Annotated in this window: 51 protein-coding genes and 1 pseudogene (1 of these 52 running past the window's edge); 23 read left to right on the top strand and 29 right to left on the bottom strand. The window is 67.9% G+C overall.

Features of this window, described 5'->3' with window-relative positions:
* On the top strand, positions 1–73 hold the 3' portion of the coding sequence (locus A5773_RS18365) for a R2-like ligand-binding oxidase (RefSeq protein ID WP_066947220.1). The gene continues 869 nt to the left of window position 1, outside the view; only the last 73 of its 942 coding nucleotides appear in the window; the start codon falls outside the window, past its left edge; it ends in the stop codon at positions 71–73.
* 148 nt (positions 74–221) lie between these two features.
* Here A5773_RS18365 and A5773_RS18360 read toward each other — a convergent pair whose 3' ends face one another.
* Positions 222–1,598, bottom strand: coding sequence for an NADP-dependent succinic semialdehyde dehydrogenase (locus A5773_RS18360; protein ID WP_067791994.1), 1,377 nt, complete (start codon positions 1,596–1,598; stop codon positions 222–224).
* 79 nt (positions 1,599–1,677) lie between these two features.
* Between A5773_RS18360 and A5773_RS18355 the strand changes: the two genes are divergently transcribed.
* Positions 1,678–3,324 carry an acetolactate synthase large subunit gene (locus A5773_RS18355; protein WP_067791991.1) on the top strand — a complete coding sequence of 549 codons (1,647 nt, stop codon included), beginning with the start codon at positions 1,678–1,680 and terminating at the stop codon, positions 3,322–3,324.
* 1 nt (position 3,325) lies between these two features.
* Here the strand turns inward: A5773_RS18355 and A5773_RS18350 are convergent, their stop codons facing one another.
* The 6 genes from A5773_RS18350 to A5773_RS18325 all read right to left on the bottom strand — a co-directional run bounded on the left by A5773_RS18350 (position 3,326) and on the right by A5773_RS18325 (position 10,599).
* Positions 3,326–3,697, bottom strand: a complete 372-nt coding sequence (locus A5773_RS18350) for a hypothetical protein (protein WP_156744888.1) — start codon at positions 3,695–3,697, stop codon at positions 3,326–3,328.
* Between the two features lie 60 nt (positions 3,698–3,757).
* Positions 3,758–4,186: a hypothetical protein gene (locus A5773_RS18345; RefSeq protein ID WP_156664348.1), complete on the bottom strand. Its 429-nt coding sequence runs from the start codon at positions 4,184–4,186 to the stop codon at positions 3,758–3,760.
* Between the two features lie 135 nt (positions 4,187–4,321).
* On the bottom strand, positions 4,322–5,764 hold the full coding sequence (locus tag A5773_RS18340; protein ID WP_067792002.1) for a lipase maturation factor family protein: 1,443 nt from the start codon (positions 5,762–5,764) through the stop codon (positions 4,322–4,324).
* A gap of 87 nt (positions 5,765–5,851) precedes the next feature.
* On the bottom strand, positions 5,852–10,057 hold the full coding sequence (locus tag A5773_RS18335; RefSeq protein WP_197507893.1) for an alpha-(1->3)-arabinofuranosyltransferase: 4,206 nt from the start codon (positions 10,055–10,057) through the stop codon (positions 5,852–5,854).
* Between the two features lie 76 nt (positions 10,058–10,133).
* Positions 10,134–10,307 carry a DUF2613 domain-containing protein gene (locus A5773_RS18330; RefSeq protein ID WP_066947240.1) on the bottom strand — a complete coding sequence of 58 codons (174 nt, stop codon included), beginning with the start codon at positions 10,305–10,307 and terminating at the stop codon, positions 10,134–10,136.
* Positions 10,308–10,389: 82 nt separating this feature from the next.
* Positions 10,390–10,599: a DUF2613 family protein gene (locus A5773_RS18325; RefSeq protein ID WP_231989236.1), complete on the bottom strand. Its 210-nt coding sequence runs from the start codon at positions 10,597–10,599 to the stop codon at positions 10,390–10,392.
* A 126-nt stretch (positions 10,600–10,725) separates the two neighbouring features.
* Between A5773_RS18325 and A5773_RS18320 the strand changes: the two genes are divergently transcribed.
* From A5773_RS18320 to A5773_RS26780, 4 genes and pseudogenes are all read left to right on the top strand, one after another.
* Complete coding sequence (locus tag A5773_RS18320) at positions 10,726–11,865, top strand: glycoside hydrolase family 3 N-terminal domain-containing protein (RefSeq protein WP_066947248.1); 1,140 nt, start codon at positions 10,726–10,728, stop codon at positions 11,863–11,865.
* Between the two features lie 64 nt (positions 11,866–11,929).
* Entirely contained in the window at positions 11,930–12,583 is a 654-nt protein-coding gene (locus A5773_RS18315; RefSeq protein ID WP_067791982.1) for a TetR/AcrR family transcriptional regulator, read from the top strand.
* Positions 12,584–12,599: 16 nt separating this feature from the next.
* Positions 12,600–13,847: a chloride channel protein gene (locus A5773_RS18310; protein WP_066947255.1), complete on the top strand. Its 1,248-nt coding sequence runs from the start codon at positions 12,600–12,602 to the stop codon at positions 13,845–13,847.
* A pseudogene (locus tag A5773_RS26780) lies at positions 13,848–13,947 on the top strand (2-isopropylmalate synthase); the annotation flags it as partial. It abuts the gene before it with no gap.
* An 8-nt stretch (positions 13,948–13,955) separates the two neighbouring features.
* Here A5773_RS26780 and A5773_RS18305 read toward each other — a convergent pair.
* Complete coding sequence (locus A5773_RS18305; RefSeq protein WP_067791978.1) at positions 13,956–14,798, bottom strand: MaoC/PaaZ C-terminal domain-containing protein; 843 nt, start codon at positions 14,796–14,798, stop codon at positions 13,956–13,958.
* Between the two features lie 14 nt (positions 14,799–14,812).
* Positions 14,813–16,177 carry a 3-oxoacyl-ACP reductase gene (locus A5773_RS18300; protein WP_067791975.1) on the bottom strand — a complete coding sequence of 455 codons (1,365 nt, stop codon included), beginning with the start codon at positions 16,175–16,177 and terminating at the stop codon, positions 14,813–14,815.
* A 150-nt stretch (positions 16,178–16,327) separates the two neighbouring features.
* Here A5773_RS18300 and A5773_RS18295 point away from each other — a divergent pair, with 150 nt between their 5' ends.
* Positions 16,328–17,668 carry an acetyl-CoA C-acetyltransferase gene (locus tag A5773_RS18295; protein WP_067791973.1) on the top strand — a complete coding sequence of 447 codons (1,341 nt, stop codon included), beginning with the start codon at positions 16,328–16,330 and terminating at the stop codon, positions 17,666–17,668.
* A gap of 283 nt (positions 17,669–17,951) precedes the next feature.
* Here A5773_RS18295 and A5773_RS18290 read toward each other — a convergent pair whose 3' ends face one another.
* Entirely contained in the window at positions 17,952–19,787 is a 1,836-nt protein-coding gene (locus A5773_RS18290; protein ID WP_067791970.1) for an acyl-CoA dehydrogenase, read from the bottom strand.
* A 202-nt stretch (positions 19,788–19,989) separates the two neighbouring features.
* On the opposite strand from A5773_RS18290, the gene A5773_RS18285 reads away from it, so the two are divergent.
* The gene (locus A5773_RS18285) at positions 19,990–21,015 is read left to right on the top strand and encodes an isopenicillin N synthase family oxygenase (protein ID WP_067791966.1); all 1,026 of its coding nucleotides are present in this window, start codon (positions 19,990–19,992) and stop codon (positions 21,013–21,015) included.
* Positions 21,016–21,021: 6 nt separating this feature from the next.
* A complete protein-coding gene (locus A5773_RS18280; protein WP_066947297.1) occupies positions 21,022–21,510 on the top strand; it encodes a flavin reductase family protein in 489 nt (162 codons plus the stop codon).
* A gap of 6 nt (positions 21,511–21,516) precedes the next feature.
* Here A5773_RS18280 and A5773_RS26330 read toward each other — a convergent pair whose 3' ends face one another.
* The 5 genes from A5773_RS26330 to A5773_RS18260 all read right to left on the bottom strand — a co-directional run bounded on the left by A5773_RS26330 (position 21,517) and on the right by A5773_RS18260 (position 25,650).
* On the bottom strand, positions 21,517–21,672 hold the full coding sequence (locus A5773_RS26330) for a hypothetical protein (RefSeq protein WP_197505450.1): 156 nt from the start codon (positions 21,670–21,672) through the stop codon (positions 21,517–21,519).
* A 72-nt stretch (positions 21,673–21,744) separates the two neighbouring features.
* Positions 21,745–22,491: a succinate dehydrogenase/fumarate reductase iron-sulfur subunit gene (locus A5773_RS18275; protein ID WP_066947299.1), complete on the bottom strand. Its 747-nt coding sequence runs from the start codon at positions 22,489–22,491 to the stop codon at positions 21,745–21,747.
* Positions 22,491–24,407: a fumarate reductase/succinate dehydrogenase flavoprotein subunit gene (locus A5773_RS18270; RefSeq protein WP_066947301.1), complete on the bottom strand. Its 1,917-nt coding sequence runs from the start codon at positions 24,405–24,407 to the stop codon at positions 22,491–22,493. The genes A5773_RS18275 and A5773_RS18270 overlap by 1 nt, the downstream gene beginning before the upstream one ends.
* Before the next feature lie 40 nt (positions 24,408–24,447).
* The gene (locus tag A5773_RS18265) at positions 24,448–25,275 is read right to left on the bottom strand and encodes a hypothetical protein (protein WP_066947308.1); all 828 of its coding nucleotides are present in this window, start codon (positions 25,273–25,275) and stop codon (positions 24,448–24,450) included.
* A 78-nt stretch (positions 25,276–25,353) separates the two neighbouring features.
* Positions 25,354–25,650, bottom strand: coding sequence for a hypothetical protein (locus A5773_RS18260; RefSeq protein ID WP_066947672.1), 297 nt, complete (start codon positions 25,648–25,650; stop codon positions 25,354–25,356).
* Positions 25,651–25,764: 114 nt separating this feature from the next.
* Between A5773_RS18260 and A5773_RS18255 the strand changes: the two genes are divergently transcribed.
* Complete coding sequence (locus A5773_RS18255) at positions 25,765–26,523, top strand: isocitrate lyase/phosphoenolpyruvate mutase family protein (RefSeq protein WP_066947310.1); 759 nt, start codon at positions 25,765–25,767, stop codon at positions 26,521–26,523.
* A 74-nt stretch (positions 26,524–26,597) separates the two neighbouring features.
* On the opposite strand, the gene A5773_RS18250 is transcribed toward A5773_RS18255, so the two are convergent.
* Positions 26,598–27,038 carry an Hsp20/alpha crystallin family protein gene (locus A5773_RS18250; protein ID WP_066947312.1) on the bottom strand — a complete coding sequence of 147 codons (441 nt, stop codon included), beginning with the start codon at positions 27,036–27,038 and terminating at the stop codon, positions 26,598–26,600.
* A 227-nt stretch (positions 27,039–27,265) separates the two neighbouring features.
* Between A5773_RS18250 and nirB the strand changes: the two genes are divergently transcribed.
* Entirely contained in the window at positions 27,266–29,845 is a 2,580-nt protein-coding gene (gene nirB, locus A5773_RS18245; protein ID WP_082948299.1) for a nitrite reductase large subunit NirB, read from the top strand.
* Positions 29,842–30,198: a nitrite reductase small subunit NirD gene (gene nirD / locus A5773_RS18240; RefSeq protein WP_066947318.1), complete on the top strand. Its 357-nt coding sequence runs from the start codon at positions 29,842–29,844 to the stop codon at positions 30,196–30,198. The genes nirB and nirD overlap by 4 nt, the downstream gene beginning before the upstream one ends.
* Here nirD and A5773_RS18235 read toward each other — a convergent pair.
* The 8 genes from A5773_RS18235 to A5773_RS18200 all read right to left on the bottom strand — a co-directional run bounded on the left by A5773_RS18235 (position 30,195) and on the right by A5773_RS18200 (position 37,867).
* Positions 30,195–30,647 carry a hypothetical protein gene (locus tag A5773_RS18235; RefSeq protein WP_066947324.1) on the bottom strand — a complete coding sequence of 151 codons (453 nt, stop codon included), beginning with the start codon at positions 30,645–30,647 and terminating at the stop codon, positions 30,195–30,197. The genes nirD and A5773_RS18235 overlap by 4 nt on opposite strands.
* Positions 30,648–30,719: 72 nt before the next feature.
* Positions 30,720–31,493 (bottom strand): sirohydrochlorin chelatase, encoded by a 774-nt coding sequence (locus A5773_RS18230; protein WP_066947327.1) that lies wholly within the window; start codon positions 31,491–31,493, stop codon positions 30,720–30,722.
* Positions 31,484–32,635, bottom strand: coding sequence for a uroporphyrinogen-III synthase (locus tag A5773_RS18225; protein WP_066947330.1), 1,152 nt, complete (start codon positions 32,633–32,635; stop codon positions 31,484–31,486). Before A5773_RS18225 ends, A5773_RS18230 begins: the two co-directional genes overlap by 10 nt.
* 77 nt (positions 32,636–32,712) lie before the next feature.
* Positions 32,713–34,110 carry an MFS transporter gene (locus A5773_RS18220; protein ID WP_067791965.1) on the bottom strand — a complete coding sequence of 466 codons (1,398 nt, stop codon included), beginning with the start codon at positions 34,108–34,110 and terminating at the stop codon, positions 32,713–32,715.
* Between the two features lie 398 nt (positions 34,111–34,508).
* Complete coding sequence (locus A5773_RS18215; protein ID WP_066947336.1) at positions 34,509–35,426, bottom strand: 5-oxoprolinase/urea amidolyase family protein; 918 nt, start codon at positions 35,424–35,426, stop codon at positions 34,509–34,511.
* Between the two features lie 15 nt (positions 35,427–35,441).
* Entirely contained in the window at positions 35,442–36,116 is a 675-nt protein-coding gene (locus A5773_RS18210) for an allophanate hydrolase subunit 1 (RefSeq protein WP_067791963.1), read from the bottom strand.
* Between the two features lie 112 nt (positions 36,117–36,228).
* Positions 36,229–37,227, bottom strand: coding sequence for an ABC transporter substrate-binding protein (locus tag A5773_RS18205; RefSeq protein WP_067264380.1), 999 nt, complete (start codon positions 37,225–37,227; stop codon positions 36,229–36,231).
* 55 nt (positions 37,228–37,282) lie between these two features.
* On the bottom strand, positions 37,283–37,867 hold the full coding sequence (locus A5773_RS18200) for a TetR family transcriptional regulator (protein WP_066947346.1): 585 nt from the start codon (positions 37,865–37,867) through the stop codon (positions 37,283–37,285).
* A gap of 156 nt (positions 37,868–38,023) precedes the next feature.
* On the opposite strand from A5773_RS18200, the gene A5773_RS18195 reads away from it, so the two are divergent.
* Positions 38,024–39,412 carry a NarK family nitrate/nitrite MFS transporter gene (locus A5773_RS18195; RefSeq protein ID WP_156659213.1) on the top strand — a complete coding sequence of 463 codons (1,389 nt, stop codon included), beginning with the start codon at positions 38,024–38,026 and terminating at the stop codon, positions 39,410–39,412.
* 10 nt (positions 39,413–39,422) lie between these two features.
* Here the strand turns inward: A5773_RS18195 and A5773_RS18190 are convergent, their stop codons facing one another.
* Complete coding sequence (locus A5773_RS18190; RefSeq protein WP_067264383.1) at positions 39,423–40,673, bottom strand: DNA polymerase domain-containing protein; 1,251 nt, start codon at positions 40,671–40,673, stop codon at positions 39,423–39,425.
* Between the two features lie 58 nt (positions 40,674–40,731).
* Here A5773_RS18190 and fadD2 point away from each other — a divergent pair, with 58 nt between their 5' ends.
* Entirely contained in the window at positions 40,732–42,411 is a 1,680-nt protein-coding gene (fadD2, locus tag A5773_RS18185) for a long-chain-fatty-acid--CoA ligase FadD2 (protein WP_067264386.1), read from the top strand.
* An 18-nt stretch (positions 42,412–42,429) separates the two neighbouring features.
* Here the strand turns inward: fadD2 and A5773_RS18180 are convergent, their stop codons facing one another.
* Entirely contained in the window at positions 42,430–42,795 is a 366-nt protein-coding gene (locus A5773_RS18180; protein WP_066947359.1) for an ATPase, read from the bottom strand.
* A gap of 513 nt (positions 42,796–43,308) precedes the next feature.
* On the opposite strand from A5773_RS18180, the gene A5773_RS26120 reads away from it, so the two are divergent.
* A complete protein-coding gene (locus tag A5773_RS26120) occupies positions 43,309–43,623 on the top strand; it encodes a hypothetical protein (protein ID WP_156659206.1) in 315 nt (104 codons plus the stop codon).
* 147 nt (positions 43,624–43,770) lie between these two features.
* On the opposite strand, the gene A5773_RS18175 is transcribed toward A5773_RS26120, so the two are convergent.
* Positions 43,771–45,981 carry an acyl-CoA dehydrogenase gene (locus tag A5773_RS18175; RefSeq protein WP_067791960.1) on the bottom strand — a complete coding sequence of 737 codons (2,211 nt, stop codon included), beginning with the start codon at positions 45,979–45,981 and terminating at the stop codon, positions 43,771–43,773.
* Between the two features lie 126 nt (positions 45,982–46,107).
* Positions 46,108–47,238, bottom strand: a complete 1,131-nt coding sequence (locus tag A5773_RS18170; protein ID WP_066947365.1) for an alpha/beta hydrolase — start codon at positions 47,236–47,238, stop codon at positions 46,108–46,110.
* Between the two features lie 109 nt (positions 47,239–47,347).
* Between A5773_RS18170 and A5773_RS18165 the strand changes: the two genes are divergently transcribed.
* The 6 genes from A5773_RS18165 (at position 47,348) to A5773_RS18140 (ending at position 54,870) form a co-directional block, all read left to right on the top strand.
* Positions 47,348–47,932, top strand: a complete 585-nt coding sequence (locus tag A5773_RS18165) for a VOC family protein (RefSeq protein WP_067264404.1) — start codon at positions 47,348–47,350, stop codon at positions 47,930–47,932.
* Positions 47,929–48,477: a hypothetical protein gene (locus A5773_RS18160; RefSeq protein WP_067264406.1), complete on the top strand. Its 549-nt coding sequence runs from the start codon at positions 47,929–47,931 to the stop codon at positions 48,475–48,477. The genes A5773_RS18165 and A5773_RS18160 overlap by 4 nt, the downstream gene beginning before the upstream one ends.
* Before the next feature lie 339 nt (positions 48,478–48,816).
* Complete coding sequence (locus A5773_RS18155) at positions 48,817–50,256, top strand: condensation domain-containing protein (RefSeq protein ID WP_067792000.1); 1,440 nt, start codon at positions 48,817–48,819, stop codon at positions 50,254–50,256.
* A gap of 2 nt (positions 50,257–50,258) precedes the next feature.
* Positions 50,259–51,605, top strand: coding sequence for a hypothetical protein (locus A5773_RS18150; protein WP_067264408.1), 1,347 nt, complete (start codon positions 50,259–50,261; stop codon positions 51,603–51,605).
* A gap of 446 nt (positions 51,606–52,051) precedes the next feature.
* Positions 52,052–53,527 (top strand): condensation domain-containing protein, encoded by a 1,476-nt coding sequence (locus tag A5773_RS18145; RefSeq protein ID WP_067264410.1) that lies wholly within the window; start codon positions 52,052–52,054, stop codon positions 53,525–53,527.
* Positions 53,528–53,529: 2 nt separating this feature from the next.
* A complete protein-coding gene (locus A5773_RS18140) occupies positions 53,530–54,870 on the top strand; it encodes a hypothetical protein (protein WP_067264413.1) in 1,341 nt (446 codons plus the stop codon).
* Between the two features lie 9 nt (positions 54,871–54,879).
* Here A5773_RS18140 and A5773_RS18135 read toward each other — a convergent pair whose 3' ends face one another.
* Positions 54,880–55,551: a TetR/AcrR family transcriptional regulator gene (locus A5773_RS18135; RefSeq protein WP_067791957.1), complete on the bottom strand. Its 672-nt coding sequence runs from the start codon at positions 55,549–55,551 to the stop codon at positions 54,880–54,882.
* Between the two features lie 81 nt (positions 55,552–55,632).
* Here A5773_RS18135 and A5773_RS18130 point away from each other — a divergent pair, with 81 nt between their 5' ends.
* Positions 55,633–56,550, top strand: a complete 918-nt coding sequence (locus A5773_RS18130) for an oxygenase MpaB family protein (RefSeq protein ID WP_067264419.1) — start codon at positions 55,633–55,635, stop codon at positions 56,548–56,550.
* Positions 56,551–56,638: 88 nt separating this feature from the next.
* Positions 56,639–57,671: PPE family protein (locus tag A5773_RS18125; protein ID WP_067791954.1), on the top strand; the 1,033-nt coding region annotated here is incomplete at its 3' end.

The following is a 57,671-nucleotide window of genomic DNA, read 5'->3' as shown; positions in this document are numbered from 1 at the left end:
CTACTCGCCGCTACACCTAGAGGACACCTTCGCCGACGAGGACGAGAAGGCCCTCGCCGCCGTGTCCGCCTGAGGCGGTTATTCGACCTTGCTGCCTCCGGCGGCGTCGACGTCACCGACGGTGGCGACCCGCTGCGCCCGGCTACGCCGCGCTTGCGATCGCCGACGTCACCGACCGTGGCGACCCGCTGCGCCCGGCTACGCCGCGCTTGCGATCGCCACTACCCGACCCACACGGTCTTGGCGTTGACGAAGGCGCGGATGCCCAGGCCGGCGAGTTCGCGGCCGTAACCGGAACGCTTGACGCCGCCGAACCCCAGCTCCGGGTAGGACACCGTCATGCCGTTGATGAAGACCTGGCCGGCTTCGATCTCGTCGATGAAACGCTGTTGCTCGGCCTCGTCGTTGGTCCAGGCGTTGGACCCCAGCCCGAAGGTGGTGGCGTTGGCGATCTCGATCGCCTCGTCGATGTCCGCTGCCCGGTACATCGACGCCACCGGACCGAACACCTCTTCGGTGTAGAGCGCCATGTCCTTGGTGATGTCGGTGACCACGGTCGGCGGGTAGAACCACCCCGGCCCGTCGAGCGGCTTGCCGCCGAGCCGGATCGTGGCGCCCTCCGCGGCCGCGTCCTCGACCTGCTTGGCGATGTCGTCGCGGCCGGACTCGGTGGCCAGCGGGCCCACGTCGGTGTCCGGGTCGGTCGGGTCCCCGACCTTGAGCGCCTGCATCCGCTCGGTGAACTTGTCGACGAACGCGTCGTAGATGTCGGTGTGAATGATGAACCGCTTCGCGGCGATGCAGGACTGGCCGTTGTTCTGGACACGCGCGGTGACCGCGGTCTTGGCGGCCTCGTCCAGGTTCGCCGACGGCATCACGATGAAGGGGTCGCTGCCGCCGAGCTCGAGCACGGTGGGTTTGATCTCGTCGCCGGCGATGGCTGCCACCGACTGCCCGGCCGGCTCGCTGCCGGTCAGGGTGGCGGCCGCTACCCGCGGGTCGCGCAGGATGCGTTCGACGGCACTGGAAGAGACGAGCAGCGTCTGGAAGCAGCCGTCGGGGAAGCCGCCGCGGGCGATGACGTCGGCGAGGTAGAGCGCGGACTGCGGCACGTTGGAGGCGTGCTTGAGGAGCCCGACATTCCCGGCCATCAGCGCCGGCGCGGCGAACCGGACGGCCTGCCACAACGGGAAGTTCCACGGCATGATGGCCAGCACCACCCCGAGCGGTTGATAGCGGGTGTAGGCCCGCTTGGCGCCGACGGCTTGGGCGTCGGCCGGCTCGTCGGCCAGCAGCTTCTCGGCGTTCTCCGCGTAGTAGCGAAAGCCCTTGGCGCACTTGAGTGTTTCCGCCTTAGCCGAGGCCAGCGTCTTGCCCATCTCCTGGGTCATCATCGCGGCTACGTCGTCGGCCTCCTTCTCCAAAAGGTCGGCGGTGGCGTTTGCCCACCCCGCGCGCTGGGCAAAGGTGGTGTTATGGCGGTAGTCCTGGAATCGGGCGTAGGCGCGGGCGATGGCCGCGTCGACTTCTTCGTCGGTTGCCGGGGTGAAGGTCTTCACCGTCTCGCCGGTGGCCGGGTTGATCGTGGCGATGGGCACGCTGCAATCCTTCGCTTCGAGGTTGGTAAGAGGTCCAACACCCAGCCTGCCACTATCGTTCCCTCGAGGGAGGTGCCGGATGAGTAAAGCCGCCGAGCTGATGGTCAAGTGCCTGGAAAACGAGGGCGTTTCCGTGGTCTTCGGCCTGCCGGGGGAGGAGAACATCCGCTTCGTGCAGGCGCTGGCTTCGTCGAGCATCCGCTACGTGCTCACCCGGCACGAGCAGGGCGCGGCCTTCATGGCCGAGATGTATGGCCGGGTGACCGGCCGCGCCGCGGTGGTGTCGAGCACCCTGGGCCCCGGCGCGATCAACATGCAACTCGGCGTGGCCGACGCCACCACCAACAGCACCCCGCTGGTCGCCATCTCCGCTCAGGTCGGTCACGACCGGGAGTTCAAGGAGTCGCACCAGTACGTCGACCTGGTTCGGATGTTCGCGCCCATCACCCGTTGGGCCGCCGACATCCCGACCGCGCGCGCCATCCCCGAGATGTTCCGCAAGGCGTTCAAGGTCGCCGAGACCGAGCGCCCGGCCGCCGTCTACCTCGCCGTGCCCGAGCACATCGACGTCGACGAGACCGACTATGACCTGACGCCGTTGCCGCGCAACGTCGTTCGCGCCGATGCTCCCGCACCCGGTCAGGTGGAGCGCGCGGTCGACATCCTGCGCCAGGCCAAGCGTTCGGTGGTGCTGGCCGGGCACGGCGCCGCCCGCGGCAACGCCACCGCGGCCCTGGTGCGGTTCTCCGAGGAATTCGGCATCCCCGTCGCCAACACGTTCCATGGCAAGGGTGTGATGCCCGACGACCATCCCAACAGCATCGGGACGCTGGGGTTCATGCGGCATGACTACGTGAACTTCGGCTTCGACAACGCCGACGTGGTGATCACCGTCGGGTACGAGCTGCAGGAGTTCGACCCCGTCCGGATCAACCCGCAGGCCGACAAGAAGATCATCCACATCCACCGGTTCCCGGCCGAGGTCGACGCGCACTATTCGGTGGACGTCGGGATCATCGGCGACATCAGCGCTTCGTTGGATGCGCTGACCGAGGGACTGGACGGCCACGCCTACGAGGCCGACCCGGAGGTTCCCGGCCACGGCCTGCTGGCCGAGGAATTCGCTCGGGGGCAAGAGGATTCGCGTTATCCGCTGGCCCCGGCGCGGGTGGTGGCCGACACCCGCGCGGCGCTGGGCCGCAGTGACGTGGTCCTGGTCGATACCGGCGCCACCAAGATGTGGATGGCCCGGCTTTACCCGACGTACGAGTGCAACACCTGCCTGGTGTCAAACGGGCTGTCCACCATGGGTTTTGCGCTGCCCGGCGCGCTGGGCGTCAAGCTGGCGCGTCCCGAGTCCAAGGTGCTGGCGGTCGTCGGCGACGGCGCGTTCCTGATGAACTCGCAGGAAATCGAGACCGCCGTCCGCGAGCGGATACCGCTGGTCGTGCTGATCTGGGACGACGGTGGGTACGGCCTGATCGAGTGGAAAATGGACCTCGAGCTCGGCGCGCACTACTACGTGAAGTTCGGTAATCCCGACGTGGTGACCTACGCGGAAAGCTTTGGCGCCAAGGGGTATCGGATCAACAGCGCGGACGAACTGTTGCCGACGCTGCGGGCCGCACTCGACGACGACGGGGTATCGGTGATCTCTTGCCCGGTCGACTACTCGGAGAATCTGCGGCTGACCGACCGGCTCGGCGAACTGGACGAGACGCTGTAATTCACGGACACATCCAGGCCAAGGGCGGGCAGACGCCGGTGTTCGGCGGCAGCCGCAGGCCGGGCGGCTGCCCCTGGACCATCAGCGCGGGCAGGCCCGAGTCCGGCGCGAAGTAATAGGTATGGCAGACGTTTCTGTCCCAGTCCGGCATCCGCCGCAGTTCGCCCAGGTTCGGGCACCACATCTGGCTGCAGATGTGCGAGGTGTAGCAGCCCGGGGGCCCCTCGGGCGGGGCGCACTCCGGCGGCTGGTTGCCGCCGTTGTTGGTGGAGCAGGCTGCGAGGGCGGTGCCCGCCCCAAGCATCAGATCCGCCGTCCACACGAAGCCGGAGAGGGCCAGCACCGTGGCCAACCCTACGAGTGCTGTTCTCATGCTCGGCTCCTTCGTTGCCGGTTCGGCGGCCTGGTCCCAATCGCGACAGGCGATTACGCGTCAGGGCGCCTGCCTGAGTTGCAGCTGATTCGTCTGTTGATACCCCGGCGGGTGGCCGCAGGCCGGCACGTTGTACATCAAGGTGCTGGTGCCTTCCAGGGTGTTCGGATCCCACGTGTCGTGGTACGGCTCATTGGGACCGGGGCTACCGTCGGCACAGCGTATGGCCCAGGTGCCTTCCATCGTCCATTGCCCGTTGATCAGCCGCGCCAGGGCCACGGCCTGTCCGCCGGGTGTGGTTGCTACCGAAGCGCATCCGTCGCCGCAGGGTGTGAAGTAATAGTCGCCGGACATCGCCGACCCCCGGGGGGTTGTGGAGGTCCAGGTGTAGTGGCCGCTCAGCGTCGTGTCGGCCCACGCTGCACTAGCCGTACCGACAGCTAGCCCGGCGAACATGGCGGCTGTGGCGATCGCCCGTGTGATGGCCATGATCTCATCCTCCTGCTGAGCTAATACGCACGTAGCTCACAGTCACCGCTATACACCGAAGACATTCCGTTTGCTGAGCATTTGGCAAACTTCCACGCCACCGCTTGCGGCCGGGTCATGGCGACACGGCCGCGGTCAGCCGTGCTGTGACGTCGCCGCCGGCAGCGCCATCGGCCTGACGTAGCCGCCGATCAATGTCCGATGCCACCAGGCCCGCTCGCGGCGCAGCTCCGCGGGCGTCGTGAAGCGGTACTCGTAGAGCTGCGCACGCACGTAACGCGGCGGCGAATCCGGAAATGGATTGTGCCGCAACAACCGCAGCGTGGGCCGATCGTTGCGCAGCAGTCGCTGCAGAAACGGTGTCAGCCATGGTTGCGCGTAGCCGGGCGAGATGGCGGCGAACCACATCAGCCAGTCCAGACGCAGGTGGTAGGGCGCCCACTGCCGCGGAAGCCGGGCCACGGCGCCGGGCTTGCCCTTGAATTCGTATTCTTTCCAGACCGTCTGGTCGCTGAGGCGGGCTTCCTCGGTGCCTTCGACCACCACCTCGCGGCGGACGCGGCCAATGCTGCCGAATGCGCCGTAGGTGTTGACCAAATGAAAAGAATTGAACGACATGTTCATTCGCTGCCTCGACGACAGCATGTTGCGCACCGGCCAGTAGCTCATGAACAACACCGCCGCCGCGAACGCGACCACCAGCGCGGCGAACCATACCGGCGTCGGCGAGAACGCCGGACGATCATGCAAACCAATCGAACCGACCCACGAGTCGTCGATGGCGCTGCACGCCAAGAGAATCGTCACCCAGTTCAGCCAGGCGAAGTTACCCGACGCCACCAGCCACAGCTGGGTGACGACGATGATCGCGGCGGCGATGCCGGCCACCGGTTGTGGCGCGAACAATCCGAACGGCACCACCAGCTGGGAGAAATGGTTGCCCGCCACCTCGATTCGATGCAGCGGTTTGGGCAGGTGGTGGAAGAACCAGCTCAATGGCCCGGGCATGGGCTGCGTTTCGTGGTGGTAGTACAGACACGTCAGGTCGCGCCAGCACGAATCGCCCCGCAGCTTGATCAGCCCGGCGCCGAATTCCACTCGGAACAACAGCAACCGGGCCATCCATAAGGTCAGCACCGGAGGCGCAACCTGGTCGTTGCCGAGGAAGATCAGCAGAAAGCCGGTTTCCAGCAACAGCGATTCCCACCCGAACGCATACCAGGTCTGCCCGACGTTGACGATCGACAGGTAGAGCACCCACAGCGCGAGCCACATGAGCATGGCCGCCCAGACCGGCACCGCATCGGCCGCGCCGGCGACGATCGCCGCCGACAGCGCCGCGCCGAACCAGGAGACCACCGAGAACAGGCGATCGGAATAGCGCAGATGAAACAGGCTGGGCGTCCGCCAGAACGACTGCCCGGCCAAATATCGCGGAATGGGCTGCAGTCCGTGCTCCCCGATGAGCGCCCGGAACTGCGCCGCCGCCGCGACGAACGCGAGCAGGTAGACCACCGCGGCGCCCCGCTCGAGCACCATTCTGCCGAGCCAATATTCGGGGGCGGAAAACCAGCCCATGGCCGTAACTCCTTGGACGGTGGCGGTCACACAGACCCACATATCCAGTCAAGCAGCCGGTAAACCGCCAGCCAATACCCTCGACCGCTACTCGTCGGGGGACCGGCCCGCCCTAGCAGCCATCGTCACCACCGAGGCGGCGACCACCGCGAGCGAAATCAGCGCCAGCAGCTGAACATTCGCGGAATGGCCCGCGTAGCCGTCGACCGACCGCCAGGGATGCCGTGACAACATTGCGCCGGCCAGAATGAGCCCACCCGCGCTCAGGACCATCGTGGCGTGGTCCAAGCGCCGGCGGCGCAGCGCATACCGCAGGCCCAGGGCGCCGCCGACCACCACGACCCCGGCCGCACCGGCGATCACCGCCCCGCAGGCCAGCACCGCGGCCACCGCCCAGAGTCCCGGCTGCCACGGCTGCGCGGGCGCGTCGTCGGCGCGCCCACGTCGGGTGCGCCACAGCGCGAGCATGGCCAGCAGCGGCAGCAAGGCCAGCCCCAGCCCCAGACCCATCCGGTACGGCGCGTTGGACGGGAAGGTCAGCGTGATGGTGCCGGGGTCTCCGGGCGGCACCACCCAGCCCTGCTGCCACCCGTTGACGGCGACCGGGGTCAGCCGGGCCCCGGTGCTGGTGCGCGCCACCCAACCGGGGTTGATGCTTTCCGGGATGACCAGCACCCGCGACGTGGTCGACGGCGGAGCCTGCACCTCGCGGCGGTCGGGACCCCACGCCCGCCACACCGGAACCCCGGCGGGGCCGGGCGTGGCGGCGGCCGCGGCAGGCGGGGACAGGTCGACACCGTCGACGACGAACTGGGCCCCCGGGCTGATCAGCAGCTCCTGCTGGCCCGCCGGCAGCGCGATCGGGTCGCGGTCGCACGCCCGCGCCGCTACCGGCTCGTCGTCGAGGAGAGCGCCGACGGTGGTGCGGATCGACGTGTGCACAAACCGGCCCGCGACCGCGATCACCGGGCCGTGGTCGCAGTCGACGGCGATCTCGCGCGTGCGATCACGGGCGGCGTCGGCGGGGGCGATCGGGTTTCCGTCGGCACCGAGCGCCGTCAGCTCGGCCAGCCCCGGGGGCTTGAGCTGGTCGAAACCCAGCGCGTTGCGGTCGATGACGTCTTCCCAGTCCAGCAGGCTGACGGTGACGCTGTCGGTCACCCGAGGATTTAGCGGGAGGGTCTGCGGTTCACCGGGTTTCAACGCGCGCACCTGCGGACCGTCGCCGAGGTTGACCGCCACCATCGTCGGATGGGCGGGCAATGCCGACCGGCTCGGCGCCAGCCGCAGCGCGGTGACCTCGGTGGGCCGCGGCAGGGTGAGCGTCAGCGTGGGCGGGGTCTTGTGTTGCACCACCCGCTGCGGTGCCGTCCATGCCGTGGACGGGTCGCCGTCGGTCGCCGCATACGCCGAGCCGAGGACGTCCACCAGATCGGAGTCGCCCCGCGCCCGGGCGGTGTTCGGCTCGGCGATCAGGTCGGCCAGCTTGGGCCCCTGCCGCGGCCGCACCCACACCAGCGGGGTCACCGACATCGGCGCCGGGACGGTCAGCGTCCGGCTGAGATTGACCGGCTCTTCGGGCGTCAGGGCCATGGACGGCGCGCAGCGCACCCCGTCCGGCGTCGACGCGCAGCCCGGCCTGCCGAGCAGCTCGGAACCCAGGTCCCAGCCCGCGACCGCCGCGCCGGGTGGTGGCCCCGGCACCCGCACGGTGTGCCGCAGGTCGAGCTGGTGGGCGAATCCGGACGCGTCGTACTGGGTGATCGACAAATCGGTGATGCCGAACTGCACGCCGGGGGACCCGTCGTCGGTGCCCGCGGCGGTGATCCGCACCCACGGCGTCTCGCCGTAGGGCAACGCGGCGGCGAGCGGCTTGCCGGGCTCGTCGAACCGCAGGGTGGTGCTGCCGGTGGCCGTCTCGATCAGGATGCGGCGCACCTGCGCGCCGACGGCCGTCGCGCTGGGCGTCAGGGTGATCGCCGCATTGGTCACCGGGTGGTCGAAATCGACCTGCAGCCACTGGCCGACGGCCGATTGCAGCGAGTTGGACACCCACGCCGTCGCCGGGTCGCCGTCGATGGCGGCGACGGGGGAGGTCGCCGGTGCGACATCGGGCATCGCGGTGGAGTCCGACGACGAGCTCGACACGGTGATCCGCCCGCCGCTCCAGGCGCCGACGGCCGGGTCGGCGCCGGGGACGGGGTAGTCGGGCACCCGGTTGTAGGTGTGCCGTGCGTCGCCCGCGGCCCGGATGGCCGACGAATGTTGGTCCACCCGGCCGTAGTCGGTCTCGCGGGCCACTGGGGTGTCGGTGACGGTCACCGTCGGCACCGGCAATCCGGCGCCGCGCGCGTCGGCGGTCAGCAGCGCGGGGCCCAGCGGCGGCTGGCCCTGCAGCCGGCGCCGCTCGTCGAGGCGCAGCAGCGCCTCCGGTCCGCCGTCCACCCGGGGCAACCGGTCGGCGTCGGCGAAGTACGGGGCCCCCGGATCGCCGGCGACCTCCACCCGGTAGATCTGTACGGCCGGGTAGCGCGGACGCAGTCCGCTGTCGGCGACGAAGCCCGCCAGGGTGCCGGGACCCACCGGCTCGCCGAATTGCGCTACCTTCCGCAGCCCCGGGGACCCGTCGACAGCGCGGTGCACCAGGATGGGCCGCGCCGAGCGCGACGTATCCGGGTCCAGGTCGTTGCGCACCACCAGGTACGAAATACCTTGGCGGGCAAGGGTATCGGCCAGGCCGGCCGAGGGGCGCCCGGCGGCGAACAGGCGTTGCACCGAGTCCAGCGCCCGGATGGTTTGCGGCGGAGTCAACGGGATCGAGTCGCGTACGCCCCACGGGCTGTTGCCCAGCACCTGCAACGGCTCGTCATGGCTGGTGCCCCACACCTGCGTGGCGAATGGCGCCCCCGGGGCCACCAGCACCCGGCCGGGAACCGGCGTGCCCGTGTTGTGCTCGCCAAGCCAGTCGGCGGTCTCCTGCCAGTAGCGGGGAATCGCGCTGAAGGTGCCGGGTGGGGTCAGCCGGCCGGTCCACGCCAGCGAGGTGCTCACCATCAGCGCGGTCAGCACGACGATCGCGACCGCCACCCGCCGGTCGCGCTCGGGGTGGGCGAACGCGCGCAGCCACGCCGAGACGGGCTCGCGACCGGGCAGCGGGATCCGGCCCAGCACCTGGGCGATGCCGAGCACGATCGGGATCCGGATCACCGACCCCAGCTTGTGCACGTTGCGCAGCGGCGCGCCGCCGGCGTCCAGGAACGTCTGCACGGCGTGCGCCACCGGCGAGCCCAGCCCGCCGCTGTAACCGGCGGCCATCAACACCACGCCGGCCAGCAGCATCGTCACCAACCGTCCGCGTGCCGGCATGCGGGGGCTGGCCAGTCCGGCCAGCCCCGCCGCCGCGACCAGGCAGGTGGCGAGGACGGCCGCCGAGCCGGTCACCAGCGGGGCGCCGGCGGTGGCGGTCGGCGCCACGTACGGGGTCCAGCTGTCGGTGCCGCGCAGCATCTCGGTCAGCGACGACCATTGCGTTGTCACGCCGGAGGATTCGATGAAGTCCAGGAAGGGCGGGCTGATGGCCCGCAGCATCACCAGCGCCACCACCCACCACAGCATCGCCAGGAACAGCGCCACCAGCCACCACCCGGTGTAGCGCCACCACACCCGGTTCGGCCGGTGGCACGCCCACCAGATCACCGCGGGCAGGCAGCTGGCCAGCGTGGCGATCGCGTTGACCGCCCCCATCAACGCGACGGCGAGACCGGCCTGCGCGGCGAGCGCTCGCACCGACCGGTTGGCGGAAGCGCGCAGGGCCAGGATTGTGGGCAGCAACACCCACGGCGCCAGCATCATCGGCAGGGTTTCCGACGAGATGGACCCCAGGGTGGTCAGCGCCCGCGGCGACAGCGCGAACGCGGCGGCGCCGATCACCCGTGACGCGGGGCTGCCGATGCCCAGCGCCTCGGCGACCCGCAACAGCCCCCAGAAGCCGATCGTGAGCAGCAGCGCCCACCACAGCCGTTGCGTGATCCACCCCGGCACGGAGAGCAGATGGCCGATCGCAAAGAAGGTGCCGTGCGGGAACAGGTAGCCGTAGGCCTGGTTCTGCGACTGTCCGAACGGCAGATCGCTGCTCCACAGGTTGGTGGCCCGGGCCAGAAAACGCAGCGGGTTGGCCGTGAGGTCGAGTTTGGTGTCGGGGGAGACCCGGCCGGGGGATTGGCCGAACGTCAGCGCGCAGGCGAGCGCACCGACCAACCACAGCCATCGGCGCGACACGGGCGCGACCGGCAAGCACGGGACCGGCGCACCGGCCGCCGCTATCGCCGCTGAGTCCGCAGGCGGCGATGCACTGCGCCCGGCTTCGCCGCTAGCTACGGTTGCCGTACTCGACCCGGTTGAGCACTGACGACTGCGGATCGCCCCCGGGGAGTGGCGGTTTCGTGTCCTGCTGCACCATCAAAGTCACCCCGAAGATCGCTGCCGCGCCGAGCAACAGACCAACCACCACGCTCGCGGCGGCGGGCGCAATGATCCGGTTCATCGACGGCTCCTAACGGCATCGGGAAAACGTGGTCGGCCTAGCGCCAACCTAGCAGAACGGGGTCGACGGCCCGGAGCGCTCGTCAGGGCAGGCAGTGACCGTGAAAGCACCGATCGCCGTATTGGACCTGATGGGGCGCCAGCGGGTTCGGCGAAAGCGGACGACCGCGCGCCGGTGCCGCGCCATGATCGGCGACGGCCAGTGTGACGCCGACCGTCGTCGCGACACCCACCGACAGACCCACCGCGATGCTGGCCGCCGCGGCCAGGGCAAAACCGGTCAACGCTGGCATCTTGCCCCCTAGCCCCGCTGGCACCAGCCCAGGAGTGCCCCCGCAGCCGAAGAAGAAAACCCCCGACGAAAACCTCGTCGCTCCCCAGATCCGGAGGCCCGGATAGCGCCATGAAAACATGGCCCGATGTCATTTTCGCGCACCTTGGCCGTGCTCGTCTCCGTGTCGGCGTTGCTGGCGGGCTGTGCTCACCACGCCGCCCGGCCACCGGGCCCGTCGACCCCGGCCGGCAAGCCGGCGGCCGCCCCAGCGCCGCCGGCCTGCGGCGACGTCACCACGCTGCCGGTCCGCGACAAGCTGGCCCAGCTGCTGATGGTCGGCGTGAAAAACGCCGACGACGCCCGCTCGGTAGTGGACGGCTACCACGTGGGCGGCATCTTCATCGGCAGCTGGACGGACCTGTCGATCTTCAAAGGCCCGCTGGCCGAGATCGCGGCGAAGGCCGGACCGCTGCCCTTGGCGGTCAGCGTCGACGAGGAGGGCGGCCGGGTGTCGCGGTTGCGGTCGCTGATCGGGGAGGCACCGTCGCCCCGGCAACTGGCCCAGACCCAGACCGTCGCCCAGGTCCACGATCTGGCGGCCGAGCGCGGCAAGAAGATGCGCGAGCTGGGCATCACCATCGACTTCGCGCCCGTCGTCGACGTCACCGATGCCACGAGCGGCGTGATCGGTGACCGCTCGTTCGGGGGCGATCCCAACACGGTCATCGCCTACGCCGGGGCGTACGCACAAGGCCTGCGCGACGCCGGACTGCTGCCGGTGCTCAAGCACTTCCCCGGACACGGGCACGGCTCGGGCGACTCGCACACCGGCGGTGTGGTGACACCGCCGCTCAGTGACCTGCAGAACCTCGACCTGGTGCCGTACCGGACGCTGATCACGGTGGCCCCGGTCGCGGTGATGCTGGGCCACCTGCAGGTCCCCGGGCTGACCGGCGACGACCCGGCCAGCCTGAGCCACGCGGCGGTGCAGCTGCTGCGCGACGGCGTCGGCTACGGCGCTCCACCGTTCAACGGGCCCGTGTTCACCGACGACCTGTCCAGCATGGGCGCCATCTCCGACCGATACGGGGTCGCCGAGGCGGTGCTGCGCACCCTGCAGGCCGGCACCGACGTTGCGCTCTGGGTCACCACCGACGAGGTGCCCGCGGTCCTGGACCGGCTGCAGAAGGCGGTGGCCGCCGGCGAGTTGCCTTCGCAGCGGGTCGATGACGCGCTGACGCGGGTGGCGACGATGAAGGGTCGCAGTCCCGCCTGCGGCCACTAAAGCGTGTGCCGACCCGGCACGGTGCTTACTCTGGAGTCAGATAGACGGGCTAGAGAGGCAAGCGATGGCGGGTGGCACCAAGCGGTTACCGCGCGCTGTCCGCGAGCAACAAATGCTCGACGCCGCGGTGCAGATGTTCTCGGTCAACGGCTACCACGAGACCTCGATGGACGCCATCGCCGCCGAGGCGCAGATCTCCAAGCCGATGCTGTACCTGTACTACGGCTCCAAGGAGGACCTGTTCGGCGCCTGCCTGAACCGGGAGATGGGCCGGTTCATCGACGTGGTTCGCGCGGACATCGACTTCACGCAGAGCCCGAAAGACTTGCTGCGCAACACCATCGTGGCGTTCATGCGCTACATCGACGCCAACCGGGCGTCGTGGATCGTGATGTACACCCAGGCCACCAGCTCGCAGGCGTTCGCGCACATGGTGCGCGAAGGGCGTGAACAGATCATCGAGCTGGTCGCCGGGCTGGTGCGGGCCGGGAGCCGCAGCAGGCGCACCGACCGCGAGCACGAGATGATGGCCGTGGCGCTGGTGGGCGCGGGCGAGGCGATGGCCAACCAGCTCAGCACCGGCGACATCGACGCCGACGAGGCGGCCGAGCTGATGATCAACCTGTTCTGGCACGGGCTGCGGGGCGGTCCGGAGGAGCGGGAGGCCGCCGCCGCGGCGCTGCCCAAGAAGGGCGGCCGCAGCGCGGCCCGGCGCTAGCCCCTACATTCGTCATGTGGCTCGACCGCCCGCCCGCACTGTCGACTTCTTCTGCGCCGTAGTCATCGTCGGGTTGCTGGCCGGGGTCGCGGGGCTGGCGACGACGTTCGTGCTGCGCTTCGTTCAGCACGTCACGTACAACTACACCTTTGGCGCGCTGCTGGTCGGTGTTGCCGGCAGCAGCCCGGTGCGTCGTGTGGTGGGGCCGATGATCGGCGCGGCGTTGGCGGCGGTCGGGTGGTGGATCCTGCGGAGCAGGACGCACGTGCCGGCCCTGGCGGAGACCATCGCGCACCGCGAGCGGATACCGCGGCTCTCCTGGAGCGTCGACGCGATGCTGCAGGTGCTGCTCGTCGGGTCCGGGGCATCCCTCGGCCGGGAGGGTGCGCCGCGTCAATTCGCCGCGGCGCTGGGCGATTTCGGGACGGCTTGGCTCAAGCGGCTATCGCCCCGCGATCGCGAGGTGTTGCTGGCGTGCGCGGCCGGCGCCGGGCTGGGCGCCGTGTACGCGGTCCCGCTTGCCGGTGCGCTGTTCTCGGTGCGGATCCTGCTCAACACCTGGCATCCGCGGGCGGTCGGCGCGGCGTTCATTTCCTCGAGCCTGGCTGTCGCGGTCGGTTCGGCGATCACGCGCGACGAACCCAACCTGCAGTGGCCGATCGGGGAGTCGACGTACCTACTGACCGCGCACGGGCTCCTGCTGGCGCCGCTGACCCTCGCGGTGGGACTGGCGTTCAACCGGCTGATGGCGGCGGCGCGGCCGGCAAGGCAGATGCGGGCCTGGGTGCTGGTCCCCGCGCTCGCCGGGGCCGGGCTCGTGATGGGCATCTGTTCGCATTGGTGGCCCGAGTTGCCCGGCAACGGCCGCAGCATCCTGACCGTCAGCCTGGCCAGCGGCATGACGCTGTTGTCGGCGCTCGCGATTCTGGCCCTGAAACCCTTGCTGACCGCGTTGTTTTTGCGCGCCGGCGGGGCCGGCGGGATGCTGACACCCTCGCTGGCCACCGGCGCGGCCGCCGGTGCGGCGCTGGTGCTGACGATCAACTGGGCGGCCGGGACGCACCTGCACGTGCCGGCGGTGTCACTGGCGGGCGCCGCCGGCGTGCTCGCGGTGACGCAGGGCTCGCCGATCTGGGCGGCCATCTTCGTCTGGGAGCTCGCCCGGCCGCCGTTGTGGTTGTTTCTGCTCTTTTTGCTGACCGCGACCGGTGCCCACGGACTGAAAGTCCTTGCCAAGGGCCGCGGCCCGACGCACTCGGGCTAAGTGGCGATCGCGAGCGCGGCGCAGCCGGGCGAAGCGGGTCGGCACCGACGGGCTAGTGGCGATCGCGAGCGCGGCGCAGCCGGGCGAAGCGGGTCGGCACCGAAAGCACTAAAGCGGCCGGACCGTGCCGGTCAGATACGGGTAGCCCTTGGCGATGTTGCGCAGCGAGATGTCCCAACCGTCATGGCCCTCGTCGATGTAGAGCCCGGCGGTGCCGGGCAGCACCAGCGGTTTGCCGAACCGCACCGAATACTTCACCGCGTCCGGCAACCGGGCCTCGATGTTGGCCAATACCGCTGCCGCGCTGAACATTCCATGTGCGATGACGGTGGGAAAGCCGAACAACTTAGCCGCGATCGGGTTGGTGTGAATCGGGTTGTGATCACCACCGACGACGGCGTAGCGCCGGATCAGGCCGGGGCTGATGCGCACGACGGTGCTGGGCGGGGGCAGCTTGGGCTGCTTCTGCGGCGGCGGCTTGGGCTCGTCGGACAGGCTGGTGCGCTGCTGGTGCAGGAAGGTCGTCACCTGATGCCACGCGGTGTCGTTGCCGACGCTCACATCGGTCACCAGGTCGACCAGCAGACCTTTGCGGTGCTCACGCAGGTTCTCGGCATGCACGTGCACGCCGACGGTCTCGGTGACGGCGATCGGCCGGTACTGCGTGATGTGGTTCTCGACGTGCACCGAACCCATTGCGGCAAAGGGGAAGTCGAATCCGGTCACCAGCGACATCATTGCGGGGAAGGTCAACGCGAACGGGTAGGTGAGCGGCACATTGTTGCCGTAGCGCAGGCCGGTGACCGCCGCGTACTCGGACACATTCGTGCGGTCGATGGGCAGTTCCTCGATGTCCACCGTGCGGGTGGGCAGCTGGTTGCCGCGGGACACCACCGGCAGGGCCCCGGCCGCCGCGCGCAGCATGTTCCTCAGGCCGCTTGGCTGATTCATCGCGTTCTCCTCAGCTATGCGCCCAGCATGGCCTGGCCGCAGACGCGAATGACGTTGCCCGTCACCGCGTTTGACGCCGGGCTGGCGAAGTAAGCAATGGTCTCCGCGACATCGACGGGTTGGCCGCCCTGCAGCAGCGAGTTCATCCGGCGGCCCACCTCGCGGGTCGCCAGGGGGATGGCCGCCGTCATCTGGGTCTCGATGAAACCCGGCGCGACGGCGTTGATCGTGATGCCCTTGGCGTACAGCTCCGGGGCCAGCGCCTGGGTGAGGCCGATCATCCCGGCCTTGGTGGTGGCGTAGTTGGTCTGCCCACGGTTGCCCGCGATGCCGGCCATCGAGGACAGCCCGACGATCCGGCCCCCCACGCCGATGCTGCCGTTGCCTACCAGTCCTTCGGTAAGCCGCAGCGGGGCAAGGAGATTGACGGCCAGGACGGCGTCCCAGCGGGCGTCGTCCATGTTGGCCAACAACTTGTCGCGGGTGATGCCGGCGTTGTTGACCAGCACGTCGGCGCGGCCGCCGTGGTGCTCGCGCAGGTGCTCGGTGATCTTGTCGACGGCGTCCTCGGCCGTCACGTCGAGCCACAACGCGGTGCCCCCGACCCGGCTGGCCGTCTCGGCCAGCGCCTCGGCGGCCGACTCGACGTCGATCGCGACGACGCGGGCGCCGTCGCGGGCGAACACCTCCGCGATGGTCGCGCCGATCCCGCGGGCCGCACCGGTCACGATGGCGACCTTGCCGTCCAGCGGCCGCTCCCAGTCCGCCGGCGGCGTGGAGTCGGCCTCGCCGACGTAGAACACCTGGCCGTCGACATAGGCCGACTTGGCCGACAGGATGAACCGCATCGTCGACTCGCACCCCGTCGCAGCGGGTTTGGCGTCGGGTGAGACATACACCAGCGCCACCGTGGTGCCGTTGCGCAGCTCCTTGCCCAGCGAGCGGGTGAACCCCTCCAACGCGCGCTGGGCGATCCGCTCGTGCGGGCTGGTGGCGGCGTCGGGCGTGGTGCCGACCACCGCGACGCGCGCGGAATGGCCCAGGTTCCGTAGCAGCGGCGTGAAGAACTCATACAACCCCCGGAGACCCTCCGGCGTGGTGATGCCGGTGGCGTCGAACACCAGGCCGCCGAACTGGTCGGCCCAGCGTCCACCGAGGTTGTTGCCCACGAGGTCGTAGTCCTTGTCCAGCGCGGCGCGCAACGGCTCGACGATTCGCCCCTCACCGCCGATCAGCAGGGAGCCCGCCAGGGGCGGGTCACCGGACCGGTAGCGGCGCAGCGTCTCGGGCTGCGGGACACCGAGCTGCTTGGCGAGAAACGATCCAGGACCGGAATTGACAACCTGAGAAAACAGATCGGACGAGACCTTGGGAGCCACCGGAGCAACCTTCCATGCGCTTGCGAAGTGGGGGTGTGCCTACTGCCCCACCGTATCGGGGACGAACTTACTTCAGAGTAAGAACAGTGGGTAGTATGGCCCCAGACGGGCATCCCAAAACCGATAGCCGGCAGATACACGGAGAAGACAGTGGCCCCTGCAAGTTCCGAGGCAAGCAACCAGCGCAGTTCGCAACGGCGACGCGTCGCCGTGCTGGGCGGCAACCGCATCCCGTTCGCCCGGTCCGACGGCGCCTATGCCGAGGCGTCCAACCAGGACATGCTCACCGCCGCATTGGGCGGGCTGGTGGACCGCTTCGGGCTGGCCGGCGAACGGCTGGGCGCGGTGGTCGGCGGGGCCGTGCTCAAGCACAGCCGGGACTTCAACCTGACCCGCGAATGCGTGCTGGGTTCCGCGCTGTCGTCGTACACGCCGGCGTTCGACCTGCAGCAGGCGTGCGGTACCGGCCTGCAGGCGGCCATCGCCGCGGCCGACGGCATCGCGGCCGGGCGCTACGACGTGGCCGCCGCCGGCGGCGTGGACACCACCTCCGACCCTCCGATCGCGCTGGGCGACAACCTGCGCCGCACCCTGCTCAAGTTGCGCCGTTCCAAGTCCAATGTCCAGCGGCTGAGGCTGGTGGGCACGCTGCCCGCGACCCTGGGCATCCAGATCCCGGTCAACAGCGAGCCGCGCACCGGGCTGTCCATGGGCGAACACCAGGCGATCACCGCCAAGGAGATGGGCATCAAGCGGGTCGACCAGGACGAGCTGGCCGCCGCGAGCCACCGCAACATGGCCGCCGCCTACGATCGGGGCTTCTTCGACGACCTGGTCACCCCGTTCCTCGGGCTCTACCGCGACGACAACCTGCGGCCGGACTCGTCGGCCGAGAAGTTGGCGAAGCTCAAGCCGGTGTTCGGCGTGAAGTCCGGCGACGCGACGATGACGGCCGGCAACTCGACCCCGCTGACCGACGGCGCCTCGGTCGCGCTGCTGGCCAGCGAGGAGTGGGCGGACGCCCGGTCGCTGGCGCCGCTGGCCTTCCTGGTGGACGCGGAGACCGCGGCCGTGGACTACGTCAACGGGCGCGACGGTCTGCTGATGGCGCCCACCTATGCGGTGCCGCGGCTGCTGGCCCGGAACGGCCTGAGCCTGCAGGACTTCGACTTCTACGAGATCCACGAGGCCTTCGCCTCGGTGGTGCTGGCGCACCTGCAGGCGTGGGAGTCGGAGGACTACTGCAAGGAGCGGCTGGGCTTGGACGCCGCGCTCGGGTCGATCGACCGCTCCAAGCTGAACGTCAACGGCTCCTCATTGGCCGCCGGCCACCCCTTCGCCGCCACCGGTGGGCGGATCCTCGCCCAGGCGGCCAAGCAGCTCGCCCAGAAGAGGGCGGAGCAGAAGGGTGGTGCGGGCAAGCCGCTGCGGGCCCTGGTCTCCATCTGCGCCGCGGGTGGCCAGGGCGTGGCCGCGATTTTGGAGGCCTGAGCCGTTCCCGGGGTCGGCCGGTTCATGAGATCGGTCACAGCGGGTTAGTAATTCCGGCGGAGGGGTATCCGAGTGCCCGGATGACCCCGTGTTGTGGTCTGACCCCCCGACCCCGACGGCAATACGGGGCATCCCTGAAACGACCGCCGGTCAGCGCGGACGGGCGTACGAAAAGGGCCGCCGCTGGAGTGAGGGGATCCAGCGGCGGCCTTTTTGTGCCGTTTGTGCCGTGAAATACAAAAACCCCGCTCCCATCTGGAAGCGGGGTTTTTGCTTTTGCCTGTCAGAAGGCGGCTTCGTCGAGCTCCATGATCTCGTTGTCCAGCGTGTCGATCACCTCGCGGGTGCTGGCCAACAGCGGCAGGAAGTTCTTCGCGAAGAACGAGGCCACCGCGACCTTGCCCTCGTAGAAGGACCGCTCGTCGCCGCTGGCGCCGGCGTCCAGCGCCTGCACGGCCACCGCGGCCTGCTGTTGCAGCAACCAGCCGATGACCAGGTCGCCGACGCTCATCAGGAAGCGCACCGATCCCAGGCCCACCTTGTAGAGGCTGGTCACGTCCTCCTGCGCCGCCATCAGGTAGCCGGTCAGGGTGGCCGCCATCGCCTGGACGTCGGCCAGGGCCTTCGCCAGCAGCTCGCGCTCGGACTTCAGCCGCCCGTTGCCGGACTCGCTGTCCACGAACTTCTGGATCTCGCCCGACACATGAGCCAGCGCCACACCCTTGTCGCGGATGATCTTCCGGAAGAAGAAGTCCTGCGCCTGGATGGCCGTGGTGCCCTCGTAGAGGGAGTCGATCTTGGCGTCGCGGATGTACTGCTCGATCGGGTAGTCCTGCAGGAAGCCGGACCCACCGAAGGTCTGCAGGCTCTCGGTGAGCTTGGCGTAGGCCTGCTCGGATCCGACGCCCTTGACCACGGGCAACATCAGGTCGTTGACCTTGACGGCCAGCTCGGCGTCCACACCGTGCACCGCCTCGGCAACCGCCGCGTCCTGGTAGGTCGCGGTGTAGAGGTACAGCGCGCGCAGACCCTCGGCGTAGGCCTTCTGGGTCATCAGCGACCGGCGCACGTCGGGGTGGTGTGTAATCGTCACCCGCGGAGCGGTCTTGTCGGTCATCTGCGTCATGTCGGCGCCCTGCACGCGGGACTTGGCGTACTCCAGCGCGTTCAGGTAGCCGGTCGACAGGGTCGCGATGGCCTTGGTGCCGACCATCATGCGGGCCTGCTCGATGACCTCGAACATCTGCGCGATGCCGTTGTGCACCTCGCCGACCAGCCAGCCCTTGGCGGGCACGTCGTGCTGGCCGAAGGACAGCTCACAAGTGGCCGAAACCTTCAGGCCCATCTTGTGCTCGACGTTGGTCACGAAGACGCCGTTACGCTCGCCCAGCTCGCCCGTCTCGAAGTCGAACAGGAACTTGGGCACAAAGAACAGCGACAGACCCTTGGTACCCGGACCCGCGCCCTCGGGGCGGGCCAGCACCAGGTGGAAGATGTTCTCGAACAGGTCGCCGGAGTCGGCCGAGGTGATGAATCGCTTCACACCCTCGATGTGCCAGGAACCGTCGTCCTGCTTGATCGCCTTGGTCCGCCCGGCGCCGACGTCCGAACCGGCGTCCGGCTCGGTGAGCACCATGGTGGAGCCCCAGCCGCGCTCGGCGCAGATCACGGCCCACTTCCTCTGCTCCTCGGTGCCGAGGTGGTAGAGGATGTTCGCGAAGCCGGCGCCGCCGCCGTACATCCACACGGCGGGGTTTGCTCCCAGCAGGTGCTCGTGCAGCGCCCACACCAGGGCACGAGGCATCGGCATGCCGCCGAGGACCTCGTCGATGCCGACCTTGTCCCAACCGGCCTCGGTGACCGCGCGGACCGACTTCTTGAACGACTCCGGCAGCGTCACCGAGTGGGTCTTCGGGTCGAAGACCGGCGGATTGCGGTCACCCTCGACGAACGACTCGGCGATGGGCCCCTCGGCCAGCCGGCTGATCTCTGACAACATTTCGCGCGCGGTCTCGACGTCCAGATCGCTGTAGTCGCCGGCGCCCAAAGCCTTCTCAACGCCCAAAACCTCGAACAGGTTGAACACCTGGTCACGGACGTTGCTCTTGTAGTGGCTCACTACGGTTTCCTCCTCGTTGAGAATGCCACTTGTGGTTGGGTACTACTTCTAAGTTACCCACCAGTAACACCGCTAAAATATCGCTCAGAGTTAGTTCAACGCAAGTCAATGTGAGCAAGATTCCATCGTCTAATTAACCAACCGGTTGGGGAGCCGATAAGGTGCCTCTGACCTGCGACGATAACGAAACGGATCTCAAACTATGGGATGCATCACCACCCTGCCCGTAGTGGATCTGCGCACGTCGACGGCCCAATTGCGGCGAGGTTTGCGCGAGGCCGCGCACGAGGTGGGCTTCTTCTACCTGACCGGCCATGGCGTGCCCGGCGAGCTCGCCGGCAGGTTGCTGGAGGCGGCGCGCCGGCTGTTCGCGCTGCCCCAGGCCGAGAAGGACGCGGTCGCCATGGTCCACAGCCCGCATTTCCGCGGCTACACCCGGATGGGCGGCGAGCTGACCCGCGGCCAGGTGGACTGGCGGGAGCAGATCGACATCGGACCGGAACGCGCGCCGATCGGGGCGCCCGGCAGGCCCGACTACCTGTGGCTGCAGGGGCCCAACCAGTGGCCGGCCGCGCTGCCCGAACTGCCCGGGATCGTCGACGAATGGGACGCCGCGCTGTCCGCGGTAGCCCGCACCCTGCTCCGGCACTGGGCGGCATCGCTGGGGAGCCCACCGGACGTCTTCGACCCGGCCTTCGCCGAGACGCCCGCCACGCTGATCAAGATCGTGCGCTACCCGCGCAGCGCGGCCACGGCGCAGGGCGTCGGCCCGCACAAAGACTCCGGCGTGCTCACGCTGCTGTTGGCCGAGCCGGGGAGCCGGGGTCTGCAGGTGCGCCGGCCCGGTACTGAGGAATGGATCGACGTGCCGCCCGCCGACGGCGCCTTCGTCGTCAACATCGGCGAGCTGCTGGAGGTGGCGACGGGCGGTTACCTGCGCGCCACCGAGCACCGGGTGAACCTGGAGGAGCAGCCGACGGACCGGATCTCGGTGCCCTACTTCTTCAACCCGCGGCTGGACGCGCGGATCCCGGTGTTGACGCTGCCGCCCGAACTGCGGGCGCGCGCCGGCCGGGTGACCGACCCTTCGGATCCGATCTTCTCCGTCTACGGCCGCAACGCCTGGAAGAGCAGGTTGCGCGCACACCCCGATGTGGCTTCAGCGCACGGACATTCAGCAGGTAGGGTCGGGAACGAGAATCCCGTTCTCGGCTCAAGGGGCGAATGAATTCCGGTGAACTCGAACAAGAACCTGACACCGTCCACACTTCGTGAGGCCTTCGGCCACTTCCCCTCGGGGGTGGTCGCCATCGCCGCCGAAGTCCAGGGAACCCGGGAGGGCCTGGCCGCCAGCACCTTCGTCCCCGTCTCCCTGGATCCGCCGCTTGTGTCGTTCTGCGTGCAGAACACCTCGACGACGTGGCCCAAGCTCAAAGACCTGCCGATGCTGGGCATCAGCGTCCTCGGTGAGGCCCACGACGAGGCCGCCCGCACCCTGGCCGCCAAGACCGGGGACCGGTTCGCCGGTCTGGAGACGGAGTCCAGGGAGAGCGGCGCGGTGTTCATCAAGGGCACCGGTCTCTGGCTGGAAAGCGCGATCGAACAGCTCATCCCGGCCGGGGATCACACGATCGTGGTGCTGCGGGTCAACGAAGTGACGGTGGACGCCGACATCGCACCGATCGTGTTTCACCGCAGCGCATTTCGGCGCCTCGGCGTCTGAACGCGGCTACGGTCGCTTGCTGAGTTCCGCCCGGAAGCCCGCTATCCGCTGCTCGATCTCCTCGGCGTCGTCGGGGCGGCCTTCCTTACGCGCAAGATCGGCGCGTGCGGACAGCTCCCGGATGGCGGTTCGGATTTCGTTGATGCTGGTGGTTTCTCGCATATCTCCCACGCTGCCCTTCGGAGTTTGGGTTCTATGCGGGTACCCGGCGCGCCGGGCGGGCTAACGCCCGGGTCAGCGCCGGAACAACTTGTTGCCCAGCCACACCACCGGGTCGTACTTGCGGTCGGCGACCCGCTCTTTCATCGGGATCAGCGCGTTGTCGGTGATCTTGATGTTTTCCGGGCAGACCTCGGTGCAGCACTTGGTGATGTTGCAGTAGCCCAGCCCGTGCTGCTCCTGGGCCTGGTTGCGCCGGTCCAGCGTGTCCAGCGGGTGCATCTCGAGCTCGGCGATCCGCATCAGGAAGCGGGGGCCGGCGAACGCCTTCTTGTTCTCCTCGTGGTCGCGGACCACGTGGCACACGTTCTGGCACAGGAAGCACTCGATGCACTTACGGAACTCCTGCGAGCGCTGCACGTCGGCCTGCGCCATCCGGTACTCGCCCGGCTGCAGATCCTTCGGCGGCGCGAAGGCGGGGATCTCGCGCGCCTTCTCGTAGTTGAAGGAAACGTCGGTGACCAGGTCCCGGATCACCGGGAACGTCCGCAGCGGCGTCACGGTCACCACCTCGTCCTCGGCGAAGGTCGACATCCGGGTCATGCACAGCAGCCGCGGGACTCCGTTGATCTCGGCCGAGCAGGAGCCACACTTGCCCGCCTTGCAGTTCCACCGCACGGCGAGGTCGGGCGTCTGGGTCTGCTGCAGGCGATGGATGATGTCGAGCACCACCTCGCCCTCGTTGACCTCCACCGTGAAGTCCTGCAGCGCGCCGCTGGCATCGTCACCGCGCCACACACGCAAGGTCGCGTTGTAGGTCATTAGCCTCTCCGTCCTGGATGCTCGGCCAGCTCGTCGTCGGTGTAGTACTTCTCCAGCTCGGAGATCTCGAAGAGCTCCAGCAGATCGGACCGCATCGGCACCTGCTCCTTGCGGGTGACGCTGATGTCGGGGATCACCTCGTCGCCGCCGGCGGCCTCGCAGACCAGCAGTACCTTGCGCCACCCCGAGTCCATTGCCGGGTGGTCGTCGCGGGTGTGGCCGCCGCGGCTTTCGGTGCGCTCGAGCGCGGCCTTGGCGACGCACTCGCTGACCAGCAGCATGTTGCGCAGGTCGATGGCCAGGTTCCAGCCCGGGTTGTACTGGCGACCGCCCTCCACGTGCATGTTCTTGAATCGCTCGCGAAGCTTGTCGAGCCGCGCGAGGGCCTCGGAGACCTCGTCCGCCTTGCGGATGATGCCCACCAGGTCGTTCATCGACTGCTGCAGCTCCAGCTGCAGCGTGTAGGGGTTCTCCGCCGGGGCGCCGTTGGTCGGTCCCTCGAAGGGGGACAGCGCCCGCTTCGACGCGGTCTCGACGGCCTCCGCCGAGATCGTCGGGCGGCTGCTCAGCGCCCGCACGTAGTCGGCCGCGCCCAGGCCGGCCCGCCGGCCGAAGACCAGCAGGTCCGACAGCGAGTTACCGCCGAGCCGGTTGGAACCGTGCATGCCGCCGGAGCACTCGCCCGCGGCGAACAGGCCGGGGACCGTGGCCGCTCCGGTGTCGGCGTCCACCTCGACGCCGCCCATCACGTAGTGACAGGTGGGCCCGACTTCCATTGGCTCCTTGGTGATGTCGACGCCGGCCAGCTCCTTGAACTGGTGGTACATCGACGGTAGCCGCCGCTTGATCTCCTCGGGCGTCAACCGGGACGCGATGTCGAGGAACACGCCGCCGTGCGGGCTGCCCCGGCCGGCCTTGACCTCGGAGTTGATCGCGCGCGCGACCTCATCGCGGGGCAACAGGTCGGGGGTGCGGCGGGCCGAGTCGTTGTCCTTGAGCCACTGGTCGGCCTCTTGTTCGGTTTCGGCGTACTGGCCTTTGAACACCGGCGGGATGTAGTCGAACATGAACCGCTTGCCCTCGGAGTCCTTCAGCACACCGCCGTCCCCGCGGACACCCTCGGTGACGAGAATCCCCTTCACGCTGGGCGGCCACACCATGCCGGTCGGGTGGAACTGGACGAACTCCATGTTGATCAGCGACGCGCCCGCCCGCAGGGCCAGCGCGTGCCCGTCGCCGGTGTACTCCCAGGAGTTCGAGGTGACCTTGAACGACTTGCCGATGCCGCCGGTGGCGAGCACCACCGCGGGCGCCTCGAACAGGACGAACTGACCCGTCTCGCGCCAGTAGCCGAACGCCCCGGCGATCGCGTCGCCGTCCTTCAGTAGCTCGGTGATGGTGCACTCGGCGAACACCTTGATGCGCGCCTCGTAGTCGCCGAGTTCGGCGTAATCCTCCTGCTGCAGCGAAACGATCTTCTGCTGCATCGTGCGGATCAGTTCCAGGCCGGTGCGGTCGCCGACGTGCGCCAGTCGCGGGTAGGTGTGCCCGCCGAAGTTGCGCTGGCTGATCTTGCCGTCTTTGAGGCGATCGAACAGCGCGCCATAGGTTTCCAGCTCCCAGACGCGGTCCGGCGCCTCCTTGGCATGCAGCTCGGCCATCCGCCAGTTGTTGAGGAACTTCCCACCCCGCATCGTGTCGCCGAAGTGGGTCTTCCAGTTGTCTTTCGGGTTGGTGTTGCCCATCGACGCCGCGCAGCCACCCTCGGCCATGACCGTGTGGGCCTTGCCGAACAGGGACTTACACACCACCGCGACCTTGAGGCCGCGTTCCCGCGCCTCGATGACCGCTCGCAGTCCCGCGCCGCCGGCGCCGATGACGACTACGTCGTAGGCATGCCGTTCGACCTCAACCATGAAAACCCTCGCTATTTCAGATTCTTCTTGAAAAGGCTTCTCAGCCAACAAATCTCAGGTCAGGGATGGCACCGCCGGCCACCAGCGCGATGTAGAAGTCGGTGAGCATCAGGGTGCCCAGGGTGATCCAGGCGTACATCTTGTGGCGGGTGTTGATGTTGCTGACCTGGGTCCAGATCCAGTACCGCACAGGGTGCTTGGAGAAGTGCTTGAGCCGCCCGCCGGTCACGTGCCGGCAGGAGTGGCAGGACAGCGTGTAGATCCACAACATGACGACGTTGCCGACCATGATCAGGTTGCCCAGCCCGAAACCGAAGCCGCCCGGGCCGGAGTCGGAGTGGAACGCGATGATCGCGTCGTAGGTGTTGATCACCGAGATGATGCCGGCAATGTAGAAGAAGTACCGGTGGCTGTTCTGGATGATGAGCGGGAACCTGGTCTCGCCGGTGTAGTGGACGCGGGGCTCGGCCACCGCGCAGGCGCTGGGCGACTGCCACACCGTGCGGTAGTAGGCGCCGCGGTAGTAATAACAGGTCAACCGGAACAGCAGCAGGAACGGCAGCGTCAGCGCCGCGTACGGCAGCCACCAGACGTCCGGCAGGATCTGCGGCCAGAAGTCGCCGGCCGCCCCGCAGGCCTTGCTCACGCACGGGGAGTAGAACGGCGTCAGGTAGTGATACTTCGGGACGAAGAAGTAATCGCGTTGGAAGGCCCGCAGGGTCGCGTAGATGACGAACGCGGCGAAGCCCAAGTCGATCCGCAGCGGCGACATCCACCACCGGTCGGTACGTAGGGTCCGTTGCGGGATGCGGGCGCGCGTGGGTGAAAAGACACCTGACGCAGGACGGTTCGCCGTGGGTGCGCTCATCTAGTGTTCCTCTTCGAACGGGCTGTTGGTCGAAGGGTACACAGAGAGCACCCCCTCATTTCCGGGGGGCTTGGGTTGTCAGGACCTGCTGTGACCCCCGACACCCTCGTCGTCGACATCGCGCCAGAATTCGCTGTCGTACTGGGTGTCGGGAATGACGATCTTCTCGCTTGACTGCTGCACGGTGGCGCGCGCCAGGTCCAACTCGGACACGTCGGTGTCAAGCAGTTCGACGTCGGACAGGATCCGGTCGGCGTCGATGACGATGCGCCGCATCGCGGGGCTGTCACCGTAGCGACTCTTCAGGGAGCCCACGCACCGCCGCAGGCCGCCGATGAGGTCGTGCAGTTCGGCGAGTTCAGTAGTGGTGCTCAACGGATCTCCTTGCGCGGGCGGTGTCACGGATCACAGTACGCCCCCGATACTATCGACGGCACAGCCTGACGTCAGGCGACTCACTTCCTTCCCCAACCCGGAGCAAAGACGCCCATGCCAGGTCAGACCGCCGCCGACCGTGCCGCCGCGCTGCTCGACCTGCACCGACCGGGTGACCCGGTGGTGCTGCCCACCGTGTGGGACGCCTGGTCGGCCAGCCACGCCACCGACGCCGGGTTCGCCGCGCTCACCGTGGGCAGTCATCCGCTGGCGGATTCGGTCGGCAAACCCGACGGGGAGGGCATGTCGTTCGACGATGTGCTGGCCCGGATCGCCCAGATCACGGCCGCGGTCGACGTCCCGGTCTCGGTGGACGTCGAATCCGGTTACGGGTTGGGGGCCGAGCGCCTGATCGAGGGCCTGCTGAGCGTCGGGGCCGTCGGGCTGAACATCGAAGACACCGTGCACTCCGAGGGCAAGCGGCTGAGGTCCGCCGGTGAGCACGCCGAGTTGGTGGGCGCGCTGCGGGCGGCCGCCGATGCGGCCGGGGTGCACGTCGTGATCAACGCCCGCACCGATCTCTTCCTGCGCAAGGACGGGGACGATGCGGACCGCGTCGAGCGGGCGGTGGCGCGACTGACCGAAGCCGCGGACGCGGGCGCCGATGTGCTCTACCCGGTGGGTCGGCACGACCCGGAGACGTTGCGCCGCTTGGCCGCAGAGCTGCCGTTGCCGGTCAACGCGATCGCGCTGCCCGATCAGGACGACCCGGCGTCCTTCGGGCCGCTGGGTGTCGCACGCATCAGCTTCGGCCCCTTCTTTCAGGCCGCGCTGGCGACCCGGGCCAGGGAACTGCTGGCGCGCTGGCGCTGATCCGGGACGAAAACAGTTGCACGACAGAGGGATCCGGCGGGATCGAATGACCCCGCCGGATCGTGGTTCACCTCTTACTTGGTGATCTCGATGCGCCGCGCCTGGCTGCCTGCATAGGCGCCGGTGACCCGCACGGTCAGCACGCCGGCGTCGTACGAGGCCGTGATGGCGTCGCCGGTGACGTGGGCCGGCAGCTGGAACGACCGGCGGAAGGATCCATAGCGGACCTCGCGCAGGGTGCGCCCCTCTTTCTCTTCGGCGTGCTCGTCGCGGCGTTCGCCGTGGATCACGAGTCGGCCGCGGTCGACCTCTACGTTGACGTCCTTCTCGACGTCAACGCCGGGGAGCTCGATGCGTACGATCGCGTCCTCGCCGTCCTTGGCGATCTCGGCGGCGGGGTTGAAACCGCTGGTCACCGGCTTGTACCAGTCTGACGCGGCGGCGGGGCCGAAGAAGTCACGCAACCACCGGTCGGTGTCCCAGGCCGGTCGCGACCACAGTGCGAGGTTACTCATGGGGATCTCCTTGTACTTCCTTGAGCTTTGTTGTGGGTTTGCTGTGTCCGGCGCCTCTCCGGCCGGCTACAAGGAGAAACATGAGTCGACCACGCTTAAGTTCCACCTAGGCGTTCGCCCTGGGCGAACGAATATTCACAGGGCTCCCTGTGAGTTGTGAGATCCTCGTCATAGGACCGTCACATTGGGCGAAATCGCGGTAATTTCCGGCCGCTAACCTCAAAGCCATGGCTGCAGACGGGATTTCGCGCGCTCAGTGTGCGGGCGGTCACATCGTCGTAGTCGGGCACGGCATGGTGGGGCACCGGCTCGTCGAGGCGCTCCGGGCGCGTGATGCCGAGGGGCTGTGGCGCATCACGGTTTTGGCCGAGGAGGCGGACGCGGCTTACGACCGCGTCGGCCTCACCTCGTACACCGAGAGCTGGGATCGCAAGCTGCTGGCGCTGCCGGGCAACGACTACGCGGGTGACGAACGGGTTCGATTGGTGCTGAACGCTCGCGTCACCGAGATCGACCGGGAAGCGAAGTCGGTGCTCACGGCCGACGGGCAACGGCACGGCTACGACACGCTGGTGCTGGCCACCGGGTCCTACGCATTCGTTCCGCCGGTGCCCGGCCACGACCTGGCGGCGTGCCACGTGTATCGCACGCTCGATGACCTCGACGCCATCCGGGCAGACGCCCAGTGCACGGTGGAAGCCGGTCGCACCCCGGCGGGCGTGGTGATCGGCGGCGGCCTGTTGGGTCTGGAAGCCGCTAACGCGCTGCGCCAGTTTGGGTTACAGACGCACGTCGTCGAGATGATGCCGCGCCTGATGGCCCAGCAGATCGACGAGGGTGGCGGCGCCCTGCTGGCCAAGATGGTCGGCGACCTGGGCATCGCGGTGCACGTGGGCACGGGTACCGAGTCGATCGAAGCGATCGATCATGGCGACGGTGTGTCGTCGGTGCGGGTGCGCCTGACCGATGGCGAGGTCATCGACGCCGGGCTGGTCATTTTCGCGGCCGGCATCCGGCCGCGCGACGAGCTGGCCAGGGCCGCGGGTCTGGAGCTCGCCGAACGCGGCGGCGTGCTCACCGACTTGGCATGCCGCACGAGCGATCCGGACATCTACGCGGTCGGCGAGGTCGCCGCGATCGGTGGCCGGTGCTACGGCCTGGTGGGACCGGGCTACACCTCCGCAGAGGTGGTGGCCGACCGCCTGCTGAACGGGGCCGCGGAGTTCGGCGAAGCGGACCTGTCGACCAAGCTCAAGCTGCTCGGTGTCGACGTGGCCAGCTTCGGTGATGCGATGGGCGTGACCGAGAACTGCCTCGAAGTCGCCATCAACGACGCGGTCAAGAAGACCTACGCCAAGCTGGTGCTGTCCGACGACGCGAAGACCCTGCTCGGCGGAGTCCTGGTGGGCGATGCCTCGTCGTACGGGGTGCTGCGGCCCATGGTCGGCAGCGAGCTGCCCGGTGATCCGCTCGCGCTGATCGCCCCGGCTTCCGGCGAGGCTCCGGCGTTGGGAGTCGGCGCGCTGCCGGATTCCGCGCAGATCTGCTCGTGCAACAACGTCACCAAGGGCGATTTGAAGTGCGCCATCGCCGACGGCTGCGCCGACGTGCCCTCGCTCAAGTCGTGCACCGCGGCCGGCACGTCGTGCGGCTCGTGCGTGCCCCTGCTCAAGCAGCTGCTGGAAGCCGAGGGCGTCGAACAGTCCAAGGCGCTGTGCGAGCACTTTAGCCAGTCGCGGGCGGAGCTCTTCGAGATCATCTCGGCCACCGAGATCCGGACCTTCTCGGGCCTGCTGGAGCGCTTCGGCCGCGGAAAGGGTTGCGACATCTGCAAACCCGTGGTTGCGTCCATCCTGGCCTCCACCGGCTCGGACCACATCCTCGAAGGCGAACAAGCCTCGCTGCAGGATTCCAACGACCACTTCCTGGCCAACATCCAGAAGAACGGCAGCTACTCGGTGGTGCCGCGGGTGCCGGGCGGCGACATCAAGCCCGAGCACCTGATCCTGATCGGGCAGATCGCGCAGGACTTCGGCCTCTACACCAAGATCACCGGCGGCCAGCGGATCGACATGTTCGGCGCCCGGGTGGACCAGCTGCCGGAGATCTGGCGACGGCTGGTCGACGGCGGCATGGAATCCGGCCACGCCTACGGCAAGGCACTGCGCACCGTGAAGAGCTGCGTCGGCACCGACTGGTGCCGTTACGGCCAGCAGGATTCGGTGCAGCTGGCGATCGACCTGGAGCTGCGCTACCGGGGCCTGCGGGCGCCACACAAGATCAAGATGGGTGTTTCGGGTTGCGCGCGGGAGTGCGCCGAAGCGCGCTCCAAGGACGTCGGGGTCATCGCCACCGAAAAGGGCTGGAACCTCTACGTCGGCGGCAACGGCGGCATGACGCCCAAGCACGCCCAGCTGTTGGCCAGCGACCTGGACACCGAGACGCTGGTCCGTTACGTCGACCGGTTCGTCATGTACTACATCCGGACCGCCGACCGGCTGCAGCGCACCGCCCCCTGGGTGGATTCGCTCGAGGGCGGCCTCGATCACGTGCGCGAGGTCGTCTGCGAGGACTCGCTGGGCCTGGCCGACGAATTCGAGGCCGCAATGGAGCGGCACGTGCAGAACTACAAGTGTGAATGGAAGGGCGTGCTCGACGACCCGGACAAGATGTCGCGGTTCGTCTCGTTCGTCAACGCCCCGGACGCCGTCGACTCGACGGTGGAGTTCACCGAGCACGCCGGGCGCAAAATCCCGGTGTCCATTGGCATGCCGAAGATCCGTACGGGAGCTGGAGAGGAATCATGACACTTCTCAACGACATTCAGGTGTGGACGACGGCCTGCGAGTACGACCGGCTCATCCCGGGTCGGGGAGTCGGCGTGCTGCTCGACGACGGTTCCCAGGCGGCGTTGTTCCGGTTGGACGACGGCTCGGTGTACGCGGTGGGTAACGTCGACCCGTTCTCCGGCGCGGCCGTGCTCTCGCGCGGGATCGTGGGCGACCGCGGGGGCCGGGTCACGGTTCAGTCGCCAATCCTCAAGCAGGCCTTCTCGCTGGAAGACGGTGAGTGCCTGGACGATCCGAACTTCTCGGTGCCGGTGTACCCGGCGCGCGTCACCGCCGACGGCTTCGTCCAGGTCGGTCGGATCGCCGCCTAGCGGGTGATATCACCGACGAGGTAACGCTGCATCGTCGGGCCGATGGCGTCGACGATCGCGTCGACCGACATCGAATGCAGCGGCTCGGAGCGAATGCCGTAGCGCATGATGCCCAGGCCGACCAGTTGTGAGGCGCACAGCGAGGCCCGGGTGGCTGCCTTGTCGGCCCCCAGGACCTTCAGCAGCGGGCCGAAAACCGGTCCGATGAACATGCTTTGCACGGTTTCGGCGGTCTTGGCCATCCCGGTGGAAGCTATCGCGCTGGCGGCGAAGGGGCCACCGCCGGCGGCGTCCCACGTGGTGATCAACATGCGTAGCGTCTGACGGCCGACCTGGTTCACCCCGCCGGTGACGATCCGGTCGATGAATTCCGGTGTGCCGAACGGCAACCGCAGCATCTTGGCGACCGGATCCAGAAGCCCGCGCGACGGTTCTTCGTGACGGGGCATGCTGTCAGGATCGCCCGTATCGGAGCAAAGAGCAAGCGTCGAGCGGTCGGCGCGCCTAACCGGCCAGGGCTGTCAAGCCACCGAACTCGGCCGCATGATCCGGTCGTGGACCAGCCGCTGCGCGGTCGGTCGCCGCGAAGCGTGCCGGGTGGTGGGGGCGAGGACCGGCGGCATGGCCCGGCGGAATCGATTGGCGATCAAGCGGGCCAGGCCGGGATGGGTGCCCAGCGGCCGACTGACCAGGTCGGCGCCGCAGGCGTGCAGCCGTTCCTGGAACAGGCCGTCGGCCAGCAGGTAGGAGGCGACGACGACCCGCGCGTTGGGTGCAAGGCGCCTGGCCTCGTCGACCGCTTCCGGCAATTGCGGATCCCCGGTGGCCGCGAAGCCCAGGCTGACGCGCGACCCGGTCAGCGCCGACACCAGCGTCGCGGTGGTGTGCAGGTCGGCGCGGGCCCTGGCATCCGATGTTCCCGCCGTCGCGAGAATCACGGAATCGCCAGGGCGCCAACCGCATTTCACCAACTGATCGCCGACGATCCGGGCGACCTGGCCACTCGGGCCCAGCGCCGGCGTGACGATCGCGTTCGGGTGGCCGCTCAGCTCGACGTGGGCCGGCAGGTCGGCGCGGACGTGATAGCCGCGCGACAAGAACGCCGGCAGCACGATGGCCGGCCTGCCGGTGGCCCTCACCCGCGACAGCACCTCGCTGGGGGTGGGGCCCAGCACGTCGACGAACGCGACCTCCACCGGCCGGCCCGTCAACGAACTGGCTTGCGCGGCAAGCTCTTCGACCATCGCCACACCCTCCGGCCGGCGAGTGCCGTGCGCGACCATGATCAGCGCCATGGGGAACTCGCCCGCTGCTCGGTCGCGAGCCGGTACCCACGCTTGACCACCGTCGCGATGATGTTCTTGTCGCCCAAAGCTGTTCGCAGCCGCAGCACGGCCGTGTCGACGGCGTGCGGGTCATTGCTGTTGCCGGGCAGTGCGCGTAGCAGGTCCCCGCGGGCGACGACGTCGCCGGGGCGTTTCGCCAGCGCGCGCAGTATCCCCATGCCGGACGGCGACAGCACCTTGATCGAGCCGTCCACCAGCACGCAAGTGCCGCGGATATCGACCGTGTGGCCGGCGGCGGTCACCGCGCACGAACCCAGCAGCGGTAGCTCCTCGGCGACGTGACGGGCCAAGGCGCCCAACCGCATTCGTTCCGGGGAAGACGTCGGCACGCCTTTGCGGATCAACGGCTTGGAGGTCACCGGGCCGACGCACATCGCGTGCACGTCGCTGCGCAGGGCGCCCAGCACCTGGTCTTCGACGTCCAGCTCGCGGCTGCGCTCCAGCACCGCCGCGGCCGCGGGCGCCGACGTAAAGGTGACCGCATCGAACTGCCGTCCCGCGATCCCGGTCACCAGCTGATCGAACGTGCCGCCCAACGGCGTTGGCTTCCACCGGTACACCCGGACGGGCACCACCTCGGCGCCCCCCATGCGCAACCCGCCGAGGAATTCCGGGAAGGGATCCCACGCGTCGGCGGCGCCATGCAGCTGGACCGCCACCCGCAGTCCGGCCACACCCGAGTTGAGCAGGTATTCCAGCACCTCCTGCGAGGACTCGGAGTCCGGCGACCACTCCTCGTGCAGACCGGCGGCGCGCAGCGCGCCGGTCGCCTTGGGTCCGCGCGAGACGATCCGCGCCGACGATAGGGCGGTGATGAGCGGGCTGACCAGCCCCCATCCCTCGGCCGCGGCCAGCCAGCCGCGGAACCCGATGCCGGTGTGCGCGACCAGGATGTCGGGTGGCTCGGCGATCAACGCCTCGGTGTTACGGTGCAGTTCGTCATCGTCGGGCAGCGCGATCATGTTGATCGCGGGTGCGCTGCACACCTCGGCGCCTTGTCGGCTGAGCAGCGCGCACAGCTCCTCGGAGCGCCGGGCGGAGGTCACCGCGATGCGGTAACCCGTCAGCGGCGGGGAGTCGGGCCGGGCCATATCACCTGTGTATGCCTGTCAGATTTCGGTTGCGTTACCTGGCAATTGCTTACGCATTGCCCACAGTGAGGCCACCCTCACACGCGGGCCAGCGCGCCTGCCGTCTCACCGTTCGCCGCCTCGGCGGGCAGCACCGGCCGCCGCACGTACACCATCCACGTGATGATCGCTGCCACGACGTAGGAGGCGAGGAACGCCAGGTATGCCGACGTCTCCGTGCCGGTAGCCAGGTAGGACTGGCGCAGCGCGAGGTTGATGCCCACGCCGCCGAGGGCGCCCACCGCGGAGCAGACGCCGATCAGCGATCCGGACTTGGCGCGCGCCCAGTGGCGCCGCTCGTCCTCGCCCGTCTCCAGGGCGCGGCTACGCGCCTCATATACCGAGGGGATGAGCTTGAACACCGAACCGTTGCCCATCCCGGACAGAATGAACAACACCATGAAGCCGACGACGTAGCCGATCATGCTGGTCGAGTGCGCCCCGGAATTGCGATCATCGAAAGTGCTCATGAAAACCAGCAATCCGGCGCCCAGGGTCATCCCGACGAGCACGCCGAGCGTCACCCGGCTGCCACCCCTGCGGTCGGCCAGCCGGCCACCGTAGATGCGCGCCAGCGAGCCCAGCAGCGGTCCGATGAAGGCCACCTGCGCGGCGTGCAGCGCCGCGTGCTTGGCGCTTTCGCCGTTGGCCAGGAAGTTGACCTGCATCACCTGACCGAAGGCGAAGGAGAAGCCGATCCAGGAGCCGAACGTGCAGATGTAGAGGAGGGAGATCACGTAGGTGTCGCGCTCGACCAGGATCGACCGCATCGTGTTCAGCTGCGTGCCGTGGCCGACGTTGTCCATGAACAGCACGGCCCCAATGCCCACGATCGCCAGCATCACCAGGTACACCGCGCACACCCAATACGGTGCCTCGTGCCCGGCCGTGGCGAGCACCAACAGCCCGACCAGCTGGATCACCGCCACCCCGAGGTTGCCGACACCGGCATTGACGGCCAGCGCCGAGCCTTTGAGCCGCTGCGGGTAAAAGGCGTTCACGTTGGCCAGCGAAGCCGCGTAGTTGCCGCCACCCAGCCCGGTCAGCGCGGCGCATACCACGAACGGCCACAGCGGCAGTCCGGGGTTGGCGAGCAACACGATGGTGCCGGCCGTCGGGATCAGCAGCACGAAGGCCGAGAAGGCGGTCCAGTTGCGACCACCGAACGTCGCGATGCCCAGGGTGTAGGGAATGCGGGCCAGCCCGCCGACCAGGGTGGCGACGGCGCCCAGCAGCAGCTTGTCGCCGGCGGAGAAGCCGTAGATGTGCGAAGGCATGAACAGTGCCATGACGGGCCACAGCGTCCAGATCGAGAAGGCGACGTGGTCGCCTGCGATGGTGCATAACAGATTGCGGCGCGCGATCTTCTTGTTGCCGGCCTCCCAGGCCGCCGTGTCTTCTGGATTCCAGTCCGCGATGTGGTGATTGCGGGCCATCCGATTGTCACCTTTCGTCGACTGCGATGTTTTCGGGGAACGGCACGGGGCGGTGCTCATTTCCGGTCGGCTGTCGGTGAATCCGATTGTGCGCCTTGGGATGGCGGGAGTACGCCACTCCGCACGGAGGCGTGCATAAGACTCCCTCTCGTCAGGACCCATTCAGCCGCACAACGGGAAGAGAAGTGGGCGCCCCGAATGAAGAGGGATGCCCCGCCGTGCATTTCGATGCTCACATTCGAGACGGAGTCGGGTCAACTCAATACGGCCCGAATCGCCTGTAAGTTGATTACCAGTTATCTGGTAAAACCCTGTAGGTGGCGAATACCGAAATGGCCACCCATTTCAAGTGATTCGGCTCGGCCGGGCGACTTTATGTGAGCTGGAATACATTCCGGCTAGGAAAACGGCAAGACCGCGACGCCGGACTGCGATTGGACGCCCGCCAGCACCCTCGGGCGCGACCAGTGCAGGCGCACCGACTGTCCGGGGCGCACCTGGGCGATTTTGTCGATGTCCTCGTCGACCACCACGCCCACCACCGGGTAGCCGCCGGTGACCGGGTGGTCGGGCCCGAGGATCACCGGTAAACCGTTGGGCGGCACCTGAATCGCGCCGCGGGTGGTCCCCTCGCTGGGCAGCTGGCGGTCCGGGTAGCAGTGCTGCAGGGGGCGGCCGACCAATCGCATTCCCACCCGATCGCTGCGATCGGATGCCACCCAATCGTTGTGCACCAGGGCATCGGGGTCGACGAACCAATCGTCGCGCGGCCCGGGCACCACCGCCAGCTCGACCATGTTGCCGGTGATCGCCGCCACCGGCGCCTGATCGAGTTCGGGGTAGTCCAGGGTGTGCTCACCGACCGGGAGCTGATCTCCCGCTCGCAGCGGCGACGGGCCGATGGCCGACATCACGTCGTAGCTGCGCGAGCCGAGCACGGGCTCCACGGCGATGCCGCCCCGCACCGCCAGGTACGTGCGCAGCCCGGCGCTCGGCGTGCCCAGGGCGATCGTTTGGCCGTCGCGGACGTGCTGGATGCTGTTGGTGCCGAACTTAATCCCGTTGACGGTCGGGTTGGCGTCTGCCCCTGTCACGGCGATGTCGATGTCGCCGCCCCGGACCCTGGCGGCGAAACCGCCGAGCGTCACTTCGACCGTGGCGCGGTCATCGGGGTTGGCCACCAGGCGGTTGGCCAACTGGTGTGCGCGGCGGTCGGCGGCCCCCGACCGGCTCACGCCGAGGTGGGCGAGTCCCGGCCGGCCCAGGTCCTGGACGACGGCGAGCGGTCCGGTGCGAAGGATCTCCAGGGTGCTCACGGCGATCTCCTTACCTCAGACGGCCCGGAACTGAACCCACATGCCCTGTGTCAGCAGCGCCGGCTCGGGCCGTTCGAGGTCCCACAGGACCGCGTCGGTGCGGCCGATCAGCTGCCAGCCACCGGGCGACTGGCGCGGGTATATCGCGCTGAACTCACCGGCCAGGCCGACCGAGCCGGCGGGCACCGAGGTGCGTGGCTCGGTGCGGCGCGGCACCCGAAGGCGCGCGTCGCCGTCGACCAGGTACGCGAAACCCGGGGCGAACCCGCTGAATCCGACCCGCCACAGCGAACCGGTGTGCGCGTCGATCACCTGCGCGATGCTCAGCCCGGTATGGCCGGCGACCTCCGCCAGGTCCGGGCCGTCGTATACGACGTCGATGACCACGTCGGCACGGCGTTCGGGCGCGGCGAGCTCCTCGGCGGCGACCCGCATCTTGCGCAGTCGCTGACGGATCACCCCTTGGCTGCGGGGGCCGTCCAGCTTCACCAGAACCGTGCGGGCGGCCGGCACGATGTCGACCACACCGGGCAGCGCCGCGGCGCGCAGCTGCGCCGCCCACGCCAATACCTCGGCGGTGCTGCCGCATTGCAGCAGAAGCGCGTTGTCGCCGAAGTCCAGAACCGTGTTGCCGACCAGTTCCGTCGGCAGGTCCTTGGACACGTTGTCAATAAGGTCCGTCACGCTCATTACTCGACGGTAACCTCCCCATCGCCGAGCGGGCGAGGGGCGAGCCACGGATTTTCGAACACTGCCAGAGCTGCCTTAGCAAACGCTCAAACGCCGCTGGCGCGGCCGGGATCTAACCGAGGATTTTGCCGATTTGCGGGGGGAGCTGATCGGCGACCAAGGGGTAGCTCAGTGGCGAGGAAAAGGCGATCGCGCCGGCCTGCTCCTTGGTGGTGAAGATGTGCCGGTTCTGCGCGGTGGCCTGGGAGGCCGCTACGTCGGGGTCGGCGAGCAATGCCTTTTGGTCGTCGGGGTTCTCGGTTGTCCAGATGATTACATCGGCGGAATCGAGCACCGCCCTGATGTGATCGCGGGGGATGACGGCGCGGTGATCGGTGCCGAAAGGCTTGATGCTGTCGGCGATCACCAACCCCATCTGGTTCAGGAAGTCGGTGCGCCAGCCGGCCATGGTCGCGACGATGGTCCCCTGCCAGAGCGTGCCCTGCATCAGCAACGCCTTCTTGCCCGTCCAGGCCGGGTGTTCCTTGCCGACGGCGGTGAATTTCTGGTCGACGGCGTCGACCAGCGATTTCATCTGGTCGGCCTGGAACACCGCCTGTCCGATGGCGGTGGCCTGCTCCTTCCACGGTTCGAAGAAGGCGTCGCCGTCCGACTGCGGCACGGTCGGGGCGATCGCGGAAAGCTTCTGATAGGTGTCGGCGTCCACGCCCGCGTTGGTGGCCACGATCAAATCCGGTTTGAGGCCCGCGATCTGGTCGACCGGGATCCCGTTGTCGAGGTTCAGCACCACCGGCTGTGCCCCGCCGAGCCTGGGCTGGGCCCACGGCCACACCGCGAACGGCTGATCACCGAACCAGTAGGTCACCGCGATCGGCACCACGCCGACCGCGAGCAGGTCGTCCTGCTCGGTGTAGCCGGCACTGACCACGCGCTTGGGCGGCTCCTTGATGACGGTCTCACCGAACAGGTGATTGATGGTCACCGATTTGCCGCCGGGGGCACCCGACGACGGTTTGCCCGACGAGCATGCCGCCGGAGCACCGGCGACCGCGGCGACCGTCGCAGCCCCCGCGAGCTGCAAGAATCCCCGTCGATTCCAACCCTGGCGCATCGCGTGAGATTATCGCGTTCCCTGCCCGCCAGGGCATCGCCGCGCGGTTGCGCGCTCAGTCCAGCGGCATGCCGGCGTCCAGGAAGTCCAGCGCCCGATAGACGGTGTCGGCCGTTTGCGGCGCGCTGTCGAACGCCGCCATCATGGCCCCGACCATCGCGCCGACGTACACGCGGACTTCGAAATCGGTTGCGCCACGGCCGATCCGGCGACCGATGGCCTCCGCCATGACGTTCACGGTGCGGTAGTACTCGTCGTAGAGGGCGGCCTTGAGCTCGGGTATCGAGAAGATCAGCCGCTGCCGGGTGTTCTCGAACTCCAACTGCTCGGGTGACAGGCCGGCCATCGTCGTGGCGTAGGCGCGGCGGATGGCTTGGCTCGGCGACAGCTCGGGCGGCTGGGCGTCGAACGCGGCCATTATCAGCGGATCGAGGTCGTCGGCCAGCAGCAGCGACTCCTTGGACGGGAAATAGCGGAAGAAGGTGCTGGGTGACACATCGGCGGCGTCGGCGATCTGTTCGACGGTGGTGGCGCCGTAGCCGTTGGCGTCGAACAGCCGGAACGCCTCGCGGCGCAGGGCATGGCGGGTCTTGATCTTCTTGCGTTCCCGCAGCCCCAGGGGCTGGTCAGTCGCCGGCATGTGGCGATTCTCCCGCATTCTGGGTGCGAAAAGTTCTGACAGAGGCTCGAAGGCCACTGCGAGATCCACGTATCTCCGGCGTAACTGTGGCCACGCGGCCCGGTAACAGTCCTTTCCTAACGTCGGGGCGTGACTACGACGACTTCTGAAGAGCCGATCGCTCCGGTCCTTGCGCCCGCGCCTGAGCGCCCGCCGCACCGGGGCGGGCACTGGATCGACGACTGGCGGCCCGAAGACCCCGCATTCTGGGAGACCACCGGCAAACCGATCGCCCGCCGCAACCTGATCTTCTCGATCTTCGCCGAGCACGTCGGCTTCAGCGTCTGGATGTTGTGGAGCATCGTGGTGGTCCAGATGACCGCCGGCCCCCACGGGCATCCGTCCGCGTCCGGCTGGGCGCTGACCGCCAGCCAGGCGCTGTGCCTGGTCGCCGTCCCGAGCGGCGTCGGCGCCTTCCTACGCCTGCCCTACACCTTCGCGGTCCCCCTGTTCGGCGGCCGCAACTGGACGACCATCTCGGCGGCATTGTTGCTGATCCCGTGCGTGCTGCTGGCCTGGGCGGTCAGCCATCCCGGCCTCTCGTTCACCGTCCTGGTGGCGATCGCCGCGACCGCCGGCTTCGGTGGCGGCAACTTCGCCTCGTCGATGGCCAACATCTCGTTCTTCTACCCGGAGAAGGACAAGGGCTGGGCGCTGGGCCTCAACGCGGCCGGCGGCAACGTCGGCGTCGCGGTGGTGCAGAAGATCATCCCGCCTATCGTCGTCGCCGGCGGCGGGGTGGCGCTGGCGCGCGCCGGTCTGTTCTACGTGCCGCTGGCCGTGGTGGCCGCGGTGTGCGCATTCGTCTTCATGAACAACCTGTCCGAGGCGAAGGCCGACGTGCGGCCGGTCTGGCAGTCGCTGCGGCATCCCGACACCTGGGTCATGTCGCTGCTCTACATCGGCACATTCGGATCATTCATCGGCTACTCGGCGGCCTTTCCGACCCTGCTCAAGACGGTGTTCGGCCGCGGCGACATCGCGTTGACCTGGGCGTTCCTCGGCGCGGCGATCGGCTCGGTCATCCGGCCCCTAGGCGGCAAGCTGGCCGACCGGATCGGCGGCGCGCGGATCACCGCGGTCAGCTTCGTCATGCTCGCCGCGGGCGCCGCGGCGGCGCTGTGGTCGGTCAACGCCAAGAATCTGCCGCTGTTCTTCGCCAGCTTCATGTTCTTGTTCGTCGCGACCGGCATCGGCAACGGCTCGACCTATCGGATGATCTCGAGGATCTTCGTGATCAAGGGGCAGCTCGCCGGCGGCGATCCCGACACCATGGCGCACATGCGTCGCCAGGCCGCTGGCGCGCTGGGCGTGATCTCGTCGATCGGCGCCTTCGGCGGGTTCGTCGTGCCGCTGGCGTACGCCTGGTCGAAATCGCAATTCGGCAGCATCGAGCCCGCACTGCGGTTCTACGTGGGCTTCTTCCTGGCCTTACTGGTGGTCACCTGGTACTGCTACCTGCGCAAGGGCAACGCCTACCACACGCAGGCGGGGGCCGGGGTGTAGCCGCCCGCCCTCAGCTCGACGGCTTCTGCTTGCCCCCGTAACCTTCCCAGGGGCTGTAGTCGGCGATCAGCTCCTCCTGCGGAGGTCGCTGGTCGGCCGGCACATGCTGCAGGTTGACCCGAATGCGATACCAGATCGAACTCGGCCCGCGCATGCCGTCGACCAATACGTCGACCGGTTGCAGCAGGCGAGACACGTCCGGGTGGCGGTCGCGCCAGGTGTCCAGCGCGGCCAGCGCCTCGTCCTTGGTCTTGGTGCGGGCGATCTCGATAAGCGGCATCACCGACCGGCGTCGGCCGTCGGCCGTGCCGGATCCCTTCGGCGCGCGCTCCGGGGGTCCCATCTCCTCGGCCAGCACCAGCAGCCGGTCGAGCTCACCGACCGCGTCGTCCATCCCCTCCCACGGGTCACCCATCGCGGCGAACCGGCCGGGCACGGTGTCGATGGTGAACTCCTCGGGAAGGCGTTCGGTGACTTCGTCCCACAACAGCGGCGTCGACACCCGGGCGTCCGGCGTCGCCCGCACCGAGTACGCGGACGCGACCGTGCGGTCCTTGGCGTTCTGGTTGAAGTCGACGAACACCCCCTCGCGTTCTTCCTTCCACCATCGGCTGGTCGCCGCGTCGGGCACCCGCCGCTCGACCTCGCGGGCCACGGTCTGGGCGGCCAGCCGCACCTGCCGGAACTCCCAGCGCGGGGCGATCCGCGCGTAGATGTGAAAACCGCGGCTCCCGGAGGTCTTCGGCCACGCGGTCAGGCCGTAGTCCTCCAGCACCTCGCGGGCCACCAGCGCGACGTCGACGATCCGCCGCCAGGAGACCCCGGGCATCGGATCCAGGTCGACCCGCAGTTCGTCGGGATGGTCGAGGTCGCCGGCCAGCACCGGGTGCGGGTTGAGGTCGACACAGCCCAGGTTGATCGCCCACGCCAGTCCGGCGGCGTCATGGATGACTGCCTCGGCGGCCGACGTGCCGCGCGCGTAGTGCAGTTCGGCGACGTCGACCCAGTCGGGCCGGTTCTTCGGCGCGCGCTTCTGGAACACCGCCTCCTCGGAGATGCCCTTGACGAAGCGCTTCAGGATCATCGGCCGGCCGGCCGCCCCGCGCAGCGCGCCCTCGGCCACGGACAGGTAGTAACGGACCAGGTCAAGTTTGGTGTGCGGCCCCATGCCGCCGTGGGCTTCGAACACCACTTTGTCCGGGTGGGTGATGGTGACTTGGCGCCCATCCATATCCAGCGAAACCGGACCCATGTTCATCATCGTAAGTCGGTGGGTACTTACCCCTCGGAATGCGACGGACGTCACATAGGGTGGATCCATGCCTAATCTGATTGGCCTGCCTGGGCAGGCGGTTGCCAAGGTTCAGCAGTATCTGGAACGCGGCTCGGCTGAATTGCACTACGTGCGCAAGATCTTCGAGGCGGGCGCCTTCCGGCTGGAGCCGCCGCAGAACTATGCCGCGATGGCCAACGACATCTACAAGTGGGGCGAGTTCGGCATGCTGCCGTCGCTCAACGCCCGACGCCATCCCGACCGCGCCGCGTGCATCGACGAAGAGGGCGAGTTCACCTTCAAAGAGCTGGACGACGCCGCCCACGCGGTGGCCAACGGGCTGCTCGAGATGGGTGTCAAGGGCGGTGACGGGGTGGCGATCCTGGCGCGCAACACCCGCTGGTTCCTCATCGCCTACTTCGGCGCCGCCCGGGTCGGCGCCCGCATCATCCTGCTCAACAGCGAGTTCTCCGGCCCGCAGATCAAAGAGGTGGCCGAACGCGAGGGCGCCAAGCTGATCATTTACGACGACGAGTACACCAAGGCCGTCAGCAAGGCCGAGCCGGAACTGGGCTTCCTGCGCGCGCTGGGCACCAACCCCGACGCGGACGAGCCGTCGGGCAGCAAGGACGAGACGCTGGCCGACCTGATCGAGCGCAGCAACAACTCACCCGCCCCGAAGGCGACAAAGCACTCGTCGATCATAATCCTGACCAGCGGCACCACCGGCACGCCGAAGGGGGCGAACCGCAGCACCCCTCCGACGCTGGCACCCATCGGGGGCATCCTGTCCCACGTCCCGTTCAAGGCCAACGAGGTGACCTCGCTGCCCGCCCCGATGTTCCACGCGCTGGGCTTTCTGCACGGCACCATCGCGATGTTCCTGGGCTCGACCCTGGTGCTGCGCCGCAAGTTCAAGCCGCCGCACGTGCTCGAAGACATCGAGAAGTACAAGGTGACCGCCATGGTGGTGGTGCCGGTGATGCTGTCGCGGATTCTCGACGCGGTCGAGAAGATGGACTCCAAGCCCGACCTGTCCAGCCTGAAGATCGTGTTCATCTCCGGGTCGCAGCTGGGCGCCGAGCTGGCCAGCCGCGCGCTCAAGGATCTCGGCCCGGTCATCTACAACATGTACGGCTCGACCGAGATCGCGTTCGCCACCATCGCCGGACCGCAGGACCTGGAGCGCAACGCGGCGACCGTCGGCCCGGTGGTCAAGGGCGTGAAGGTCAAGATCCTCGACGACAACGGCAAGGAGAAGCCTCAGGGCGAGGTCGGCCGGATCTTCGTCGGTAACGCGTTCCCCTTCGAGGGCTACACCGGCGGCGGCCACAAGCAGATCATCGACGGCCTCATGTCATCCGGTGACGTCGGCTATTTCGACGAGCACGGCCTGCTGTACGTCAGCGGCCGGGACGACGAGATGATCGTCTCCGGCGGAGAGAACGTTTTCCCAGCCGAGGTCGAGGACCTGATCAGCGGGCACCCCGAGGTGGTGGAGGCGACGGCCATCGGCGTCGAGGACAAGGAATGGGGCCATCGGCTGCGCGCCTTCGTCGTGAAGAAGGACGGCTCCGACGTCGACGAGGACAGCATCAAGCACTACGTTCGCGACCACCTGGCCCGCTACAAGGTGCCGCGTGAGGTGGTCTTCCTGGACGAGTTGCCGCGTAACCCGACGGGCAAGATCCTCAAGCGCGAGTTGCGTGAGATGGAGGTCGACTAGCCGCTGTCCCCGTCGGGGTCAGCGCCGGTCTTTGATGGCGCGGGTGATCTGCGCCGCGAGTTTGGGGTCGACCAGAAGTTGGTCGATGAGCGCGGTGAGCACCTCTTGTCCGGTCACCCGGGCAACGCCCAGGCGATCGGCGGCCTCGCGCTGCCAGATGTCGAGGGCGCGGTGGGTGGCCGCCGGGAGGTCTACGGTGCGGCGTGTCCGCTGACCCCGGCTCGCCTGGTTGACCGCCGGCTGGCTGACGATCCGGTGGGCGCCCTGCTGCCCGAGCCCGGTGAGGCGCTCGGTCGGCGCGGCGTCTCCTGCCGGTGTGGCCGACGGCCCGGGGCCCCGGAACGTTCCGGCGCCCGGCCCGATGTGGCTGGGGTTGAAGTTCACAGCGGCGGTCGTCCTCCGGGTGAGTGGGCCAATCAGTAAATCAGCATTGGGTCTGACAATACTGATTCTTCCACCGACGGCGGCGTAAGTCGCGTCGCCGGGCCGCGGGCTGGCCGCGCCCGCGGGAAGTGCCGCATCAGCGGTTTCCCGCAGCAAATTTTCGAAGATTGCTCACCGACGCGTCGGTGACGGCCGGGAATTTCGCTCAAAAGTCAGAGGACGGCGTGGTTTATCGCCCTAATTCAGGGAATCCGCTGATGCGTAAGTATGCAAACCAGTATGTCAGTAGATCGCCTCTAAACAGGGTAAACCCGGAGGCTGCACGATTCAGTAGCTGTCCATATCCTGATTTATGAAGATCATTAATTCCGCCAAAACCGGCCCACGCAAATCCGTTAAGCCCATTTGTTACATAATTCACAGCGCCATCTTTGTGTAGCAACGTTGTTTGCCGGGAAAGTTGTAGCTAACGTTTTGTTTTGTCGGCATCAGGTCCTGGAAGGAGGGGTTGCGATGACGATTTCTGCACGATCGTTACGCGGCGCCGCCGTGGGCGCGGCGGGTGCCTCCGCGGTGGCGGGAGCGCTGCTGTTCGGCGCCGGCCCCGCCGCGCAGGCGGCCCCGGTACCAGGACCCGACACCAGCTTCACCACCGCCGGTCCGCACGGTACGCCCGGCGGACCCGGCATCATTCCCGACCGTCCAGGCGGGGGTCATGGCGGTCATGGATGGGGCGGCCACGGATGGGGCGGCGGAGGCCACCCCGGTTGGGGTTCGGGCAACCGCGGATTCTGGGCCCCCGGGCACTGGTGGAACTGGTGGTGGTGAACCACCTCCCCGTGGCAACCGGTCAACCTCGACGTGCCGATCCATTTCCAGGTTGACCGGCCCACGGGATGGGGGGGAACCATGCCGGCCTGACCACCCCTCAGGTCGGCATGGCCCTCTCTCCCCGGGCCAAATCGGAAGCGGCGGTTAGGGATCGCGGGGGAGGCCGAGCAGCCGCTCGGCGATGATGTTCAGCTGCACCTCCGAGGTACCGCCGTAGATCGTCGTGGCCCGGCTCGCCAACAGGTATTCGCCCCATTTGCCGGGTAGCTCGCCGGTGTCGCCGATGGCGGCGTCGGTGCCGAACGAGGACACCGCGAACTCCGCGTACCCCTGGCCGGTCCGCATCGAAAGCAGCTTCGAGATGGCCGCGGACGGCATGGCATCCCCGCCGGCCAGAGTCAACAGGGTGGAGCGCAAGTTCAGCACCTTGGCGGCGTGGCCCTCGGCGATCAACTGACCCGCTCGGTGTTGTGCCACCGGGTCGAATTGCCCGTCGCGAACGAACTCGACGAACTGGCCCAGAGTGGCCAGGAAGTTCGCCTCGCTGCTGCCGATCGAAACCCGTTCCGCGGTAAGGGTATTGCGGCTGACCTCCCAGCCACGGTTCACCTCGCCCAGCACGCACTCGTCGGGCACGAACACGTCGTCGATGTAGACGGTGTTGAACATCGCGTTCCCGGTGAGCTCGCGCAGCGGCTTCACCTCGACACCCTCACTCTTCATGTCCAGCAGGAAATAGGTGATGCCGTTGTGCTTCGGGGCGCTGGTGTCCGTTCTCGCCAGCAGGGCGCCCCACTGGGAGAGCTGCGCCGCCGTGGTCCAGATCTTCTGGCCGGTGATGCGCCAGCCGCCGTCCGTTCGGGTGGCCTTGGTGCTCAGCCCGGCCAGGTCCGATCCCGCGCCCGGCTCGGAGAACAGCTGACACCAGATCATGTCCCCGCGGAAGGTCGGTGGCAGGAACCGCTGTTTCTGCTCCTCGGTCCCGAAGGCGACGATCGACGGGATGATCCACGTCGCGATGCCCATCGGCGGGCGCTTGACCCGGCCGGCGGTGAATTCCTGGGCGATGATGATCTGCTCGACCGGACCGGCCGCGCGGCCCCACGGTTTCGGCAGGTGCGGCAGCGTCCAGCCACCTTCGGCGATGGCGACCTTGCGCTCGGCACGCTCCATCGCCTTGAGCGCGTCGACTTCGGCCCGGATCTCCTCGCGCAGTTTCTCGGTGTCGGGGTCGAGGTCGATGTCGACCGCCCGCAGGCCGGTGCTGGTGGCGGTGTGCACCACCTTCTGCGGGTACTCCGAATTGCGGCCGAACGAGGCGGCCAGCATCAGCGCCCGGCGGTAATACACGTTGGTGTCGTGCTCCCAGGTGAAGCCGATCCCACCGTGCACCTGGATGCAATCCTGCGCGCACCGTTGCGCGGCGGCCGGCGCCAGCGTCGCCGCGACGGCGGCTGCGAACTCGACGTCGGAACCGGTGAGGTCCCAACCGTTCTCGCGCGCTTCGTCGATGGCGCGGGCGGCGTCCCACACCGCCGCGGTGGCGCGCTCGGTGTCGGCGATCATCTCCGCGCACTTGTGTTTGATGGCCTGGAACTGGCCGATCGGCCTGCCGAACTGCTCGCGGATCTTGGCGTATTGCGACGCCGTGTCGGTGGCCCAGCGCGCCACCCCGATCGCCTCGGCGGACAGCAGCGTCGTCATCAGCGCGTGCGCTGTCGCCATGCTCAGGTTGCACAACGCGGCGTCGGCCCCAACCTCGACGGCGTTGGCCCGAACATGGGCGAGGGGCCGTAGCGGGTCAAGGCTTTTCACGGGCTCGATCTCGAGCTCCTCCGCGCGCAGCACCACCCATTCCTCGCCGCTGTCGATCGCGACCGGGAGCACCAGCACCGAGGCCTGCGCTGCCGCCGGAACCGCGCGGACCTCGCCGCGGAGCACGAGCACGTCGTCATTCGGGCCCTGGCGGGTGGCGGTCAACCCGCAACAGTCCATCGCGTAGGCGGCGATGGCGGCGCCGGACGCCAGCTCGGAGAGCACCTTGGCGTGCGGGTCGTTGGCGGAAATCAGTGCGCTGGCGATCGCCGACGGCACGAAGGGGCCGGGCACCGCGCCGTAGCCGAACTCGGCCAGCACGACGGCCAACTCGAGGATGCCGAAACCCTGCCCGCCCACGGACTCGGCCAGATGCAGACCCTGCAGGCCTTGTTCGGCCGCGGCCCGCCAGTACGGCGGGGGATTCTCGATCGGTGTCTCCATTGCCGCGTGCAATGTCTCGGACGGCGCGATGCGCGCCACCAACGACCGCACCGAATCGGCCAGGTCTTGATGCTCAGGAGTGATAGCGATCGGCATTGGTCGCCTTCCCATGCTTTAGGGTTCCGCCTTGGCCAGGCACCCTCCAAACTAACAACCGGTCGGTTGGTTGACCACAGGGGTTACCGGGCGTGCCGGCGCGCCTCGGTGTCCGCGGCGAGCTCTTCAGTGAAACCGCTTGGCGATCCACTTCGCGATGATGTCGGCCTGCTCCCCGCGAGCGCCCGGGGTGGTGAAGTAGTGGTCGGTGTCGATCGACGATTGCGTCTTGTCGGGGCCGGCGAGCGCGACGAAAATCCGTTGGGCGTCGGACGGAAAGACGCCGGTATCGGCCTCGGCGTTGATCACCAGGGCGGGGCAGGTGATCCGGGCGAGATGCGGTTCGGCCCTGGTCTGCGCCACCCGCAGGCTCCACATGCCCAGCCAGTTGCGCAGGGTGCAGGCCGCGGCGATGCCGTGCGCCGACCGGTTCGCCTTGGCCGGAACGCCGGCATAACACATGTTCGGTTGACGCCCGGTGGGCTCGATGCTGGCGTCGACCATGCGGGGATCGGCCCAGGTGCGCATGACGCTGAAGGGGCGGTCGGAAAACCCCGCTGCGCGAACGCGTTTGAGTTCCTGCTCCGCCCAGTCGGTGATCGCATGGTTGCGCGCGGTCTGCGCCCGGCGGTAGCGGGTGAGGAACTCCGGTGAATACGGCGGCCCGTTTCGCTCGTTGAACAGGTCGAGGTCGGCGTCGGTGGCGACGGGGTCGTTCTCGTCGACGACGGCACCATCCATCCAGGCCGTCAAGACGTCGGGTCGCCCGGGATGGGCGGCGGTGGCCACGTAGGCGTCGGCGGCCGGCAACTCGTTGAGGCCCGCGGCCGGACGCATTCCGTCCAGCGGGGTCACGTTCGGCTCCACGGCCTGCGACTGATATGCGGCCATCAACGAGCCACCGCCTGAGTTGCCGAGCAGCACAACGGTTTCCACTCCCTGCACCTCGCGCAGCCAGCGCACACCGACGCCGATGTCGACCAGCGCGTGGTCGAGCAGGAAGCTGCTTTCGAAGCCGCGAAACCTGGTGTTCCAGCCTAGAAATCCGACACCGCGGGTGGCCATGTAGTCGGCGAGGTAGTGCTCGGAGAAGTCGATCTGGTAGTGCGTGGCGATCATCGCCACCTTGGGCTTGCGTCCCACCCCGCGGTGGTACAGCCCCTGGCAAGGATGGCCGCCCGCGCCGGCGCGGCCGGCGGTGGGCGACGGCAGGCCGACAAACTCGCGGATCACCCCGGCGGCGGCGTTAGGAGTCATTTACCGGCCCTGTTGGCATTGGACATCTCGTTGAAACTTCAGGCCGATGTTAGATTCAGAATTACAACTTGGCCAGGACTTCAAGCCGGGGACCGAGGGGAGCCGCGCGATGATCAAGCCGCATAACACCAACACGGAATTCGAACTCGGCGGGATCAACCACGTCGCGCTGGTCTGCTCGGATATGGCTCGGACCGTGGACTTCTACACCAACGTCCTCGGCATGCCGTTGATCAAGTCGCTCGACCTGCCCGGGGGCGCGGGCCAGCACTTCTTCTTCGACGCCGGCAACGGCGACTGCGTCGCATTCTTCTGGTTCGCCGATGCCCCCGACCGGGTGCCGGGCATCTCGTCGCCGGGTGCGATCCCCGGTATCGGCGACATCACCAGCGCGGTCAGCACCATGAACCATCTCGCATTCCACGTGCCGGCCGAGAAGTTCGACGCCTACCGCCAGCGGCTCAAGGACAAAGGGGTGCGCGTCGGCCCGGTGCTCAACCATGACGAGAGCCCGATGCAAGTGTCCGCGATGGTGCATCCCGGGGTGTACGTGCGGTCGTTCTACTTCCAGGACCCCGATGGCATCACCCTCGAATTCGCATGCTGGGTCAAAGAATTTGATGCCACCGATGCTCAGGCCGTGCCCAAGACCGCTGCGGACCGCCGACCTCCGGTGGTCGCCGGCCGCCCGTGACCGACGGCATTCTGTCCGACGCTCAGATCGCGGCGCTCACGCCCCAGCAGCGACGGCAGCTCATTTCCCGGCTCGAGCAGCCCGTGGGCGAATTGATCGACCCGGCGCTGCTGGTCAGGGTGCGGCGCATCCGGTTGAGTCTGATGGTGGGTGGTTCGATGGCGATGGTTCCCTGGCTGGGGTACCTCTCGGTCACGTTGCCGGAGAACTATGTTGCCCACAACTGGCCCGTGACGTGGGTGGGCTTCGACATTCTGCTGGTCGGATTCATGCTGGCGACAGCGGTACTCGGGTATCTGCGCCGCCAGCTACTGGTGCCGGCCGCGTTCACCACCGGCGTGTTGCTGATTTGCGACGCCTGGTTCGACCTGATGACGGCGGGGCCCAAGGATGTCTGGGTGTCGGTGACCACCGCGCTACTGGTCGAAGTGCCGCTGGCGGTGTTCCTGATCTTCAGTGCGCAGCGGCTGATGCGGCTCACGATGATGCGGTTGTGGCTGCTGGACCCCGGCATGCGGCTGTGGCAGCTGCCGCTGTTTCCCTGAGGCGGCGGGGATTTCGTTCGGCGCGCCAGCCTAAAGCGCCGGACCTGCGCTTCGGACCGCCGAGGGTAAAGGAGATTACCGGTCTCGCGGCGCAAATGCGTCAAATTGCGAATCTTCCTAAAACTCACCAATCCTCGCCTTCCTGTACTAACGTCCAATAACGGCGACAGGGGGGGTACGAGCGACACCGTAAGTTCGGGCCAACATACGGACATCCGTCGCAAAGATCCCCGATACGAAATTGAATTCATGCTGTGCAGAAGAGCCATTGTGGATGGCCCTTTCGCTACCCCCTTGCCGCACAACAGAATCAGCATCGCGAGGGACGAGGATCAAGAAATGGTCGCACTCGGAAGCATCAGCGAATGGCAGCCACCGCACGGCCCACTGACCACTTGGATGGCCACACCTGCGTCGCACGAAGCGGCCCGCGCCGCGCGGCGAAGCGATTCGGCCCCGAGTTATCAACAAAACCAACACCTCTGGACCGCTTACCACGGCAAGGCGCTCAACAGGCAGCTACCTCGGCTGATGGTCGTGACGTGGGACATTCCCGGCGTATGCGACGTGGCGGCGATGACGGCAGCGATCAATGCCCATGTCCGTAGGCAGGACACCTACCACAGCTGGTTCGAATTCGAGGAGGGCGTCATCGTCCGCCGAGTGATCGACGACCCCGAGGTCATCGACTTCGCGCCCGCGGCGTTCGGAGCGATGAGCCCCGACCAGGCGCGCACGCACGTCCTGACCACAACGCCCGAGACGCTCGGATGGGGTTGTTTCACATACGGAGTCGTCCAGGGGACCGACCACTTCACGTTCTACGCCAGCGTCGACCACCTGCACATCGATGGCTTGTCCGCCGCGCTGATCTTCCTGGACATCCACCTGACGTACCAGGAACTTGCGGCGGGCCCGCCGGTCCACGAGCCCGGCACGCCAGAGGTCAGAAGTTATCGCGAGTATGCGGCGCGGCAGCGCGAGAACGCGGCGAGCCTGACCATGTCATCCCCGGAGATCAAGGACTGGATCGCGTTCGCGCGTGAGGCCGACGGTGACTGGCCGAGCTTTCCGCTGCCGCTGGGCGACACATGGGCCAGCTGCAAGGGTGATTTGTTGACGGTCGAGTTGTTGGACGCCGCGGGAACAGCGTCTTTCGATGCCGAATGCTGCGCGGCCGGTGCTCGGTTCATCGGCGGAGTCTTGGCGTGCACAGCGTTGGCGGAGCGCGCATTGACCGGCAAGGAAACCTATTACGGATTTACGGCCAGGGACACCCGGGCGCCGGGCATCGACACGATGACGGTGGGGTGGTTCGCCAGCCTGATACCGGTTTCCGTGCCGACGACCGGCGACTCGTTCCCCGAGGCGGCGCGGGCGGCACAGAAGTCTTTCGATGCCGCCAAGGACCTCGCCGCAGTACCGGTCGAACGGGTCTTGGAGTTGGCGACGCTGGATGGCCTGGCCATCAAGTTGCCGACACAATTGCCGATGATGGTCTCTTTCCTCGACTTCCGGAAAATACCCCTCGTCGGGATGTGGGCGGAGATGAACTTCGGGACCTACGGCGACAACCTGTCCGCCGGTGGCATCAACATGTGGATCAACCGGCACGTCGAACGGACCACGGTGACGATGTCTTTCCCGGACAACGCGATTGCGCGCGAGTCGGTGGACCGCTACATCGCGACGCTGGGGGAGATGTTTGCTCGCGTCATCGACGCCACCGGCAGCCCGGGGGTGATTGCGCCGACGGAGAACGACAACGAGGCGGCGTAGCGATGAGCAACCTGCTGGATCTGGCCGACCAAACCCTCTTCCTCGGCGAGCGGGCGACAGCGACTACCAGTGTGGTCCAATGCATTTGGGTGTATGACCGCGCGATCGACATGGACGGGCTGCGAACCTTCCATCGCCATCTGGGCCGAGGCCGGTTGCGTCGCCGCATTGAACGGTCCCCTTTGCCGTTCGGCCGGCATCGCTGGGTAGCGCCCGCGTCTGCGCCGGACCTGGACATCGTCGCGGCGGGGCGGAGCCGCGATGAGATCGACGACTGGCTGAACGAGGAGGCGGGAAAACGGCCGGATGCCGAGCACGGCCCCGGCTGGCACCTTGCCGTGCTGCCGTTGACCGATGGTGGCGCGGCGGTGAGCCTGGTGGTCACCCATTGCCTCACCGACGGCGTCGGGCTGTGCGAGGCGGTGGCCGACGCAGCGCGCCGCCGCGACGACCCAATCGCCTGGCCCGCGGCGGCGTCACGGCGGCGGTGGCGGGCGTTGCGCGAGGACACGCGCCAAACCGCGCGGGACACACCGGATGTGGGCCGGGCCCTGGTCGCAGCGGCACGCATGGCTCGGGCCGGCCGTGCAGCCGCCACGTCGTCGGCCACCAAGCGGCCCGTTCCGCCCACCGGACCGGACGAACGCATCACGCTGCCCATGGCAACCGTCTTCATCGATGCCGACGAGTGGGACGCGCGCGCAACCACCCTCGGCGGAACGAGCAACGCGCTGCTCGCCGGATTGGCGGCCCATCTCGCCCAGCGAGTGGGGCGGGTCGCCGCGGACGGGACGGTCAACGTCGGGATGCCGGTCAACGAGCGCACCCCCGGCGACACCCGGGCCAACGCGGTCGTCAACGTGGATATCACGGTCGACCCGGCACTCGTGACGAGGGACCTGCGTGAAATCCGCGCGAGGATCAAGGAAGCGCTGTCCCGCCACCAGAATGAGCCCGACGAGCGCTGGGCGTTGCTGCCGCTGGTTCCGCTCATTCCCAAACGCGTCATGCGACGACTGATCGGCGTGGTCACCGGCAGCGCGATCACCGTCGTGTCGTCCAACCTCGGATCGGTCGACCCGGCCGTCAACCGCCCGGACGGCACCGACGCCGGTCACTTCGCCATGAGGACCGTGTACCCGGGGGTGACCACCGCGACCATGTACCGCACCAACGGCGCTCTGGCGTTGCTGTCGGGCAGGGCGCGCGGCCGGGTCTTCATCTCCTTCCTTGCCTACGAGCTAGGCGGCCCGAATTCGAAAGCCCATTTGAGGCAACAGGTTTCAGGGGCGCTGAGCGACTTCTCGCTCACGGCCACCATGGGCTGGCGCCCCGCCTGCCCGGTGTGACACGCCCGCGTCGGCAGCCCTCCGCAAGTTCGTCGACCGGAAATGGCGCCAACGGGTCGCAAAGCTCAGCCCGAATTTCGACAGCGCGGATGTCCATTCGGCAAACGCTCAAATGCGCATTCGTCTCCTAATATCTTGTGCGTCGCGCGGACGACCGACCCCCGGCAAACGCGGCGCCGGCGCCGTGAGCGAGGGCGCGCGACAGTGCGATCGATCACACGGTCGTGCAATTGTTGCCTTCATCCCATTCGTGCGCTACCGTCCTCAGCGGCGACACAGGGGATGCATAGGGACGCCGCAAGTGGGGGTCCTGATATCGGGAAGCCCGGCGCAAGATTTCAGCCCAACGGGATTTCGTGCTGTGCGAAAAGCCATGCGCGAGAACTTTTTCTGCCTCCCTTGCTGTGCAGGGAACTTCGGCATCGGAAGAACGAGGACTTAAGAAAATGGTCTCGCTCGGCAACATCAACGAATGGCAACCGCCACATGGTCCGGTGACCGTGTGGATGGCCGCGCCCTCTGGACGTGAAGCGGCTCGAACCGCGCGACGAAGCGATTGTCCTCCGAGTTACCAGCAGGCCCAGCATCTTTGGGCCGCCCACCATGGTAGGACGCTGGGCAGGGAGCTACCCCGGCTGATGATCGTGGCGTGGGATATCCCCGGCGCGTGTGAGATTCCGGCGATGACGGCGGCGATCAACACGCATGTCCGCCGGCACGACACTTACCACAGTTGGTTCGAATTCGAGGATGGCGGCATCGTGCGTCGCGTGATCGACAACGCCGATGCCATCGAGCTCGCTCCGGTGGAATTCGGACGAATGGCCGCCGACCAAGTGCGTACACACGTCCTGACGACGACCCCGGGGACACTCGAATGGGGATGTTTCACATTCGGGATCATCCAGCACGCAGACTATTTCACGTTCTACGCGAGCGTCGACCATCTCCACATCGATGGCCTGTCGGCCGGCGTGATCTTCGTAGACATCCACCTGGCGTATCAGGAGCTGGCGCAGGGGCACCAGTCCGCGGCCCTGCCCGAGGTCGGCAGTTACCGGGACTACACCGCGCGACAGCGTGCGAAGGCGGCGAGCTTGACCATGGCGTCTCCCGCGATCAAGGAATGGATTGCATTCGCCCACGACACCGATGGCAATTGGCCGAGTTTCCCTCTACCCCTGGGTGATACGTGGGCCAGCAGCAAAGGTGACCTGCTGACCGTGCAGCTGCTGGACGCCGCCGGGACGGACTCATTCGACGCCATGTGCGGTGCGGCCGGAGCCCGGTTCATCGGGGGAGTGCTGGCCTGCACCGCTTTAGCCGAGCACGAATTGACGGGCAGCGCGGCGTACCACGGGTTCACGGCCAGGGACACCCGGACGGCGGGTATCGACACAATGACGGTGGGTTGGTTTGCCAGCCTGGTTCCGGTTGCGGTGCCTACCGCCGGGACCACGTTCCCCGAGGCGGCCCGGGCAGCGCAGAAGTCGTTCGACGCGGCCAAGGAACTCGCCGATGTGCCAATCGAGCGAGTCTTGGAGTTGGCGGCGACAGCAGATGGACTGGAGATCAAGCCTCCTACGAGCCTGCCGATGATGTTGTCATTCCTGGATTTTCGGAAGATACCGCTCGCCGGGCTCTGGACGGAGACGAATTTCGGTACTTATGGCGACAACCTGTCCGCCGGCGGCATCAATATGTGGATCAACCGGCAGGCGGCAAGTACCACAGTGACGATCTCCTTTCCGGACAACGCGGTGGCGCGTGAATCGGTGGACCGCTACATCGCGACGTTGATCGATGTATTCGCCCGCGCCGTCGCCGGCTGCTCGCGCGAGCCCGATGTTGTTGCAGGCCGGGGTAATGCGGATGCTGCGGACCCTCCCGCGTCAGAGGAAGACGACGGCGAGGCGGCCTAGGAATGAGCAACGTGCTGGATCTAGCCGACCAGACCCTCTTCCTCGGCGAGCGAGCGACAGCCACCAGCAGTGTGGTGCAATGTATTTGGGTCTACGATCGCGCCATCGACATCGACGGTCTGCAAGAGTTCCATGCCCATCTTGCGCGGGGGCGGTTGTGCCGCCGCATCGAACGCTCTCCCGTGCCGTTCGGCCGGCATCGCTGGGTAGCGCCCGCGTTTCCGCCGGACCTGGACATCGTCGCGACACCGCGGACCCGCGATGAGATCGACGACTGGCTGAACGAGGAGGCGGCTAGACGGCCCGATGCCGAGCACGGCCCCGGCTGGCACCTTGCCGCGCTTCCGCTCACCGACGGCGGCGCTGCGGTGAGCTTGGTGGTCACCCATTGCCTCACCGACGGCCTCGGGCTGTGCGAGGCGTTGGCGGACGCGGCTTTAGGCCGTGACGACCCGATCGGCTGGCCGGCCGCGGCGTCGCGGGGCCGCTGGGCGGCGCTGCGTGAAGACGCGCGCCAGACGGTCCGCGACGTACCGGGTATGGGCCGCGCCATCGTGGCGGCGGCACGAATGGCGCGGCGCGGCAGCGGCGATACCGCCCCGCCACCCGAGAAGCGGCCATTCACCGGGTCCGACGAGCCCGTGGTTCTTCCGGCGACAACCGTCTTCACCGACGCCGACGAATGGGACGCCCGTGCGAAGGCCCTCGGAGGCACCGGCAGCGCGCTGCTCACCGGGCTGGCGGCTCGCGTCGCCCAGCGCGTGGGGCGCGTCGCCGCCGACGGCACGGTGGCCGTGGGGATGCCGGTCAACGAGCGCGCCCCGGGCGATACCCGCGCCAATGCGGTCAGCAACGTCAACATCACGGTCGACCCCGCGCCCGCATCGACGGACCTGCGTGGGATCCGCGCCGGGATCAAGCAAGCGCTTGAGCGCCATCAGGATGTGCCTGACGAACGGTGGGCATTGCTGCCGCTGGTTCCCCTGATTCCGAAACGTGTCTTCCGGCGACTGATCAGCGTGGCCACCGGCGGTGGAACCGCTGTCGTGTCGTCCAACCTCGGTGCGGTCGACCCGGCCGCCAACCGGCCGGACGGAACGGACGCCGACTACTTCGCCATGAAGTCGCTGTACCCGGGCGTGACCGCCGCGACCATGCACCGCACCAACGGAGTGTTGGCGTTGCTGTCGGGCAGGGTGCGCGGACAGGTCTTCGTCTCGTTCCTTGCCTACGAGCCGTGCCGACCCAACTCGGAAGCCGAGTTACGGCAACACATTTCGCAAGCGCTGAGCGACTTCTCGCTCACCGCCACGACTGGGTGGCACACCGCCTGCCCGGTGTGAGGCCACGCGTCACGATTCCGCCCGCGGCTCCACCGCCGTCTCCGTGAGTCGGTACAGGTTGGGCTCGGCCAGCTCGTCGAGCAGTGCCGCCAGGTGATCGACGAGCTCGTCCGGCTCCAGCCGGACGTCATCGGCGAGCCAGGCGCTGATGGTTTGCCCGACGCCACCGACCACGAAGTGCGCCGCGGCCTTGATGCGGTCGTTTGCGGGGACGCGCAGCGCTTCCCCGGCGTGCTGGCCGGACAGCATCGCGAACATTGCGCTGGATTCGGCGCGCTTGCGCACTATCACGGGATCGGCCAGCTGCGTGCTGAACAGCAGGCGACCGATGCGTGCGTCGTCGGCGATGGTGCGCACGATGTTGGTCATGCCCGCGCGGGTCTGCTCGGGCGCAGGCACCGCCGCCACCGCGGCCTGGGTGGTGGCGGCCAGTTGGGCGATCACCCAGTCGAACACGGAGGCGACGAATTCGTCCTTGTCGGCGAAACTTTCGTAGAAGTACCGCGCCGCCCGGCCGGCCTGGCGGCACACGCCGCGGACGGTGACCGCGGAGATGCTCTGTTGCTCCGCGCCCAGAAGCTCCAGACCCGCGGACAGGAGCCGGTTGCGGCGCGTGGCCAGCCGCTGCGCGGCCTCGACGCCGCGGTACGGCCGCGCGCTCGAGGTGTTCATGCGAACCATCTTGACACCAGCGCGACGCCGCGACAATATCAGGAAACAGGCGTTCGCACATTACGTGCTCCGCCGCGGGAGGGTCTGACCATGGCAATACACGAGGCTGTCCACGAACCGGCTCGACATGTCGAGCGCGGCGTCTCCGACGCGCCGCGGCCATTGCCCGCACGGCGGCGTCGCCGCCGGCGGCCGCTCGGGATCGACGAGGGGTTGATGGGCGTCGCGCTCTTGGCCGGACCGGCGAACGTGATCATGCAGTTGGCGCGTCCCGGCGTCGGCTACGGCGTCATGGAGAGCCGTGTCGAAAGTGGCCGCGTCGACCTGCATCCGATCAAGCGTGCCCGCACCACGTTCACTTACCTGGCGGTGGCGACCAACGGCAGCGACGCCCAGAAGGACGCCTTCCGCCGCGCGGTGAACCGGGCTCACGCGCAGGTCTACTCCACCCCCGAAAGCCCGGTGCAGTACAACGCCTTCGACCCCGACCTGCAGCTGTGGGTGGGGGCCTGCCTGTACAAGGGCGGGGTCGACATCTACCGCATGTTCATCGGTGAGCTGGGCGGGGAGGAGGCCGACCGGCACTACCGCGAAGGCATGGCGCTGGCCACCACGCTGCAGGTGCCGCCGGAGATGTGGCCGCCGGACCGCGCGGCGTTCGACCGGTACTGGCAGGATTCGCTGGCCAAGATCCGCATCGACGACGCCGTCCGCGAGTATCTGTATCCGATCGCCGCGTCCCGCCTTCCGGGACTTGCCTTGCCTGCGCCACTGCAGCGCCTCGCCGACAGGCTTCCCTTGTTGATCACCACGGGCTTTCTGCCGCAGCGATTTCGCGACGAGATGCGGCTGCCCTGGGACGCCACCAGGCAACGCCGCTTCGACCGGCTCATCGCGACGTTGGCCATGGTGAACCGGTGCTTGCCGCGCTTCGTACGGCGGTTTCCCTTCAACATCCTGCTGGCCGACGTCGACCGCCGGATCAGGACGGGGCGCCCGTTGGTCTAGCAGGCGGCACAGCCCGCCAAGTTGATAACGGAAATCATTTTCATTAAGCTCTCCTCTGCCTGGTAACCCTTCCAGCCCGAGGAGACCCATGACGGCGCCGATCTGGATGGCCTCGCCACCGGAGGTGCACTCCGCGTTGCTCAGCAGCGGCCCCGGTCCGGCGTCGCTGCTCGCGGCGGCGGGGGCATGGTCCGAACTGAGCACCGAATACGCCTCGGCCGCAGCGCAACTCAGCGGTGTCCTGGCCGCGGCGCAGGCGGGTTCGTGGGAGGGACCGAGCGCGGAGTCGTATGTGGCCGCCCACGCGCCCTACCTCGCGTGGCTGACGCGGGCCAGCGCGCAGAGCGCTACGGCGGCCGCGCAACACGAAACCGCCGCGGTCGCCTACACCGCCGCGCTGGCGGCCATGCCGACGTTGCCCGAACTCGCCGCCAACCATGCCGTGCACGGGGCGTTGGTGGCGACGAACTTCTTTGGCATCAACACGGTTCCGATCGCGCTCAACGAGGCGGATTACGCGCGGATGTGGGTGCAGGCGGCCGGCACGATGACCACCTACCAAGCGGTTTCCAGCGCGGCGGTGGCGTCGACGCCGCAGCCCGATCCCGCGCCGCAGATAGTGAAATCCGTTGCCCCGAACCACGACTCGGGTGACGATGTGCACGACCCCACGATCGACAACCCGCTCGACGAGTTCATCGCGAATATCCTCAGGAACCTCGGCATCAACTGGGATCCCGCCGAGGGCACCGTCAACGGGTTGCCCTACGACGCCTACACCAATGCGGGGGAACCGATCTTCTGGGTGGTTCGAGCTCTGGAACTGCTCGAGGATTTCCAGCAGTTCGGCTATTACCTGGTGCACAACCCCGCGCTGGCGTTTCAGTACATCGTTCAACTCATGCTGTTCGACTGGCCGACGCACATCCTCGAGATCTTCACCAGTCAGCCGGAATTGCTGGCCCCCGCGGTGCTCCTGGCGGCCGCCCCCTTCGGCGCGGTGGGCGGCTTCGCGGGGTTGGCCGGCCTGGCCGCGATACCGCCGCAGCCCGCGGTCGTCCCGGCACCCGCGCCGGCGCCCGCCCCGCCGCCGAGCCCGATGCCGGCCGTGGCGACCGCGG

The sequence above is a fragment of the Mycobacterium sp. 852014-52450_SCH5900713 genome, from assembly GCF_001667075.1.
Classification (GTDB): domain Bacteria; phylum Actinomycetota; class Actinomycetes; order Mycobacteriales; family Mycobacteriaceae; genus Mycobacterium.
The sequence above is the reverse complement of the archived record's forward strand: the minus strand, read 5'-3'. Positions and strand labels throughout refer to the sequence as shown.

Excerpts from the sequence above, each read along its gene's own strand:
- A5773_RS18340 (WP_067792002.1), bottom strand. The coding sequence starts at position 5,764 with ATGGGCTGGTTTTCCGCCCCCGAATATTGGCTCGGCAGAATGGTGCTC.
- A5773_RS18315 (WP_067791982.1), top strand. The coding sequence starts at position 11,930 with ATGGCGGGTGGCACCAAGCGGTTACCGCGCGCTGTCCGCGAGCAACAA.
- A5773_RS18220 (WP_067791965.1), bottom strand. The coding sequence starts at position 34,110 with ATGGCCCGCAATCACCACATCGCGGACTGGAATCCAGAAGACACGGCG.
- A5773_RS18320 (WP_066947248.1), top strand. The coding sequence starts at position 10,726 with ATGTCATTTTCGCGCACCTTGGCCGTGCTCGTCTCCGTGTCGGCGTTG.
- A5773_RS18150 (WP_067264408.1), top strand. The coding sequence starts at position 50,259 with ATGAGCAACCTGCTGGATCTGGCCGACCAAACCCTCTTCCTCGGCGAG.
- A5773_RS18255 (WP_066947310.1), top strand. The coding sequence starts at position 25,765 with ATGCCAGGTCAGACCGCCGCCGACCGTGCCGCCGCGCTGCTCGACCTG.
- A5773_RS18170 (WP_066947365.1), bottom strand. The coding sequence starts at position 47,238 with ATGACTCCTAACGCCGCCGCCGGGGTGATCCGCGAGTTTGTCGGCCTG.
- A5773_RS18145 (WP_067264410.1), top strand. The coding sequence starts at position 52,052 with ATGGTCTCGCTCGGCAACATCAACGAATGGCAACCGCCACATGGTCCG.
- A5773_RS18330 (WP_066947240.1), bottom strand. The coding sequence starts at position 10,307 with ATGAACCGGATCATTGCGCCCGCCGCCGCGAGCGTGGTGGTTGGTCTG.
- A5773_RS18235 (WP_066947324.1), bottom strand. The coding sequence starts at position 30,647 with ATGCCCCGTCACGAAGAACCGTCGCGCGGGCTTCTGGATCCGGTCGCC.
- A5773_RS18205 (WP_067264380.1), bottom strand. The coding sequence starts at position 37,227 with ATGCGCCAGGGTTGGAATCGACGGGGATTCTTGCAGCTCGCGGGGGCT.
- A5773_RS18230 (WP_066947327.1), bottom strand. The coding sequence starts at position 31,493 with ATGGCGCTGATCATGGTCGCGCACGGCACTCGCCGGCCGGAGGGTGTG.
- A5773_RS26330 (WP_197505450.1), bottom strand. The coding sequence starts at position 21,672 with ATGCGAGAAACCACCAGCATCAACGAAATCCGAACCGCCATCCGGGAG.
- A5773_RS18325 (WP_231989236.1), bottom strand. The coding sequence starts at position 10,599 with ATGCCAGCGTTGACCGGTTTTGCCCTGGCCGCGGCGGCCAGCATCGCG.
- A5773_RS18285 (WP_067791966.1), top strand. The coding sequence starts at position 19,990 with ATGGGATGCATCACCACCCTGCCCGTAGTGGATCTGCGCACGTCGACG.
- A5773_RS18135 (WP_067791957.1), bottom strand. The coding sequence starts at position 55,551 with ATGGTTCGCATGAACACCTCGAGCGCGCGGCCGTACCGCGGCGTCGAG.
- A5773_RS18270 (WP_066947301.1), bottom strand. The coding sequence starts at position 24,407 with ATGGTTGAGGTCGAACGGCATGCCTACGACGTAGTCGTCATCGGCGCC.
- A5773_RS18355 (WP_067791991.1), top strand. The coding sequence starts at position 1,678 with ATGAGTAAAGCCGCCGAGCTGATGGTCAAGTGCCTGGAAAACGAGGGC.
- A5773_RS18265 (WP_066947308.1), bottom strand. The coding sequence starts at position 25,275 with ATGAGCGCACCCACGGCGAACCGTCCTGCGTCAGGTGTCTTTTCACCC.
- A5773_RS18175 (WP_067791960.1), bottom strand. The coding sequence starts at position 45,981 with ATGCCGATCGCTATCACTCCTGAGCATCAAGACCTGGCCGATTCGGTG.
- A5773_RS18210 (WP_067791963.1), bottom strand. The coding sequence starts at position 36,116 with ATGAGCGTGACGGACCTTATTGACAACGTGTCCAAGGACCTGCCGACG.
- A5773_RS18200 (WP_066947346.1), bottom strand. The coding sequence starts at position 37,867 with ATGCCGGCGACTGACCAGCCCCTGGGGCTGCGGGAACGCAAGAAGATC.
- A5773_RS18130 (WP_067264419.1), top strand. The coding sequence starts at position 55,633 with ATGGCAATACACGAGGCTGTCCACGAACCGGCTCGACATGTCGAGCGC.
- A5773_RS18250 (WP_066947312.1), bottom strand. The coding sequence starts at position 27,038 with ATGAGTAACCTCGCACTGTGGTCGCGACCGGCCTGGGACACCGACCGG.
- A5773_RS18275 (WP_066947299.1), bottom strand. The coding sequence starts at position 22,491 with ATGACCTACAACGCGACCTTGCGTGTGTGGCGCGGTGACGATGCCAGC.
- nirD (WP_066947318.1), top strand. The coding sequence starts at position 29,842 with ATGACACTTCTCAACGACATTCAGGTGTGGACGACGGCCTGCGAGTAC.
- A5773_RS18345 (WP_156664348.1), bottom strand. The coding sequence starts at position 4,186 with ATGGCCATCACACGGGCGATCGCCACAGCCGCCATGTTCGCCGGGCTA.
- nirB (WP_082948299.1), top strand. The coding sequence starts at position 27,266 with ATGGCTGCAGACGGGATTTCGCGCGCTCAGTGTGCGGGCGGTCACATC.
- A5773_RS18350 (WP_156744888.1), bottom strand. The coding sequence starts at position 3,697 with ATGAGAACAGCACTCGTAGGGTTGGCCACGGTGCTGGCCCTCTCCGGC.
- A5773_RS18190 (WP_067264383.1), bottom strand. The coding sequence starts at position 40,673 with ATGATGAACATGGGTCCGGTTTCGCTGGATATGGATGGGCGCCAAGTC.
- A5773_RS18225 (WP_066947330.1), bottom strand. The coding sequence starts at position 32,635 with ATGGCCCGGCCCGACTCCCCGCCGCTGACGGGTTACCGCATCGCGGTG.
- A5773_RS18165 (WP_067264404.1), top strand. The coding sequence starts at position 47,348 with ATGATCAAGCCGCATAACACCAACACGGAATTCGAACTCGGCGGGATC.
- A5773_RS18155 (WP_067792000.1), top strand. The coding sequence starts at position 48,817 with ATGGTCGCACTCGGAAGCATCAGCGAATGGCAGCCACCGCACGGCCCA.
- A5773_RS18140 (WP_067264413.1), top strand. The coding sequence starts at position 53,530 with ATGAGCAACGTGCTGGATCTAGCCGACCAGACCCTCTTCCTCGGCGAG.
- A5773_RS18305 (WP_067791978.1), bottom strand. The coding sequence starts at position 14,798 with ATGAATCAGCCAAGCGGCCTGAGGAACATGCTGCGCGCGGCGGCCGGG.
- A5773_RS26120 (WP_156659206.1), top strand. The coding sequence starts at position 43,309 with ATGACGATTTCTGCACGATCGTTACGCGGCGCCGCCGTGGGCGCGGCG.
- fadD2 (WP_067264386.1), top strand. The coding sequence starts at position 40,732 with ATGCCTAATCTGATTGGCCTGCCTGGGCAGGCGGTTGCCAAGGTTCAG.